At 72.9% G+C, this 55,918-nt stretch carries 55 protein-coding genes (1 of these 55 cut by a window edge); 13 read left to right on the top strand and 42 right to left on the bottom strand.

The features are described from left to right. On the top strand, positions 1-156 hold the final stretch of the coding sequence (locus tag ACFC1T_RS21470) for a hypothetical protein (RefSeq protein WP_375890856.1). The gene continues 219 nt to the left of window position 1, outside the view; 156 of the gene's 375 nt are visible here — the last part of the coding sequence; the start codon falls outside the window, past its left edge; the stop codon is at positions 154-156. 29 nt (positions 157-185) lie between these two features. After that, complete coding sequence (locus tag ACFC1T_RS21465) at positions 186-575, top strand: ArsR/SmtB family transcription factor (protein ID WP_375890855.1); 390 nt, start codon at positions 186-188, stop codon at positions 573-575. A 23-nt stretch (positions 576-598) separates the two neighbouring features. On the opposite strand, the gene ACFC1T_RS21460 is transcribed toward ACFC1T_RS21465, so the two are convergent. Next, positions 599-1,801 (bottom strand): aminotransferase class V-fold PLP-dependent enzyme, encoded by a 1,203-nt coding sequence (locus ACFC1T_RS21460; protein WP_375890853.1) that lies wholly within the window; start codon positions 1,799-1,801, stop codon positions 599-601. Between the two features lie 130 nt (positions 1,802-1,931). On the opposite strand from ACFC1T_RS21460, the gene ACFC1T_RS21455 reads away from it, so the two are divergent. Both ACFC1T_RS21455 and soxR read left to right on the top strand, forming a co-directional pair. Then, positions 1,932-2,309, top strand: a complete 378-nt coding sequence (locus ACFC1T_RS21455) for a DUF2568 domain-containing protein (RefSeq protein WP_375890851.1) — start codon at positions 1,932-1,934, stop codon at positions 2,307-2,309. Between the two features lie 183 nt (positions 2,310-2,492). Continuing rightward, positions 2,493-2,966: a redox-sensitive transcriptional activator SoxR gene (gene soxR / locus ACFC1T_RS21450; RefSeq protein WP_375890850.1), complete on the top strand. Its 474-nt coding sequence runs from the start codon at positions 2,493-2,495 to the stop codon at positions 2,964-2,966. Positions 2,967-3,059: 93 nt separating this feature from the next. Here soxR and ACFC1T_RS21445 read toward each other — a convergent pair whose 3' ends face one another. Genes ACFC1T_RS21445 through ACFC1T_RS21425 form a run of 5 tightly spaced genes read right to left on the bottom strand, consistent with a single transcriptional unit; the run spans position 3,060 to position 8,784 of the window. Next, positions 3,060-4,040: an ABC transporter ATP-binding protein gene (locus ACFC1T_RS21445; protein ID WP_375890848.1), complete on the bottom strand. Its 981-nt coding sequence runs from the start codon at positions 4,038-4,040 to the stop codon at positions 3,060-3,062. Next, the gene (locus ACFC1T_RS21440; protein ID WP_375890846.1) at positions 4,040-5,047 is read right to left on the bottom strand and encodes an ABC transporter ATP-binding protein; all 1,008 of its coding nucleotides are present in this window, start codon (positions 5,045-5,047) and stop codon (positions 4,040-4,042) included. The genes ACFC1T_RS21445 and ACFC1T_RS21440 overlap by 1 nt, the downstream gene beginning before the upstream one ends. After that, positions 5,047-6,033 carry an ABC transporter permease gene (locus ACFC1T_RS21435; protein WP_375890844.1) on the bottom strand — a complete coding sequence of 329 codons (987 nt, stop codon included), beginning with the start codon at positions 6,031-6,033 and terminating at the stop codon, positions 5,047-5,049. Before ACFC1T_RS21435 ends, ACFC1T_RS21440 begins: the two co-directional genes overlap by 1 nt. A 31-nt stretch (positions 6,034-6,064) precedes the next feature. Next, positions 6,065-7,027: an ABC transporter permease gene (locus tag ACFC1T_RS21430; RefSeq protein WP_375890842.1), complete on the bottom strand. Its 963-nt coding sequence runs from the start codon at positions 7,025-7,027 to the stop codon at positions 6,065-6,067. 8 nt (positions 7,028-7,035) lie between these two features. Further along, the gene (locus ACFC1T_RS21425; protein WP_375890840.1) at positions 7,036-8,784 is read right to left on the bottom strand and encodes an ABC transporter substrate-binding protein; all 1,749 of its coding nucleotides are present in this window, start codon (positions 8,782-8,784) and stop codon (positions 7,036-7,038) included. Positions 8,785-8,958: 174 nt separating this feature from the next. Between ACFC1T_RS21425 and ACFC1T_RS21420 the strand changes: the two genes are divergently transcribed. Continuing rightward, complete coding sequence (locus tag ACFC1T_RS21420) at positions 8,959-10,407, top strand: aminopeptidase P family protein (protein ID WP_375890839.1); 1,449 nt, start codon at positions 8,959-8,961, stop codon at positions 10,405-10,407. Here the strand turns inward: ACFC1T_RS21420 and ACFC1T_RS21415 are convergent. From ACFC1T_RS21415 to ACFC1T_RS21405, 3 genes are read right to left on the bottom strand one after another with little or no spacing between them, the layout of a single operon-like run. Further along, a complete protein-coding gene (locus ACFC1T_RS21415; protein ID WP_375890837.1) occupies positions 10,400-11,434 on the bottom strand; it encodes a nitronate monooxygenase in 1,035 nt (344 codons plus the stop codon). The genes ACFC1T_RS21420 and ACFC1T_RS21415 overlap by 8 nt on opposite strands. A gap of 60 nt (positions 11,435-11,494) precedes the next feature. After that, positions 11,495-12,121, bottom strand: a complete 627-nt coding sequence (locus ACFC1T_RS21410) for a response regulator (RefSeq protein ID WP_375890835.1) — start codon at positions 12,119-12,121, stop codon at positions 11,495-11,497. Then, positions 12,118-13,329, bottom strand: coding sequence for a sensor histidine kinase (locus ACFC1T_RS21405; protein ID WP_375890833.1), 1,212 nt, complete (start codon positions 13,327-13,329; stop codon positions 12,118-12,120). The genes ACFC1T_RS21410 and ACFC1T_RS21405 overlap by 4 nt, the downstream gene beginning before the upstream one ends. Positions 13,330-13,551: 222 nt before the next feature. On the opposite strand from ACFC1T_RS21405, the gene ACFC1T_RS21400 reads away from it, so the two are divergent. Both ACFC1T_RS21400 and ACFC1T_RS21395 read left to right on the top strand, forming a co-directional pair. After that, positions 13,552-14,628 (top strand): ABC transporter permease, encoded by a 1,077-nt coding sequence (locus ACFC1T_RS21400; protein ID WP_375890831.1) that lies wholly within the window; start codon positions 13,552-13,554, stop codon positions 14,626-14,628. Between the two features lie 73 nt (positions 14,629-14,701). Then, a complete protein-coding gene (locus ACFC1T_RS21395; protein WP_375890829.1) occupies positions 14,702-15,385 on the top strand; it encodes an ABC transporter ATP-binding protein in 684 nt (227 codons plus the stop codon). On the opposite strand, the gene ACFC1T_RS21390 is transcribed toward ACFC1T_RS21395, so the two are convergent. The 3 genes from ACFC1T_RS21390 to ACFC1T_RS21380 all read right to left on the bottom strand — a co-directional run bounded on the left by ACFC1T_RS21390 (position 15,382) and on the right by ACFC1T_RS21380 (position 17,341). Then, entirely contained in the window at positions 15,382-15,924 is a 543-nt protein-coding gene (locus tag ACFC1T_RS21390; RefSeq protein ID WP_375890827.1) for a Uma2 family endonuclease, read from the bottom strand. The two genes, ACFC1T_RS21395 and ACFC1T_RS21390, sit on opposite strands and share 4 nt — an antisense overlap. An 8-nt stretch (positions 15,925-15,932) precedes the next feature. Then, positions 15,933-16,529, bottom strand: a complete 597-nt coding sequence (locus ACFC1T_RS21385) for a Uma2 family endonuclease (RefSeq protein WP_375890825.1) — start codon at positions 16,527-16,529, stop codon at positions 15,933-15,935. Between the two features lie 101 nt (positions 16,530-16,630). Next, a complete protein-coding gene (locus tag ACFC1T_RS21380; RefSeq protein WP_375890824.1) occupies positions 16,631-17,341 on the bottom strand; it encodes a GntR family transcriptional regulator in 711 nt (236 codons plus the stop codon). Positions 17,342-17,538: 197 nt separating this feature from the next. Between ACFC1T_RS21380 and ACFC1T_RS21375 the strand changes: the two genes are divergently transcribed. Then, complete coding sequence (locus ACFC1T_RS21375; RefSeq protein ID WP_375890822.1) at positions 17,539-17,868, top strand: hypothetical protein; 330 nt, start codon at positions 17,539-17,541, stop codon at positions 17,866-17,868. On the opposite strand, the gene ACFC1T_RS21370 is transcribed toward ACFC1T_RS21375, so the two are convergent. The 23 genes from ACFC1T_RS21370 to arc all read right to left on the bottom strand — a co-directional run bounded on the left by ACFC1T_RS21370 (position 17,856) and on the right by arc (position 41,110). Further along, positions 17,856-18,815 (bottom strand): ornithine cyclodeaminase family protein, encoded by a 960-nt coding sequence (locus ACFC1T_RS21370; RefSeq protein WP_375890820.1) that lies wholly within the window; start codon positions 18,813-18,815, stop codon positions 17,856-17,858. The two genes, ACFC1T_RS21375 and ACFC1T_RS21370, sit on opposite strands and share 13 nt — an antisense overlap. A gap of 26 nt (positions 18,816-18,841) precedes the next feature. Beyond that, positions 18,842-19,867, bottom strand: coding sequence for a proline racemase family protein (locus tag ACFC1T_RS21365; RefSeq protein ID WP_375890819.1), 1,026 nt, complete (start codon positions 19,865-19,867; stop codon positions 18,842-18,844). A 77-nt stretch (positions 19,868-19,944) separates the two neighbouring features. Next, complete coding sequence (locus ACFC1T_RS21360) at positions 19,945-21,306, bottom strand: aldehyde dehydrogenase family protein (RefSeq protein WP_375890817.1); 1,362 nt, start codon at positions 21,304-21,306, stop codon at positions 19,945-19,947. A gap of 37 nt (positions 21,307-21,343) precedes the next feature. Then, positions 21,344-22,348 carry a proline racemase family protein gene (locus ACFC1T_RS21355; RefSeq protein WP_375890815.1) on the bottom strand — a complete coding sequence of 335 codons (1,005 nt, stop codon included), beginning with the start codon at positions 22,346-22,348 and terminating at the stop codon, positions 21,344-21,346. Between the two features lie 112 nt (positions 22,349-22,460). Continuing rightward, on the bottom strand, positions 22,461-23,324 hold the full coding sequence (locus tag ACFC1T_RS21350; protein WP_375890942.1) for a dihydrodipicolinate synthase family protein: 864 nt from the start codon (positions 23,322-23,324) through the stop codon (positions 22,461-22,463). A gap of 156 nt (positions 23,325-23,480) precedes the next feature. Then, complete coding sequence (locus ACFC1T_RS21345) at positions 23,481-24,914, bottom strand: FAD-dependent oxidoreductase (protein ID WP_375890814.1); 1,434 nt, start codon at positions 24,912-24,914, stop codon at positions 23,481-23,483. Beyond that, positions 24,895-25,227 (bottom strand): (2Fe-2S)-binding protein, encoded by a 333-nt coding sequence (locus ACFC1T_RS21340; RefSeq protein ID WP_375890812.1) that lies wholly within the window; start codon positions 25,225-25,227, stop codon positions 24,895-24,897. The genes ACFC1T_RS21345 and ACFC1T_RS21340 overlap by 20 nt, the downstream gene beginning before the upstream one ends. Positions 25,228-25,309: 82 nt before the next feature. Next, on the bottom strand, positions 25,310-26,470 hold the full coding sequence (locus ACFC1T_RS21335; protein WP_375890811.1) for an NAD(P)/FAD-dependent oxidoreductase: 1,161 nt from the start codon (positions 26,468-26,470) through the stop codon (positions 25,310-25,312). Positions 26,471-26,614: 144 nt separating this feature from the next. Further along, entirely contained in the window at positions 26,615-27,508 is an 894-nt protein-coding gene (gene tatC, locus ACFC1T_RS21330; protein ID WP_375890940.1) for a twin-arginine translocase subunit TatC, read from the bottom strand. A gap of 157 nt (positions 27,509-27,665) precedes the next feature. Further along, positions 27,666-27,965 (bottom strand): Sec-independent protein translocase subunit TatA, encoded by a 300-nt coding sequence (tatA, locus tag ACFC1T_RS21325; protein WP_375890809.1) that lies wholly within the window; start codon positions 27,963-27,965, stop codon positions 27,666-27,668. 190 nt (positions 27,966-28,155) lie between these two features. Then, positions 28,156-28,332: a hypothetical protein gene (locus ACFC1T_RS21320; protein ID WP_360230298.1), complete on the bottom strand. Its 177-nt coding sequence runs from the start codon at positions 28,330-28,332 to the stop codon at positions 28,156-28,158. A gap of 21 nt (positions 28,333-28,353) precedes the next feature. Next, entirely contained in the window at positions 28,354-28,560 is a 207-nt protein-coding gene (locus tag ACFC1T_RS21315; protein WP_333493513.1) for a hypothetical protein, read from the bottom strand. Positions 28,561-28,587: 27 nt separating this feature from the next. Then, on the bottom strand, positions 28,588-29,544 hold the full coding sequence (locus ACFC1T_RS21310) for a helix-turn-helix transcriptional regulator (protein WP_375890807.1): 957 nt from the start codon (positions 29,542-29,544) through the stop codon (positions 28,588-28,590). Next, on the bottom strand, positions 29,541-30,521 hold the full coding sequence (locus ACFC1T_RS21305; RefSeq protein ID WP_375890805.1) for a helix-turn-helix transcriptional regulator: 981 nt from the start codon (positions 30,519-30,521) through the stop codon (positions 29,541-29,543). The genes ACFC1T_RS21310 and ACFC1T_RS21305 overlap by 4 nt, the downstream gene beginning before the upstream one ends. Before the next feature lie 199 nt (positions 30,522-30,720). Beyond that, positions 30,721-31,104 carry an FKBP-type peptidyl-prolyl cis-trans isomerase gene (locus ACFC1T_RS21300; protein ID WP_375890804.1) on the bottom strand — a complete coding sequence of 128 codons (384 nt, stop codon included), beginning with the start codon at positions 31,102-31,104 and terminating at the stop codon, positions 30,721-30,723. 161 nt (positions 31,105-31,265) lie between these two features. Further along, positions 31,266-32,585, bottom strand: a complete 1,320-nt coding sequence (locus tag ACFC1T_RS21295; protein WP_375890802.1) for an FKBP-type peptidyl-prolyl cis-trans isomerase — start codon at positions 32,583-32,585, stop codon at positions 31,266-31,268. Positions 32,586-32,802: 217 nt separating this feature from the next. Continuing rightward, a complete protein-coding gene (locus tag ACFC1T_RS21290) occupies positions 32,803-33,792 on the bottom strand; it encodes an FKBP-type peptidyl-prolyl cis-trans isomerase (protein WP_375890800.1) in 990 nt (329 codons plus the stop codon). Positions 33,793-33,927: 135 nt separating this feature from the next. Beyond that, complete coding sequence (gene pafA, locus ACFC1T_RS21285) at positions 33,928-35,289, bottom strand: Pup--protein ligase (protein WP_375890798.1); 1,362 nt, start codon at positions 35,287-35,289, stop codon at positions 33,928-33,930. Between the two features lie 121 nt (positions 35,290-35,410). Next, positions 35,411-36,166: a proteasome subunit alpha gene (prcA, locus tag ACFC1T_RS21280; protein WP_375890796.1), complete on the bottom strand. Its 756-nt coding sequence runs from the start codon at positions 36,164-36,166 to the stop codon at positions 35,411-35,413. Positions 36,167-36,197: 31 nt separating this feature from the next. Then, positions 36,198-37,040 (bottom strand): proteasome subunit beta, encoded by an 843-nt coding sequence (gene prcB, locus ACFC1T_RS21275; RefSeq protein ID WP_375890794.1) that lies wholly within the window; start codon positions 37,038-37,040, stop codon positions 36,198-36,200. Between the two features lie 163 nt (positions 37,041-37,203). Further along, positions 37,204-37,422, bottom strand: a complete 219-nt coding sequence (locus ACFC1T_RS21270) for a ubiquitin-like protein Pup (protein WP_030286125.1) — start codon at positions 37,420-37,422, stop codon at positions 37,204-37,206. 183 nt (positions 37,423-37,605) lie between these two features. Continuing rightward, positions 37,606-39,117, bottom strand: coding sequence for a depupylase/deamidase Dop (gene dop / locus ACFC1T_RS21265; protein WP_375890792.1), 1,512 nt, complete (start codon positions 39,115-39,117; stop codon positions 37,606-37,608). A 226-nt stretch (positions 39,118-39,343) separates the two neighbouring features. Next, on the bottom strand, positions 39,344-41,110 hold the full coding sequence (gene arc / locus ACFC1T_RS21260; protein WP_375890790.1) for a proteasome ATPase: 1,767 nt from the start codon (positions 41,108-41,110) through the stop codon (positions 39,344-39,346). A gap of 285 nt (positions 41,111-41,395) precedes the next feature. Here arc and ACFC1T_RS21255 point away from each other — a divergent pair, with 285 nt between their 5' ends. Further along, on the top strand, positions 41,396-41,701 hold the full coding sequence (locus tag ACFC1T_RS21255; RefSeq protein WP_375890788.1) for a ferredoxin: 306 nt from the start codon (positions 41,396-41,398) through the stop codon (positions 41,699-41,701). Between the two features lie 22 nt (positions 41,702-41,723). On the opposite strand, the gene ACFC1T_RS21250 is transcribed toward ACFC1T_RS21255, so the two are convergent. The 3 genes from ACFC1T_RS21250 to ACFC1T_RS21240 form a co-directional block, all read right to left on the bottom strand. Beyond that, the gene (locus ACFC1T_RS21250; RefSeq protein ID WP_375890787.1) at positions 41,724-42,338 is read right to left on the bottom strand and encodes a hypothetical protein; all 615 of its coding nucleotides are present in this window, start codon (positions 42,336-42,338) and stop codon (positions 41,724-41,726) included. 157 nt (positions 42,339-42,495) lie between these two features. Then, positions 42,496-43,455, bottom strand: coding sequence for a tRNA (adenine-N1)-methyltransferase (locus ACFC1T_RS21245; RefSeq protein ID WP_375890785.1), 960 nt, complete (start codon positions 43,453-43,455; stop codon positions 42,496-42,498). A 48-nt stretch (positions 43,456-43,503) separates the two neighbouring features. Beyond that, positions 43,504-44,715: a site-2 protease family protein gene (locus tag ACFC1T_RS21240; RefSeq protein ID WP_375890783.1), complete on the bottom strand. Its 1,212-nt coding sequence runs from the start codon at positions 44,713-44,715 to the stop codon at positions 43,504-43,506. A gap of 206 nt (positions 44,716-44,921) precedes the next feature. Between ACFC1T_RS21240 and ACFC1T_RS21235 the strand changes: the two genes are divergently transcribed. Both ACFC1T_RS21235 and ACFC1T_RS21230 read left to right on the top strand, forming a co-directional pair. Further along, the gene (locus ACFC1T_RS21235) at positions 44,922-45,857 is read left to right on the top strand and encodes a RecB family exonuclease (protein WP_375890782.1); all 936 of its coding nucleotides are present in this window, start codon (positions 44,922-44,924) and stop codon (positions 45,855-45,857) included. Beyond that, positions 45,857-46,528: a response regulator transcription factor gene (locus ACFC1T_RS21230; protein WP_063346919.1), complete on the top strand. Its 672-nt coding sequence runs from the start codon at positions 45,857-45,859 to the stop codon at positions 46,526-46,528. The genes ACFC1T_RS21235 and ACFC1T_RS21230 overlap by 1 nt, the downstream gene beginning before the upstream one ends. 78 nt (positions 46,529-46,606) lie before the next feature. Here ACFC1T_RS21230 and ACFC1T_RS21225 read toward each other — a convergent pair whose 3' ends face one another. The 3 genes from ACFC1T_RS21225 to metH form a co-directional block, all read right to left on the bottom strand. Next, positions 46,607-48,214, bottom strand: a complete 1,608-nt coding sequence (locus ACFC1T_RS21225) for an ABC transporter substrate-binding protein (RefSeq protein WP_375890780.1) — start codon at positions 48,212-48,214, stop codon at positions 46,607-46,609. A 210-nt stretch (positions 48,215-48,424) separates the two neighbouring features. Continuing rightward, positions 48,425-49,129, bottom strand: coding sequence for an HAD family hydrolase (locus ACFC1T_RS21220; RefSeq protein WP_375890778.1), 705 nt, complete (start codon positions 49,127-49,129; stop codon positions 48,425-48,427). A 139-nt stretch (positions 49,130-49,268) separates the two neighbouring features. Further along, a complete protein-coding gene (metH, locus tag ACFC1T_RS21215) occupies positions 49,269-52,778 on the bottom strand; it encodes a methionine synthase (RefSeq protein ID WP_375890776.1) in 3,510 nt (1,169 codons plus the stop codon). Positions 52,779-52,921: 143 nt separating this feature from the next. On the opposite strand from metH, the gene ACFC1T_RS21210 reads away from it, so the two are divergent. After that, positions 52,922-54,004: a hypothetical protein gene (locus ACFC1T_RS21210; protein WP_375890774.1), complete on the top strand. Its 1,083-nt coding sequence runs from the start codon at positions 52,922-52,924 to the stop codon at positions 54,002-54,004. Positions 54,005-54,026: 22 nt separating this feature from the next. Here the strand turns inward: ACFC1T_RS21210 and ACFC1T_RS21205 are convergent, their stop codons facing one another. Further along, positions 54,027-54,548 (bottom strand): SRPBCC family protein, encoded by a 522-nt coding sequence (locus tag ACFC1T_RS21205; protein ID WP_375890772.1) that lies wholly within the window; start codon positions 54,546-54,548, stop codon positions 54,027-54,029. A 351-nt stretch (positions 54,549-54,899) separates the two neighbouring features. Here ACFC1T_RS21205 and ACFC1T_RS21200 point away from each other — a divergent pair, with 351 nt between their 5' ends. Then, a complete protein-coding gene (locus ACFC1T_RS21200; RefSeq protein ID WP_375890770.1) occupies positions 54,900-55,853 on the top strand; it encodes a PAC2 family protein in 954 nt (317 codons plus the stop codon). Positions 55,854-55,918: the final 65 nt, after the last annotated feature.

Genomic DNA, 55,918 nt, shown 5'->3' with positions numbered 1-55,918 from the left:
CTGATCACGCTGACGCACCAGTACCACATGGTCCGGCCGATCACGACGCCCAGCGGGCGCGGGCTGTTCCTCTTCCTGGTGCTCCACCGCAACCGTTCCAACCTGGCGATGGCCCGCCACCGGCTCAAGCAGATCGAGCTCTCGCTGGAGATCTGAGCCCGCCGACACCAGGGAAGGGGGGCCTCGTGACGATCGGAGTACCTCCCGGCCGACGGCCGGGGGAGCTGTACCAGGCCAAGGCCGAGTTCTTCCGGATGCTCGGCCATCCCGTCCGGATCCGGGTGCTGGAGCTGCTGCAGGCCGGACCGACACCCGTCCGCGGACTGCTCGCCGAACTGGAGGTGGAGCCCTCCAGCCTGTCCCAGCAGCTCGCGGTGCTGCGCCGGTCCGGCATCGTCACCGCCACCCGGGACGGCAGCACCGTGGTCTACGCGCTGGCCGGCGGCGACGTCGCCGACCTGCTGCGAGCAGCCCGGCGGATCCTCACCGGGCTGCTCGCCGACCGCGACCTGCTGCTCGCGGAGCTGCGGGCGGCGGGCGACCAGGGCCCGGCCGGCCCCGCGCCCACTCCTTGAACAGGGGCCGGTCGGCCGCGTGCCTACTCCTTGAACAGTTCCACCAGCGCGTCCGCGAGCCGCTCGTAGTCCGCCGCCCGGTTGTACAGCTGGGCGCTGACCCGCAGCACCGCGCCGTCGGGCCCGGGCCGGACGGCGACCCGGATCCGGTGCCGCCGCCACAGCTCGCCCAGCAGCGCCTGGTACTGCGCCTCGGTGTCGCCGTACCCCGCCGGCAGCCGTACGGCGCGCATCCACACCCCGGGCGTCGCGGGCAGCGCCCGCAGGCCCGCCCGCTCGACCAGCACCCGCTGGCCGTACGCGGCGAGCGCGGCGTTGTGGGCGGCGACCGCCCCGACGCCCAGTTCGCGCAGCAGCTCGAAGCCGGCCGGAGCGGCCAGCCACGGGGTGTAGTCGCAGGTGCCGCGCCACTCGACGTTGGCCGGGAAGCCCCGGTGGTGCTCCCAGGACAGCGCGAGCGGGCGCACCCGGGCGGTCCACTCGGGGCGGACGGACAGCACCCCGGTGGCGCGCGGGGCGAAGGCCCACTTGTGCAGGTTGCCGAACCAGAAGTCGGCGTTCGGGTCGACCGGCCCGGGCAGCATCCCGGGGGCGTGGGCGCCGTCCACCACGGTGGTCACCCCGCGTCCGCGCAGTTCGGCGACCAGGGCCGGGGAGGCCACCGCGCGGGCGGTCAGCGAGGTGATCCGGTCCAGGACAGCGACGGTGGTGCGGTCGTCCACGGCGGCGAGCACCGCGGCCCGGACGGCGGCCTCGTCCGGGGCGTCCAGCGGCACCTCGGCGACCACCAGCTCGGCCCCGGTCTCGGCGGCCCTGCGGGCGACGGCCTGGGTGACGGCGCCGTAGCCGTGGTCGGTGACCAGGATCCGGTCACCGGGGGCGAACGGGATGCTGTCCAGGGCGATCGCGGCCGCCTCGGTGACGTTGGCGACCAGGGCCAGCCGCTCCGGGTCGGTGGCCAGGTCGGCGGCGATCCGCGCCCGGGCACCGGCGATCCGGGCCGGCAGGTCGGCGAAGAAGCCGTCCGGGTCCAGCTCGTGCTCGGCCCGCAGCTCCTGCTGCACCCGCTGCACCGGGACCGGCACGGCCCCGAAGGAGCCGTGGTTGAGGTGCGCGGCCTGCGGCGAGACGCTGAACAGGCCCTCGGCGGCGGGCAGCGGGACCGGAGGCTCGGCGGTGCTCAGGTCGTCGACCACGGCGGTACTCCCTCTGGTGATGTGTGACATTGCATGCGTCAGGCTACGGCCCGGCCCCTGTTCCGTACACGTCTTCGGGGCGATCCATTGAGTTCCCGCCGGACCGACTGGGAAACTCCGCCTGACCGCGGAGACCGCGACGGAACGGGGAGAGCACAGGATGAGGATCGAAAGACCGGGACCGGTCGGGCAGCGGCAGTGGACCCCGCTGACCATGGCCAACGCGGGGCTCGCCTTCGGGCTGGAGCTCGCCCTGCTGGCCTCGCTCTGCTACTGGGGGTTCAGGACCGGCTCCGGCCTGGGCACCCGGCTGCTGCTGGGCCTCGGCGCACCGGCCCTGGCGGCCGCGTTCTGGGGGCTGTTCCTGGCCGCGGGCGGGCCGAGGTTCCGCCAGCCGCTCGGCGTGGAGATCGTGCTCAAGCTGCTGGCCCTGCTCACCGGGGCGCTCGCGCTGCACGCCGGCGGGCGGACCACCCTGGCGGTGGTCTACGCGGTACTGGTGGTCGTCAGCGTGACCGTGGAGTACACCGTGCGCTGACCCCGCAGAAGGGTTCGCGCCGTCCTCCGAAGGCACCGGCCGACGGCGACTGCGCAGGGTAACTCCGCTGTCCGGCAACGATCGTGGCGGTCCCGGGAACGGAGTGTTCGGTCACGTCCGATAAGCTGGGACTTCAAGAGAGCTTGAAGTCGAGCGGCAGCGACGAGTCAAGGAGCGGTGACCATGACCGGGACGGCACCCGTCGACCTGCTCAGCGTGGGCGAGGTGGCCCGCCGGGCCGGGATCGCCACCTCCGCCGTGCGCTTCTACGAGGAGCAGGGGCTGATTTCCTCCGAGCGCTCGGCCGGCAACCAGCGCCGCTACCGGCGGCACGTCCTGCGCCGGATCTCGCTGATCCTGGTCGCCAAGCGGCTCGGCATCCCGCTCGCCGAGGTCGCCGAGGTGTTCACCGGGCTGCCCGAGGACCGGATGCCGGGCAAGCACGACTGGGAGCGGATCTCCCTCCGCTGGGCCGAGCAACTGCGCGCCCGCCGCACCGAGTTGGAGCGGCTGGAGGACGAACTGACCGGCTGCATCGGCTGCGGCTGCGTGTCGCTGCGCCGCTGCCGGGTGCTCAACCCCGGCGACGAGCTCGCCACCGAGGGGCCCGGACCCCGGCTGCTGCTGCCCTCCGAGGAGCAGCAGGGGGAACAGTAGGGGGACCAGCAGGGGGAGCAGCGGCGGGTTGGTACCCGGTCGGACGCGGCCCTCGTGAGGTTCCCCGCCACGCCCGACCGGGGGCTTTTCCGGTTACGGCTGCTCCGGGAAGTGGCAGGCCGCCTGGCGCCCGCCGGCGCCGACCACCTCCAGCAGCGGCCGTTCCGTCCGGCAGCGCGCCTGCGCCTTGGGGCAGCGCGGGTGGAAGCCGCACCCGGTGGGCGGGTCGGCCGGGCTCGGCGGGTCGCCGAGCAGCACGATCCGTTCCCGGGCCCGCTCCGCCGCCGGGTCCGGCAGCGGGACGGCGGACAGCAGCGCCCGGGTGTACGGGTGCGCCGGACGGCCGTACACCTCGGCCTTGTCGCCGATCTCCACGATCCGGCCCAGGTACATCACCGCGACCCGGTCGCAGACCCGCTTGACCACCGAGAGGTCGTGCGCGATGAACACGTACGCCAGGCCCAGCTCCCGCTGCAACTGCTCCATCAGGTTGACCACTTGGGCCTGGACGGAGACGTCCAGCGCGGAGACCGGCTCGTCCGCGACCACCAGCTTCGGCGAGGTGGCCAGCGAGCGGGCGATGCCGATCCGCTGCGCCTGGCCGCCGGAGAACTCGTGCGGGTAGCGGTCGAGGTGCTCGGGGATCAGCCCGACCAGCTCCATCAGCTCGGCCGCCCGGCCGCGCGCCGCCGCGGCACCCGCACCCTGGACCAGCAGCGGCTCGGAGATGATCCGGGCCACCGTCTGCCGGGGGTTGAGCGAGGAGTACGGGTCCTGGAAGACCATCTGCAGGTGCCGCCGGTGCGGCCGCAGCCGGGCCTGGGACAGCCCGCCGATCTCGGTGCCGTCGAAGGTGACGGTGCCCGAGGTGGGGTCGAGCAGCCGGACGATCATCCGGCCGGTGGTGGACTTGCCGCAGCCGGACTCGCCGACCAGGCCCAGGGTCTCGCCCGCGGCGAGGTCGAAGCTCACCCCGTCCACGGCCCGGACCGGCGCACCGGCCCGGCCGGTGCGGCTGCGCCGTCCGGCGAAGGTCTTCACCAAGTCCCGTACGGACAACAGCGGTTCGGCCATCAGAGGGCCCCTTCCGGCACCAGTGGCAGATGGCAGGCGGCCCGGTGGCCGGCCCCGGGCGGGCCGGACGGGTCGAGCGGCGGGCGCTCGGCCAGGCAGCGGGCGTGCTCCTCCGCGGTCGCCGCGGTGGTGCGGGCGCAGCGCGGGGCGAAGGAGCAGCCGGGGGCGGGGGTGAGCAGCGAGGGCGGGCTGCCGGGGATGGCCCGCAGCGGGGCGTCGTCGGAGTCGTCCAGGCGCGGCAGCGAGTCCAGCAGCCCGCGGGTGTACGGGTGCGCGGGTGCGGCGAACAGCCGTTCCGCCGGGGCCTGTTCGGCCGCTCGCCCGCCGTACATGACCAGCACTTCGTGGGCGACCCGGGCGACCACGCCCAGGTCGTGGGTGATCATCACGACGCCGAGCCCGCGGTCCTGCTGGATCCGGGCGATCAGGTCGAGGATCTGCGCCTGGACGGTGACGTCCAGCGCGGTGGTGGGCTCGTCGGCGATCAGCAGGTCCGGTTCGCAGGCGAGCGCCATGGCGATCATGACGCGCTGGCGCATGCCGCCGGAGAACTGGTGCGGGTACTCGTCGACCCGGCGGGCCGGTTCCGGGATGCCGACCTCGGCGAGCATCTCGACGGCCCGGGCCCGGCCGGCCTTGCGGCCCGCCCGGAAGTGCACCCGGTAGTGCTCGGCGATCTGTTCGCCGACGGTGTAGAAGGGGTGCAGGCTGGACAGCGGGTCCTGGAAGACCATGGCGATCCGCCGGCCCCGGACGGTGCCCAGCTCCCGCTCCCCCAGACCGGTCAACTCCCGTCCGTCGAGCCGGATCGAGCCGGAGACGGCGGCGCCGCGGTGCAGGCCCATCAGGGCCAGCGAGGTGACGGACTTGCCGCTGCCGGACTCGCCGACCAGGCCGAGGGTGCGCCCGGCCTCGACGGTGAAGGAGATGCCGTCCACGGCCCGGACGGTGCCGCGCGGGGTGTCGAAGGCGACCTTGAGGTCCTCGACCTCCAACAGGCTGGCCATCAGTACCTCACTCTCGGGTCGACGTACGCGTAGAGCAGGTCGACCAGCAGGTTCGCGACGACGATGAAGAAGGCCGCGAGCAGGGTGACGCCGAGGATCACGGGCTGGTCGGAGCGGGCCAGGCCGTCGTAGAACAGCCGGCCGACGCCGGGCAGACCGAAGATCGACTCGGTGATGACGGCCCCGGCCAGCAGCCCGCCGAGGTCCATCCCGAAGATGGTCAGGATCGGTGTCGTCGCGGAGCGCAGCCCGTGCTTGACGGTCACCGTGCGCGGCGGCAGCCCCTTCGCCCGGGCGGTGCGGATGTACGGCTCGGCCATCGCCTCGATCATCGAGGTGCGGCTCTGCCGGGCGTACATGGCCGCGTACAGCAGGGCCAGGGCGGTCCAGGGCAGCAGCAGGTTGGTGGCCCAGTCGAGCGGGCCGTCGGTGAACGCGTGGTACGAGGGGTAGGGCAGCAGCCCGGCCGTGCGGACCACGCCCCAGATCAGCATGATCGAGGTGAAGTAGACCGGCAGCGAGGCCGCCCCGACCGAGAGCACCATCAGGGCCCGGTCGGTGAAGCCGCCCTTGCGCAGCGCCGAGGTGACGCCCGCGCCGAGGCCGAGCAACAGCCAGAGCACGGCCGCGCCGAGGGCGAGCGAGACGGAGACCGGCAGGCGGTCGGCGAGCAGGTCCCGGACCGGCAGCCCGTACTCGTAGGAGTAGCCGAGGCAGGGGAAGCCGCAGTGCACGGCGCTCGGGCCGGCGCCGTAGTCGCGGCCGGCGAAGATGCCGGTCAGGTAGGTGGCGAACTGCTCCCAGACCGGCTTGTCCAGGCCCATCGCCGCCTTGACGTCGGCGAGCCGTTCGGGGCTGCAGGTCTTGCCGCAGGCGGCCGCGGCCGGGTCGTTGGGCAGCAGGTAGAAGATGGTGAAGGTGATGGCGCAGATGGCGAGCAGGATGCCGGCCACGCCGAGCAGGCGGCGGCCGAGGTAGAGGATCACGACCGGCCTCCGCGGGGGTCGGGGCGGCGGTTCACGAGCGGGCTCCCCGGGGGTCGAGGATGTCGCGCAGCGCGTCCCCGAGCAGGGTGAAGGCGAGCACGGCGAGGAACAGGAAGGCGGTCGGGATGAGGAAGTAGGTGGGGTCGGTCTCGTAGTGGGCGATGCTCTCGGCGATCATCTGCCCCCAGGAGGGGGTGGGCGGGCGGACGCCCACGCCGAGGTAGCTGAGCGCGGCCTCGGTGGCGATCATGCCGGGGATCAGCAGCGTGGTGTACGCGATGACCGGGCCGGAGACGTTCGGCAGGATCTCCCGGGTGAGGATCCGCCAGGAGCGGGCGCCGCCGACCCGGGCCGCCTCGACGTACTCGCGGTGCTTGAGCGAGAGGGTCTGGCCGCGCACCACCCGGGCGATGCCGGGCCAGGTGAACAGGCCGATCACCAGGGTGATCAGCAGGATCCGGTTGACGTCCTTGGCCACCGACATCATCGCGATCATGAAGATCAGCGAGGGGAAGGACATCGTGAGGTCCATCAGCCGGGACAGCACGGCGTCGGTCCGGCCGCCGAAGTAGCCCGCCGAGACGCCGGCCAGGGTGCCGGTGACCACGACCACCGCGGTCGCGGTGAACGCGATCAGCAGCGACACCTGGCCGCCGTGCAGCACCCGGGCGAACAGGTCGCGCCCGGTGATCGGCTCCACGCCCAGCCAGTGCCGGGTGCTGATGCCGCCGAAGTCACCCCTGGGCATGCCGCCCAGGTAGGCGTCCACGGCACGCTTGTCGAACTCCTCGGGGGACCAGCCGCCGAGCGCGCTCAGCGGGCCGGCCAGGGCGGCCGCCAGGACCAGCACGCCGACCGTGACCAGGCCGAACCGGGCCGAACCGCGGGCCCACAGCTGGTCCAGGACCAGCCGCCACGGCCCGCGCCCGGCCGCCACGGCGGGGCCCGCCGGCGCGCCCGCCGGCGCCGAGGGGGCTTCGGTGGTGGTGCTCATCGGGCCGCTCACTTGCCCTTGGCCGGGTCCTTGAGACCGACCACGGCCAGGTCGATCATCCCGGCGTAGCCCGAACTGCCGAACGCCCCGGCCACGTTGGTGCCGACCATGAGCGGGCGGCGCTGCCACATCAGCGGGACGGCCGGGGCCTTGCGCAGCAGGTCCTCGTCCAGCTGCTGCCAGGCCTTGTTGGCCTCGTTGACGTCCGGCATGGCCGCGATCGCGTCCATCCGGTCCATCGTGGCCTGGTCCCGGAACTGGCTGTAGTTGCCCTGGTTGCCCTTCTCCTTGATGGTGCGTCCGTCGAACAGGAACGGCAGGAAGGTCGCGGCGGAGGGGTAGTCCGGGCACCAGCCGTTGATGGTCAGCTCGGGAGCGTTCTTCGTGTCGCCGAGGGTGTCGGTGAAGGCGGACGGGTCCACGGTGTTGACGGTGACCTGGACGCCGGCCCTGGCCAGCGACTGCTGGATCGCCTCGGCCCGGGTCTTGTCGTTCTGCGAGACGGTCAGCCCGACCTTGAGGTCGCTCTTCCCGGCCGCCTTGAGCAGGGCCTTGGCCTTCTCCGGGTCACCGGCCGCCGGGATCTTCAACGGGTCGGCCGTGGCCCCGCCGGTGAGCGAGGGCGGCAGGAAGGAGGTCGCCACGTCGGCCATCGCCGGGCCGCCGAACGCGGTCACCTGGGCCTCCCGGTCGACGGCCCACATCATCGCCTCGCGCACCTTCGGGTCGTCGAAGGGCGCCTTCGCGGTGTTCAGGTACAGCATGTCCGTGCAGCCGGTCCGCTCGGCCGCCATCCGGGACTTGACGTCCGCCTTGGGCAGCACCTTGGCGACCGACTCGTGCTGCATCCAGGGCATGTTGAGGGCGTTGGCGTCGGCACCCTCGCTGGCGATGATCCGGTCGTCCGCCTGGCCGCCCTTGATGCCCTCGGTGACCACGATCCGGTCCGGGTAGGCCTTGCGGACGGTGTCGGTGGCCTGGTCCCAGTGGGTGTTGCGGACCAGCACCAGCTGCTTGCCCCGGTCGTAGGTCTCGATCTTGTACGGGCCGGAGGAGAACGGCCGGGAGTCGTACTGGGTGCCCTTCTCCTGGGACTGCGGCACCGGGGCGAAGGTCGGCAGGGTGACGGTGTCCGAGAACTCGGCGACCGGGCGCTTGAGGTGGAAGACGATCGTCCGCTCGTCCGGGGTCTCGATGCTCGCCAGGTGCTCGCCGGTGAGCGGGCCCTTGTAGTTCTCGCCGCCGGCCAGGTACTGGATCGCGTAGTCCGGTCCGCCGGTGAGGTCCGGGGAGAAGGAGCGCTCGACGTTGTACTTGATGTCGGCGGACCTGATCGGGCTGCCGTCCTCGTACGTGAGGCCTTCCTTGAGGGTGAAGGTCCAGGTCTTGCCGCCGTCCGCGGACCTGCCCAGGTCGGTGGCGAGGTCCGGGACGATCTCGCTGCCGGCGGCCCCCGGCTCGGCCTTGAAGGTGGTCAGGGTGCGGTAGAGCAGCCGGGTGCCGAAGTCCATGTGCGGGACGGTCCAGTTGCGGGCCGGGTCGAGGTGGGCGAAGTCCTGGTTGGTCAGGACGGTGAGGGTGCCGCCCTTGGCCGGGGTGCCGCCGATGACCGAACCGCTCTCCGCGCCCGGGCCCTTGGTGCTGCTGGGGGCCGCGTCGTCGCCGGTGTCGCTCTTGTCGTTCTTGCAGGCCCCGAGGCCGAGGGTGAGGGTCGCCGCGAGGGCGGCGGCGAGGAGGGCATGGCTGCGCCTGGTCATGTGGCAACTCCGCTGTGGGGGGCCTGCATCGGTCAGCGGGGCCGGCTCTGGCCGCGCCGCTGTGTGACCCGTAACATAGTAATGTGAAATTGCACTGCACAAGAGGTGGCGCCCGCCGTTACCCAGCTGTGTCCCACCAGCCCCAGCTCCCCACCCCCGCCTAGGAGTTCACCGGTGACTCAACCCCAGCCCCGGCTCGCCACCGGCAGCCACGACCTCCCGGTCTCCCCCGCCCTCGACGCCTTCATGGGCACCGCCTGGGCCGCCACCCCGCTCCCCGCCGACCAACGCGTCCCCGGCTACCCCGAGTTCGCCCGCCGCCGGGCCCGGCTCTCCGCCGCCTTCCCCGGCGAACGGCTGATCGTCCCCGCCGGACGCCTCAAGGTCCGCTGCAACGACCTCGACCACCGCTTCCGCCCGCACAGCGCCTACGCCTGGCTCACCGGCCTCACCGGCGAGGACCAGGCCGACCACGTCCTCGTCCTCGAACCGGCCGGCCCCGAGGGCCACGAACCCGTCCTCCACGTACGGCCCCGATCCCCGCGCAGCGGCGGCGAGTTCTACCGCGACCGGCGCTACGGCGAGTTCTGGGTCGGCCGCCGCCCCGACCTCGGCGAGACCGCCCGGCTCACCGGACTGCGCACCGAACACCTCGACGACCTCGGTAAGTTGCTCGCCGGACCGCAGCCCCCCACCCGGGTGCTGGCCGGCACCGACGCCCTCGTCGACCGGGCCACCGGGCGCGGCTCCCTCCCCCAGGACGACGAACTCGCCGCCGTGCTCTCCGAGTTGCGCCTGGTCAAGGACACCTGGGAGGTCCAGCAGCTGCAACTCGCCGTCGACCACACCGTCAGCGGCTTCGAGGACGTCGTCCGCGCCCTCCCCGCCGCGCTGCGCCACCACCGCGGCGAACGCTGGATCGAGGGCGTCTTCGACCTGCGCGCCCGTGCCGAGGGCAACGGCCCCAGCTACACCACCATCGCCGCCTCCGGCGCCCACGCCTGCGTCCTGCACTGGATCCGCAACGACGGCGCCCTCGACCCGGACGCCCTGCTGCTGCTCGACGCCGGCGTCGAGACCGACACCCTCTACGCCGCCGACATCACCCGCACCCTCCCGCTCAGCGGCACCTTCACCCCGGTCCAGCGCCAGGCCTACGAACTCGTCCTCGCCGCCCAGAGCGCCGGCATCGCCGCCCTGCGCCCGGGCGCCCGCTTCCGCGACTTCCACCGCGCCGCCATGCGGGTCATCGCCGAAGGCCTCGCCGACTGGGGCGTCCTGCGCGTCCCCGCCGAGCAGGCCCTCGCCGACGACAACGGCCTGTACCGCCGCTACACCCTCTGCGGCAGCGGCCACATGCTCGGCCTCGACTACCACGACTGCGCCAAGGCCCGCGCCGACCACTACGTCGACGGCACCCTGGAAGCCGGCATGGTCCTCACCGTCGAACCCGGCCTCTACCTCCAGCCCGACGACGAGACCCTCCCCCTCGAACTCCGCGGCCTCGGCATCCGCATCGAGGACGACCTCGTCATCACCGAGGACGGCGCCCACCTGATGTCCAGCGCCCTCCCCAGGACCGTCCCGGCCATCGAATCCTGGATGTCCACCCTGCTCAGCTGAGCCGGGCCCCCCGCGCGCTCCGCCAGAGGTCCGCCACGAGCTGCTCCGCCGGGCCGGTGGCGGCCAGGCGGTGGGCGGTACCGGCCCAGAGGTGCATGGCGGCGGTGTCGGCGCGGCGGGTGGCGGCGGTGCGCAGGGGGGCGGTGAGGTGGTGCACCTCGGGGTAGGCGGGCGGGGCGTACGGGCCGTGGCGGTCGATGAAGGCGTTGCGCAGGCCGCGGGCGGGGCGGCCGGTGAAGGCGCGGGTGACCACGGTCTCCGGGAGCTCGGTGAGCGCGGCCCGGTGGGCCGCCGAGGCGCCGGACTCGTCGGAGCGCAGCAGCGCCGTCCCCAGCTGCACCGCCGCCGCACCGGCCCGCAGCGCCGCCGCGACCGCCGGGCCGTCGCCCAGCCCGCCCGCGGCGATCAGCGGCAGCGGCGTCACCGCCCGTACGGCGGGCAGCAGTTCCAGCAGCGGCAGTTCCCCGGGCCGGTCCGTCACCCGGTGGGTGGCGCGGTGTCCGCCGGCCTCCGGGCCCTGGACGCACAGGGCGTCCATGCCGACCGCCTGCGCGGCCCGCGCCTCCTCCGGGCCGGTGACGGTGCCGACCTGCAGCGTGCCCGCCGCGCGCAGCGCCGCCGCCTCCTCGGCCGTGGGCAGCCCGAAGGTGTACGAGACGACCGGTACCGGGTCGGCCACCAGCGCGGCCAGCTTGGCCTCCCAGTCGTCCCGGTCCGGCCCGATCTCCTCCGGCAGCGCGACGCCCCAGTGCTCGGCCTCGGGCCGCAGCCGCTCCCGGTAGGCGGCGACGGCCGCCGCGTCCCCGGGCGGGGCCGGCACGAACAGGTTCACCCCGTACGGCCGGTCGCTCGCCTTCCGCACCTCGGCGATCTGCTCGGCCATCGCGGCGGCCGACTTGTAGCCCGCGGCGAGGAACCCCAGCCCGCCGGCCCGGTTCACCGCGGCCACCAGCTCGGGGGTGGAGGTCCCGCCCGCCATCGGGGCGCCGATCACCGGCACGGCGAGGTCATCGAGACGGACGGTCATCGGAGCGGCTCCTCACGCGGCTGCGGGCACGGATCGCCCCCCACCCTACGCCCGGCCGGCTCAGCGGATCAGCCCCCGCCCGCGCGCCTCCCGCACCGCCGCGGTGCGCGAGTCCACGCCCAACTTCGTGTAGATGTGCACCAGATGGGACTTCACGGTGGCCTGGCTCAGGTGCAGCCGCTGGCTGACCTGCTGGTTCGTCAGCCCGTCCGCGACCAGCCCGAGCACCTCGGTCTCCCGCGCGCTGAGCGCCGCGGCCGGCGTCCGCATCCGTTCCAGCAGCCGGTCCGCCACGCTGGGCGCCAGCGCGCTGCGGCCCGCCGCCGCGGCCCGGACCGCCTGGGCGAGTTCCTCCGGCGGCGCGTCCTTCAACAGGTAGCCGGTGGCGCCGGCCTCCAGGGCCGGCAGGGTGTCGGCGTCGCTGTCGTAGGTGGTGACCACCAGGACCTTCGGCGCGCCCGCCCGGGCGGTGATCGCGGCGGTGGCCTGGGCCCCGTTCATCGCCGAGCCGGGCCCGAACTGGAGGTCCATCAGCACCACGTCCACGCCCGGTCCGGCCGCCAGCTCGACGGCCCGCTCGGCGGTGGCGGCCTCGGCGACGATGGCGAAGTCCGGTTCGCTCTCCAGCACCGCCCGCAGCCCGGCCCGCACCACCGGGTGGTCGTCGGCGATCAGCAGCCGGATCACGGGCCGGCCTCCGGTGCCGGGGCGACGGGCAGTTGCACGGCCAGCGCCGTCCCCTCCCCGGGCGCCGACTCCACGGTGAAGCTGCCGCCGAGCGCCCGGGCCCGGGCCCGCATGGAGGGCAGGCCGAAGCCGCCTTCCCCGTCGGTGCGGCCGGCCACCGCCGCCGGGTCGAACCCGGCCCCGTCGTCGAACACGTCCAACGCCACCTCGCCCTCCATGTAGCTGAGTGTCACCTCGGCCCGCGAGGCCTTCGCGTGCCGCACGGTGTTGCCGAGCGCCGACTGCGCGATCCGCAGCAGCGCCACCTCCTGCGCGGCGGGCAGCCGCACCTGCTCCCCGGAGACGTGCAGGTGGACGGGCAGACCGCTGTGCGCCGTGGTGGTCGCGCACAGCCGCTCCAGCGCGACGGACAGCGGATCGCCGTCCAGCGCGGGCGGGGTGAGCGCGCGGACGAAGCGCCGGGCCTCGTCCAGGTTGTCCTGGGCGGCCTGCCGCGCCTGCTCGACGTACCCGGCGGCGGCCTCGGTGCGCTCGGGCAGCGCCCGCTGGGCCGCCCGCAGCAGCAGCTGGATGGAGCTGAGGCTCTGCGCGAGGGTGTCGTGGATCTCCCGGGCCAGCCGCTCGCGCTCGGCGAGCACGCCGGCCGCGTGGTGGGCGGCGGCGAGGTCGGCGCGGGCGGCGGTCAGTTCGTCGATCAGCCGGCGGCGTTCCTCGCTCTCCCGGTACAGCGCCTGGTAGCCGAGCACGGTGGCGGTGGCGACGGCCGCGCCGAGCAGCGGCCCGATGGAGGCGGCCAGGTTGAAGGCGTGCTGGTGGAAGGACCATCCGGCGATCGCCGCCGCGGCCGTCAGGCCGACCGCGACCAGCCCGCTGCGCCGGCCGAGCAGGTGCAGTTCCAGGAAGTACAGCGGGAACGCCAGCCACACCCCGTCCTGGGTGGCGACCAGCACGCCCGCCCAGGTGACGCCGAGCAGGGCCAGCCAGAGCGCCGCGCCCCGACGGGACCGGTGCACGGCGGCCAGCCTCGGCCCGACGGCGTACACGGCGGCCATCGCGGAGGCCGCGGCGCCCACGGCGGCCGGGTCCCCGCCCCGGGCGGCGAAGGCGGCCCGGGCGACGGCGATCGCCAGCAGGCCCGCCACCAGCAGGTGCAGGCAGAGCCGGAGGACGAGGGCGACGGGAGTGGTTCTGGATCGTTCGGTCGCCATCCCTCCAGCCTAAGTTCCGGCCGGGCGCCCGGCATCAATCAAAAGGTTGAACTCCGCTTCTGCCCTTTGATGCCCAGGATGCAATCCCCGGCGCGATGCCCGCGGGCCCCCTGCTCGGCGACCGTGGGGGCATCGCTCGTTCCGTCCACCGCACCGTCCACCCTTCGATCCAACGCGCCATCCGCCACTCCGTCCACCGCTCCGCCCGCAGAAAGGCCCACCGTGTTCGTCGCCTGGAGGGATCTGGGGTTCGCCAAGGGGCGGTTCGCCCTGATGGGAACCGTCATCGTGCTGATCACCGTCCTGGTCGGCATGCTGTCCGGGCTGACCGCCGGACTCGGCCGGCAGAACATCTCCGCGATCAGCGGGCTGCCCGCCGACCACCTGGTCTTCGGCAAGCCCGCCGACGGCCAGGAACTCAACTTCACCGACTCCCAGGTCACCCCCGACCAGTGGCAGGCCTGGGCGCGCGAGCCCGGCGTCACCTCCGCCCAGCCGCTCGGCATCACCACCACCAAGGCCGCCGCCGGACAGCGCACCGCCGCGCTCTCCGCCTTCGGCGTCCCCGACGGCTCCGACCTGGCCCCGCAGGGCGGCCTGATCGCCCCGGGCAGGGCGGTGCTCTCCCGGACCGCCGCCGAGAAGCTGGGCGGCCTCACCCCCGGCGCCGGCTTCACCCTCGCCGGGCACCCGCTGCAGGTGGCCGCCGTCGACGGCGACGCCGCCTACAGCCACACCCCGGTGATCTGGACCAGCCTCGCCGACTGGCAGCAGTTCGCCCCCGGCGGCGCCGGCCACGCCACCGTCATCGCCCTCCACACCGCCGCAGGCGCCGACCTGACCGCCGCCGACGCCCACCACGGCACCGTGACCCGCACCCGGGACGACGCCCTCGCCGCGATCGGCTCGTACACCTCCGAGAACGGCTCCCTCCAGCTGATGCGCGGCTTCCTGTTCGCCATCTCCGCCCTGGTCATCGGCGCCTTCTTCACCGTCTGGACGATCCAGCGCAGCGGCGACATCGCCGTGCTCAAGGCGCTCGGCGCCTCCACCCGCTACCTGCTGCGCGACGCCCTCGGCCAGGCGGTGCTGCTGCTGGTGCTCGGTACGGCCGTCGGCACCGCGATCGCCCTCGGCGCCAGCTCGCTGATCGGCTCCGCCGTGCCGTTCGTCCTGGACGCCCCGACCCTGCTGCTGCCCGCCGTCGTCATGATCGCCCTCGGCGCGATCGGCGCGGCCCTGTCCATCCGGCGGATCACCTCCGTCGACCCGCTGACCGCCCTGGGGAGCGCCCGTTGAACGAGCGAAGCGAAGTGACCATCGAAAGGTGCGCGTGGGCGAATGCCCCCGCCGAGCGAAGCGAGGCGGGCGCATGAGCTTGGAACTCGACCGCATCACCCTGACCTACCCGGACGGCGACGGCCGGCTCACCGCCCTGGACGACGTCTCACTGACCGTCCCCAAGGGCACCCTCACGGCCGTCGTCGGCCCGTCCGGCTCCGGCAAGTCCAGCCTGCTGGCCGTCGCCGCCACCCTGATCGGCCCGGACACCGGCCGGGTCGTCGTGGACGGCACCGACACCGCGGGCCTCGGCCGCGCCGAACTCACCGCCCTGCGCCGCACCCGGATCGGCATCGTCTTCCAACAGCCCAACCTGCTGCCCTCGTTGACGGCCGCCGAACAGCTCCAGGTGATGGCCCACCTCGACGGCCGCTCCCCCCGCAGTGCCCTCCCCCGCGCCCTGGAACTCCTGGACGCCGTCGGCCTGCGCGACCAGGCCGCCCGCCGCCCGCACCAGCTCTCCGGCGGACAGCGCCAGCGGGTCAACATCGCCCGCGCCCTGATGAACGACCCCACGGTGCTGCTGGTGGACGAGCCCACCAGCGCCCTCGACCACGAACGCGGCGCGGCCGTCCTGGAGTTGATCACCGAACTCACCCACCGCCGGGCGACCGCCACCGTCCTGGTCACCCACGACCGCACCCACCTGACCGCCGTCGACCAGATCGCCGAGGTCCACGACGGCCGCGTGACCATCCCCGCTCCGACCCGTTAGAAGAGGAGGTCGTCCACGCTCAGGGCCACCACCGCGCCGATCGACTCCGGCAAGGTGAACTCCCCCGAGGCGTGGACGGCCTGCTCCCGGTACACGCCGTCCACAGGGTCCGTCATCACCAGGACCCGACGCCCGATCCGGTCCACGACCACGTAGACCGGCACCCCCGCGAGCGCGTAGGCGGCGGGCTTCCTGGTGAGATCGCTGCACAATGCGGCCGAGGTCACCTCCAGCACGAACCGGAAGATCTTCGGGTCGTAGCAGTTGTACGTGACCATGTGATCGTCGCTGTCCGCATCGACGATCGACAGGTCCGGCATCGCGAAGTCATCGGGCCCGGTCGGCAGCCAGATCGCGATCCGTTGGAAAACCTCGGTATCTCCATCGTCCGACCCCGCCGCAGAGCAGGCCCTCCGCACACGGTTCAGAACCCTGGCATGCCGCATGTCCGGCACCGGTTCAACGGACACCTCGCCACCGAGCACCTCCACCCGGCGCCGGGGAAAGCGCTCGAAAAGGGCGTCAGCCAAGTGGAGCACGAAGACGACTACTTCTTGGTCATGAGTACGTCGTCCACCGAGAGCGTCACCGTTGCCCCGATCGACTCGGGCAGAGTGAACGACTGCCCCGGATGGTGTACCGCGTGCACCCGGTACTCGCCGTCCTTGGGGTCGGTGAGCACCATGACCCGCTGGTTCGTCCGGTCCACGATGACGTAGACGGGCACCCCTGCCTCGGCGTACAGCAGAGGCTTGACCTTCAGATCAGTCGTGAAGTTCGACGATGTCACTTCCAGTACAAGACGGAAGACCATCGGGTCATAGCAATTGAGCTCGATCAGGTGTTCTCGGTAGTCGGCATCGACGACACACAGATCCGGAACCGCATAATCGGACGGTCCGCTCGGCAACCACAGACCCATCCCCGGGACCACTCGGGACACATCACCATGGAGCCCCGCCGCCGACAAAGGGATGATCAGGTCGGTGAGCATGTCATTGTGCGGCCCGTCCGGAGGCGGCGTCACCGTGATCTGTCCTCCAAGAACCTCGACCCGGTGCCCCACGAGTCGATCGGAGATCAGCTCTGCGGCTTCGAGCAACGTCACCTGCTCGAAGGGTCCTTCCACTGCGGCGGCGGACATGGAAATCCTCCTGGCTGCCGATGTCGGGACCATCATGGTAGAGCGCGGGCACCCTCCGACGCCCGATCCTCCGCATTCACCCGAACGGGTGGTTTAGCCCCCTACCGAGCCCGGAGCCGCAGGCCCGGGCGCTCCGCCTCGGCCTCCTCGTCCTGGCCCGCCCAGAGCGAGCGGACGTGGCTGAGGTGGCGGGTCATGCAGGCCTCGGCCGCCTCCGCGTCGCCGCTCAGCATCAGGTCGAGCAGCTCGACGTGCTCCTCCGCCGAGGAGACCAGCTGCCCCAGCTCGTCCAGCCGGGTCAGCCCGTACAGCCGGGAGCGCTTGCGCAGGTCGCCGACGACCTCCACCAGCCGGGCGTTGCCGGCCAGCCCGAGCAGGTCGAGGTGGAACTGCCGGTCCGCCTCCAGGTAGCCGATCAGGTCGTGCTTGCGCGCCGCCGCGACGATCGCCTCGGCCTCGGGGCGCAGCCGCTCCAGCTGCTCCTTGGTGGCGGTGCGGGTGACCAGGCCGACGGTGGGGACCTCGATCAGGGCGCGGATGCCGGTGTAGTCGTCGAGGTCGCGCTCGGTCAGTTCGGTGACCCGGAAGCCCTTGTTGCGGACGGCCTCGACCAGGCCCTCCCGGGCGAGGTCGAGCATGGCCTCGCGGACGGGGGTCGCGGAGACGCCGAAGTCGGCGGCGAGGGCGGGGGCGGAGTAGACGACGCCGGGGCGCAGTTCGCCGGAGATCAGGGCCGCCCGGAGCGCGTGGGCGACCTGGTCGCGGAGCCGCTCCTGCACGGAGATCAGGGTGCGGGACTTGAGCTCGGCCATGGTGTTCCTCCGGTGGGTGCAGAACACCAGCGTACAATGTCACGTTACGTTGAGCGTGCAACAAGCCGGGAATCCGAACAGCCTGTCACGGTCGCCGCCGCCGACGTTCATGGTGGCAGCGACCACCGGTCGGCACAACGGTCGACGCCACACCGGCGACCGCCGGAACACCCTCGGACGAACGGACACACTGGGACATGGGCATCGAGATCGCCCTGCACGACGGCCGGCCCGGCGCCGGCCGTACCGCCCCCGCCCTGCTGCACCTGTCCACCGGCCACGGCCCGGCCCTCGCCGCCGCCCTGGCCGCGCACACCCGGCCCGCCGACCACCGGCTCGCCCGGATCGACCCGTACGGCGACACCCACTTCAACGAGCAGGACGCGGCCGCCGCCTTCGAGGAGGCCACCGCCCTGCTCGCCCGCTGCACCACCGAACCGCAGCGGGCGGCCGTCCGCGACCTGCGCAACCTGCTCGCCAACTGCGCCGCGATCCCGGGGAGTTGGCTGAGCCTCTACGGGGACTGAGGCGACGACGGCGCCCCGGCCCGGTACACCTCCGCCGCCACCGCCAGGTCCTCCCAGGCCATCCCGACGCTCTTGAAGAACCGCGGCCGCCCCTGCGGCAGCAGCGCGTCGCCGCGCAGCAGCTCGGCGAGGTTCCACACCTGCCGCCGCCCGAGCGCGCCCGCCAGCAGCAGGTCCCCGGCCTCCCGGGCCGCGACGGCCCGCGCCTCCACGTACAGTTCGGCCCGCCCGACCAGCACCTCGTCCACCTCCCGGGCGTCCGGTTCGTGCGAGCCGACCGCCGCGACGGCCGCGTGGTCGGGCACCAGCGCACCGTCGAACAGCGGGGTGCGCGCGGTCGTGCAGCAGACCACCAGGTCCGCCCGACCGACCGCCTCCGGCCCGCCCACCGAGGCGGTCAGCCCGAGCGCCCGCCCGTACTCGGCCAGCGCGGCCGCCCGTCCGGCGTGCCGCGCCACCACGGTGAGCCGCCGCAGCGGCCGCACGGCGAGCAGCGCGTCCAGGTGCCCGTAGGCCTGCGGCCCGGAGCCGAACACCACCACGTGTTCGGCCTCCGGGACCGCGAGCCGCGCCAGCGCCGCCGCCGTCACGGCGGGCGTGCGCAGGGCGGTGAGGGCCGCGCCGTCCAGCAGCGCCAGCGGCTGGAGCGTCGGCCCGTCCAGCAGCAGGTAGCTGCCGGTGATCCGGGGCAGTCCGCGCGCGGGGTTGGCCGGCGCCACCCCGGCGATCTTCACCCCGGCGTACGGCCCGGCGGCGGCGGGCATCAGCAGCAGCTCGCCGGCGGGCACCGGTACGGCCGACCGGGCGGGCGCCGCCTCCGGGTCGAGCCCGTCCAGCAGCACCCGCTCGATCGCCCGCACCGCCCCGGCGGGCCCGATCCCGCCGGTGCCCGGCACGGCGTACTGGAGCGGCTCAGCCGCCGCGCCGGGCAGCTCATCAGGGGTCACGGCATCGGGGGTCACAGCATCGGGGGTCACAGCGTGAACCCCGGCGCGTCCCCGGGCTCCAGCACGAACAGGTGCTCCCCGGTGCGGTACGCCGTCCCGCCGACCTCGGTGACGACGCCCTCCCCCAGCGGGTCGCCGCCGCCCACCACCCGCCCGGTGAACACGGTGCCGATGACGGACTCGTGCCGCAGCTCCTCGCCCGGCGCGATCCGCCCTTCGGCGGCGAGCACCGCGAGCCGCGCGGAGGTGCCGGAGCCGCACGGCGAGCGGTCGATCTGCCCGTCCGCGAACACCACGACGTTGCGCTGGCTCAACACCCCCTCCTCCGCAGGAAGTTCGTCGTACAGTACGACCCCGTACACCCCGGAGAGCCGCGGGTCGGTCGGGTGCGCGACGGCCTCCGACCCGGCCAGCAGCGCCCTGATCTCCCGCCCCGCGGCGACGAGTTCGGGCAGCAGCCCGGGCTCGACGGCGAGCCCGAGGGCGGCGGCCGGCACCGAGGCGTAGCACGCCCCGGAGTGCGCCACCGCGACCTCGACCGTCCCCCGCGAGGTCTCGACCGGCAGCTTCAAGGCGCTGACCCGGCTCGGCACGTTGCGGAAGGTGACCCCGGTGGTGCGCCCGCCGCTGCGCCGCACCAGGGCGGTGACCCGCCCGGAGGGGACGTCGATCCGCACCCGGGCCACGCCGTCCGCGGGGGCCGGGACCAGCCCGGAGTCCACGGCCCAGGCGCCGAGCGCGATGGTGCCGTGCCCGCAGGCGGTCGAGTAGCCGTCCTTGTGCCAGAACAGCACGCCCAGGTGGGCCTCGTCGTCGTCCGGCGGTACCAGGAACCCGCCGTACATCCCGGCGTGCCCGCGCGGCTCGTGCACCAGCAGCCGCCGGATCTCCTCCAGCGCGCTCGGCCGGGGCGCGGTCGCGCTGCCGCCCGCACCGATCGCGATGGCCCGCCGCTCGGCGACGCTGTCGCCGGGGATCGGGGGCACGCCGTCCAGCACGATCCGGAACGGCTCGCCGGCCGTGTGGTAGTCGACCGTACGGACGCACAGCACCGGCCCCGGCCCCGCACCCGGCGCCGTCCCCACCCCCGTCCCCGTCCCCGAGCCCGTCCCCGCTGCCCTGCCCGGCATCACAGCCCCCCGCCCGGCAGCACGCTGACCGTCCGGCCGACGGTGTAGAACTCCAGTGCCGCCCGGCCCTGTTCGCGCTCCCCGTGGGCCGCGCCCTTGGTCCCCCCGAACGGCAGGTGGAAGTCGACGCCGCTGGACGGGGCGTTGACCCGGATCATGCCCGCGTCCAGCCGGTCGGCGACGGCCAGCGCCGCGTCCAGGCTCCGGGTGTGCACCGAGGTGGCCAGGCTGTGCGGGGTGTCGTTGGCGAGCGCGACGGCCGCGTCCAGGTCGGCCGCCGCGTGCAGCACAGCGACCGGTCCGAAGAACTCCTCGCGCGCCAGCGGGTGTTGCGGGGGGACGTCGGCGAGCAGGGTCGGCTCGACGTACCAGCCGGCCCGGTCGGGCGCGCCCCCGCCGACCAGCACGCTCGCCCCGTCCGCGACGGCCGACTCGACCGCCGCCACCAGCCGCTCCCGCGCGTCGGCGCCGATCACCGGCCCGCAGACCGCGTCGTCCACCGCCGCCAGCGCCTTGACCAGGGCCTCGCGCAGCGGCTCGTACGCCGTCCCGACCGCGATCACCCGGCTGGTCGCCGTGCACTTCTGTCCGGCGTACCCGGCGATCGCGGCCGCGATGTGCCCGGCGGCCAGTTCCACGTCCGCGTCCGGCAGCACCAACGCCGCGTTCAGGCCGCCGAGTTCGGCCTGAACCGGCACCCCGCGCCCGGTGGCGGCCAGGACCACGGCCCGGCCGACGCCGGTGGAGCCGGTGAAGGAGACCACGTCCGCCGCCGCGACCAGCGCCGCCCCCTCCTCCGCGCCGCCGGGCAGCACCGCGAGCACGTCCGGGGGCAGCACGGCCGCGGCCAGCTCGGCCAGCCGCAGCGCGCACGCCGTCGCCTCCGGCGCGGGCTTGAGCACCGCCGTGTTGCCGACCGCCAGCGCCGGCGCGGCCTTCCAACTCGGGATCGCCAGCGGGAAGTTCCACGGCGCGATCAGCCCGGCCACCCCGTGCGGGCGGCGCCGGGTGAACAGCAGGCCCGGCCCGGCGGCGGTCTCGTGCACCGCGCCGGACGGCTCGTACGGCGCCTGGGCGTAGTAGCGCCAGATCGCCGCCGTCCGGGCGACCTCCCCCCGCGCCTCGGCGAGCGGCTTGCCGACCTCGCGCACGATCAGCGCGGCGAGTTCCTCGGCGTGCGCCTCGACCGCCTCGGCGATCCGGCCCAGCGCGGCCGAGCGGGCGCCGGCACCGGCCGCCAGCCAGCCGTCCTGGGCCGCCCGGGCCCGCCCGACGGCGGCCCGCACGGCCTCGGCGCCGGGTGCCTCGACGGCGACCACCAGGTCGGTCGGGTCGGCGGGGTTGTACGAGGTGATGGTCACAACTAGCAGCCCTTCGGAGCGCGTTCGGGAGGGAGCGTCAGAGCAGGAAGCCCGCCGGAAACGGGTCGTCCGGGTCGAGGAAGTACTGGGCGGTGCCGGTGATCCAGGCCCGCCCGGTCACGGTGGGCACCACGGCCGGCCGCCCGGCCACCTCGGTCTCCTCGACCAGCCGCCCGGTGAAGGTGGTCCCGATGAAGGAGTCGTTGCGGAAGTCCCGCCCCAGCGGGAGTTCGCCGCGCGCGTGCAGCTGGGCCATCCGGGCCGAGGTGCCGGTGCCGCAGGGCGAGCGGTCGAACCAGCCGGGGTGGATGGCCATCGCGTGCCGGGAGTGCTCGGCGGTGGAGCCGGGGGCGAGCAGCTGGACGTGGTGGCAGCTGTGGATGGAGGGGTCCTCCGGGTGCACCGGCCGGTCGGGGCTCGCGTTGATCGCGTCCATCAGGGCCAGGCCGGCGTCCAGGATGTCCTGCTTGCGCTCGCGCTCGAACGGCAGCCCGAACTCGGCGAGCGGCAGGATGGCGTAGAAGTTGCCCCCGTACGCGAGGTCGTAGCCGATGGTGCCGTGGCCGGGCACCTCGATCTTGCGGTCCAGCGCGACGGAGTACGAGGCGACGTTGCGGATGGTGACGGCCTTGGCCGCGCCGCCCTCTACCCGCACCTCGGCGACCACCAGTCCGGCGGGGGTGTCCAGCCGTACCGTGGTGACCGGCTCGACCACCGGCACCATCCCGGTCTCGACCAGCACGGTGGCGACGCCGATGGTGCCGTGCCCGCACATCGGCAGCAGCCCGGAGACCTCGATGTAGAGCACCCCGAAGTCGGCGTCCGGCCGGGTCGGCGGCTGGAGGATCGCGCCGCTCATCGCGGCGTGCCCGCGCGGCTCGTACATCAGCAGGGTGCGGAAGTGGTCCAGGTGCTGCTGGAAGTGCACCCGGCGTTCGGCCATGGTGGCGCCGGGGATGACGCCGAAGCCCCCGGTGATCACCCGGGTCGGCATGCCCTCGGTGTGCGAGTCGACGGCGTGGAACACGTGACGGCTGCGCATTCCGCACAACTCCTCTGACGAAGCGGTTGGTTGAGGCCGGCTGCCCGCACAGCCGGCCGTACGACGGGTGGTGCCGGTGCTACCAGTGGTGCCGGCGCGTGTCGGGCAGGCCCTACGCCAGACCCTCCGCGAGGGCCTTCTCGGTGGCCGCGCGCACGGCCGCCTCGATCTCCGGCTCCAGCGACTGCCGCGGCGCCCGGACCGGCCCGCCGGGGCGTCCGGCGATGTCCATGGACAGCTTGATGGCCTGGACGAACTCGGTCTTGGAGTCCCAACGCAGCAGCGAGTGCAGCGACTTGTAGAGCGGCAGCGCGGTCTCCAGGTCATGCCCGACGGCCGCGCGGTACAGCGCCACGGACGCCTCGGGCAGCGCGTTCGGGTACCCGGCGATCCAGCCGACGGCCCCGGCCAGCGCCAGCTCCAGCAGCACGTCGTCGGCGCCGATCAGCAGGTCCAGCCCGGGCGCCAGCTCGGCGATCTCGTAGGCCCTGCGGACGTCCCCGCTGAACTCCTTGACCGCCACGATCGAGCCCTCGCCGTGCAGTTGGGCGAGCAGCGCGGGCACCAGGTCGACCTTGGTGTCGATCGGGTTGTTGTACGCGACGACCGGCAGCCCGGCCCGGGCGACCTCCGCGTAGTGCGCCCGCACCGAGGCGTGGTCGGCCCGGTAGGCGTTGGGCGGCAGCAGCAGGACGGAGCCGGCGCCGGCCTCGGCGGCCTGCTCGGCCCAGCGGCGGGACTCGGCGCTGCCGTAGGCGGCGACCCCGGGCATGACCCGGGCGCCGTCGCCGGCCGCCTCGACCGCGACCTCGACGATCCGGGTGCGCTCCTCGGCGGTGAGCGTCTGGTACTCGCCCAGCGAGCCGTTCGGGACGACGCCGTCGCAACCGGACTCGATCAGCCAACGGACGTGCTCGGCGTAGGCGTCGTAGTCGACGGAGAGGTCCGGGCGCAGCGGGATCGTGGTGGCGACCATGATGCCGCGCCAGGGGCGGGTGGTGTCGTGCGGGGTGATGGACACGTTGGGCTCCTTGGTGAGGTGTGACATTTTATAAACAGTGACAGGCCGGAGACAAGGGTCCCCGCCCGAGACGTTCCGACGGATCGGGCCCGGCCCTTCCGCCGAACCGGCCTACTCCCCCGGGCCGGCCGCCAGCTGCGAGAGCGGCACCGGGCAGGCCATCGGCCGCCGGTCCGCCCCCGGCTCCGCAGCGCCGGACAGGCAGGCCACGGCCGGACCGCACATCCGCCCCTGGCACCAGCCCATCCCCGCCCGGGTGAGCAGCTTGACGGTCCGGGGATCGCCCGCGCCCAGCTCCTCCACCGCTTCCGCGATCCGCGCGACCGGCACCTCCTCGCACCGGCACACGTCGGTGTCCGGCCGCAGCCACCCGGTCCAGCCGGGCCCGGGCCGGTGGGCCGCCGCCATCAGCGCGGCGAACTCCCGCAGCCGGGCCCGGCGGCCCAGCAGCGCCCGCCCGGGCAGCACCCCGGCGACCGCGTGCGCGGCCAGCTCCCCCTCGGCGAGCGCGAGGTCCGCACCGCCGACGCCGTTGGTCTCCCCCGCGGACCACAGGCCCGGGACGGAGGTGCGCAGCCGGGCGTCGACCCGCAGCGCGACCGCGCCGTCCGGCCCGGTGAGGGTGTCCGCGCCGAGTTCGGTGGCCAGGTCGATCTGCGGCAGCAGCCCGTGGCCGACGGCGAGCGCGTCGCAGGCGATCCGCCGCTCGGTGCCGGGCAGCGGCCGCCAGTCGGCGTCCAGCCGGGCCACGGTGACGCCGGTGACCCGGTCCGTCCCGTGCGCCTCGACCACCGCGCTGCGCGGCCGCAGCCGTACGCCGTGCCGCAGCAGCGCGCCGCCGTGCCCGGCGCCCTCGACGAGCTTGGCGGGGACGGCCGCCAGCACACCGGGGCGCCGGGCGTACCCGAGGTAGCCGCTCGCCTCGACCACCGCCGGGACCTCCGCCCCGGCGGCGACCAGCGAGGAGGCCGCGGCGAGCAGCAGCGGTCCGCTGCCGGCCACCACGATCCGCCGGCCGGGCAGCACCAGCCCGGCCTTGAGCATGGCCTGGGCGCCGCCCGCGGTGACCACCCCGGGCAGCGTCCAGCCGGGGAAGGGCAGTTGGCGCTCGTACGCGCCGGTGGCGAGCAGCACCGCCCCGGCCCGGAGGGTGGCCCGGTCGGCGGCCTGCGGGCCGCGGGTGACGTGCAGGGCGAAGCCGTCGGCGGTCCGCTCCAGCGCCCACACCTGGTGCCCGCCGCGGAAGTCGGCCCGCGGGTGGGCTTCGAGCCGCGCGGCCAGCCCGGCGTACACCGGCCAGCGGTGGTGCAGGCGGTCCGGGCGGCTCGCGCCCAGTCCGGGCGCCGGGTGCCGGTAGTACTGCCCGCCGGGCCGGTCCGCGCCGTCCAGCAGGACGCAGCGCAGCCCGAGGTCGGCGGCGGTCACGGCGGCGGCCAGCCCGGCCGGCCCGGCCCCCACCACGGCGAGGTCGTAGCCCGACCCGGAGCGCCCGGCCGACCCCGAGCCCTCGGACGACTCGGAGCGCTCAGACGGCGAGATCGGCACGACCGTGGCCCTCCTGACTGGTGACGACGGTGCCGGGCTCGGCGGGCAGCAGGCACAGCCGCTGGTTGGCCCGGCCGTCCACGGTGGCCAGGCAGTCGAAGCAGGCGCCGATCCCGCAGAACGCCCCGCGCGGTCGCCCGCCGGTCCGGGTGGTGCGCCAGGCGAGCACGCCGTCGGCCCAGAGCGCGGCAGCGATCGACTGCCCGGGCAGGGCGCGGACGGCCCGCCCGTCGAACTCGATCAGGTGCCCGGGCCCGGGGTCGGCCCCGACCAGCCCGGCAGGGGTTCGGCGACGCGTCACCGGCTTCTCCATTCCGTCGTCCAGCTCATCCGATCCGATCCGTCCACGGCCCGGCCCACACCGACACCCACGCCCGTCACCACACTCACGCCCCTCACCCCGCCGGGAACCGGTCGGCCCGGAACGGCGCGAGGTCCAGCTCCGGCCGCTTGCCGGTCAGTTGCTCGGCGATCAGCAGCCCGGTGGCGGGCGCCAGCCCGATCCCGGCCCCCTCGTGCCCGCAGGCGTGGTAGAGCCCCGGCACCCGGGGGTCCTCGCCGATCGCGGGCAGGTGGTCCGGCAGGTAGGGGCGGAAGCCCCGGTAGACGCGCATCACGGTGACGTCCGCGAGCACCGGGAACAGCTCCGCCGCCTGGACGGCGAGCCGGCGCAGCACCTCCTGGGAGAGGGTCCGGTCGAAGCCGACCCGCTCCCGGCTGGCGCCGATCAGCACCGGCCCGCCCGGGGTCCCCTCGACCACGGCGGAGGTCTGCAGATCGGCCGAGCCGCTGGCCACGTCCGCCACGTAGTCGGCGGCGTAGACCTTGTGCCGGACGATCCTGGGCAACGGCTCGGTGACCAGGACGAACCCGCGCCGGGGCAGCACCGGCAGGTGCACCCCCGCCAGCGCGGCCAGTTCGCCGCCCCAGGTGCCGGCGGCGTTGACCACCGCGGGGGCGGCCAGTCGGCGCCGGGCGGTCCGTACGCCGCGCACCGCGCCGTCCGGGCCGCGCTCCACGGCCGTCACGTCCTCCCCGGTGATCAGTTCGGCGCCCGCCCGGCGGGCCTCGCGCAGCAGCTGGGCGGCGGCGAGCGCGGGCTGCACCTGGGCGTCCTGGGGGTAGTGGTAGCCGCCCGCGAGCCCGGGGGCGAGGTGCGGCTCCAGCTCGCGCAGCCGCTCGGCCGGAACCTCCTCGGCGCTCACCCCGGCCGCGGCCTGACCGGCGGCGAAGGCCCGCAGCGCCTGCTGTCCGGCCTCGGTCGAGGAGACCACGACGCCGCCCTTGGGCTCGTACTCCACGGCCGGGCCGAGCTGTTCGGCGAGTTCGCGCCAGAGCCGGGTGCTGAGCAGGGCGAGGTCGAGTTCGGGCCCGGGTTCCTTGTCGGAGACCAGCAGGTTGCCCTCGCCCGCCCCGGTGGTGCCACCGGCGACCGGCCCGCGGTCGACGACGGCGACGGCGAGTCCGGCCCGGGCGGCGTAGTAGGCACAGGCGGCGCCGACGACTCCGGCGCCGACCACGACGACGTCCAGTGGAGGTGTCCAGGTCTTCAGCACGCCAGTAATATGTCACATGCCATCTGCTCTGCCAAGAGTCCCCTGCCCTTCCCCGAAGAGTCCCCCGAAAGTCCCCGGAACGGCGGACGGCCCCGGCCCCCGCACGAAGCGGGAACCGGGGCCGCGGCCCGATCACTCACCGGCTCAGGTGATGTCGTCCATCTGCTCCCGCCGTGCGCCCGGCACCGGAGCGGCGCCCGCCGCCGGCGTCGCCGAGGCCTCGACCGTCTCCGTACCCGCCACCGGCTGCACCGAGAGGTCCACCTCGGAGGCCTCCTCGTCGTCCAGCTCGGCGTCCGGGTCGTTCCGGCGCTTGCGCCGGTCGTTCATGATCGAGATGCCCACCGCGATGAAGTACAGCGCCCAGATCGGCGCGGCCAGCGCCAGCATGCTCAGCGGGTCGGCGCTCGGCGTCGCGAAGGCCGCGAACACCGTGATGCCCATGACCATGCCGCGCCACCAGCCGAGCAGCCGCTTGCCGGTGACCATCCCGACCTGGTTCATCATCACCAGCAGCAGCGGGAACTCGAAGGCGAGGCCGAAGACCAGCACCATCCGGGTCGCGATGTCGAGGTAGTCCTCGGGCGGCAGGATCGGCGTGGTGTTGTTCGGGGTGAACGAGATCAGCACGTCGACCGTGGTCGGCAGCACCAGGATCGCCACGGCCACACCGGCCAGGAACAGCGGCGCCCCGCAGAGCATGAAGACGACCGCGTACTTCTTCTCGTGCCTGTGCAGACCGGGCGCCACGAAGGCCCACACCTGGTACAGCCAGATCGGCACGGTCCCGACCACGCCGGCCGTCAACGAGACCTTCAACATCCAGGTGAAACCGGCGGTCAGACCGATGTTGGAGACCTGGGCGCACTTGCCGTGGTACTGCCCGGCGGTCTCCACGGTGCAGCGCGGCAGCGGCTGCAGCAGGAAGTCCTCGATCTGCTTGTGGTAGATCGCCGCGATGACGGTGATCACCAGGATCGCCAGGACCGACTTGACCACGCGGTTGCGCAGTTCCCGCAGGTGATCGGCGAGGGCCATCCGCCCCTCAGGATCCTTGGGCGCCTTCTGCGGCGCCTTGGAGAGCTTGCTCAACCCCGGTCCTCAACTCGTGCGTCGAGGCCCGCCGGTCGACGGGCCTCCGTGGTCGCTCGCGGCACCCGTGCCGCGTACCTCGGGTACGTCACGCGCGCCGCGCTCAGTGCGGGCGCTCGCCGCCGGGCACACCCGGGGCGCCGGGCGCCGGCTCGACGATCCGGGCCTCCGGCTGCGCCGAGACCTGCGCCGAGCCCTGCGCCGAGACCTGCGGCGGCGCGGACGGCCGGACGGCCGACGCACTGCCCTCCGGCTCCTCCTCCGAGCGCATCGCCCTGGCCTCGCTCTTGAGGATCCGCAGCGACTGCCCCAGCGAGCGCGCCAGGTCGGGCAGCCGCTTGGCCCCGAACAGCACGACGGCCACCACCACGACCACCACGATCGCGGTCATCGAGAAGCGCATGCGCCGACCACCTTCAGCATCCGCGGCCCGACAGGCCGCCCGCCGCGGATGGTAACCGCTGCGGATGACGCCCCGACGACGGCCGCCCGAACAGGACAGCGGCCCCGACCGGCAGGACTGGAGCCACTGAGAGCGTAACCCGCCCTCACCTCAGGACAGCAGCCCCCGTACCGCCGATGACCCGGCCGTGCTATCGGGCGGGAACGGCCTCGGCCAGCTCCCCCGCCGCCTCGGCCAGCGCCCGGGACGCCGCGTCCACGCCCTTGGCCAGCGCCCGCACGTCCAGCCAGAGCCGGATCGCGAGGACCCCGAGGACCAGCAGGCCCGCGGTGGCGAGCAGGACGGCGGCGACGAGCATCCAGGACATGCGCCCCACCCTATACGGGGGTCACCCCTCCGCCGGGACGAGCCGCATGGTGCGCACCCCGGCCGCGGTGAGCGCCTCGACGATCTTCTCGCCGGCCGGTTTGCGGACCGCCGCCCCGCAGAGCGGGCAGCCGAAGCTGTAGTGCGCCTGCGCGGGAGTCCGGCCGAGGGTCAGCCGGAACTCCTCGGCCGGGAGCTCGACCTTCTCCCGGCACTGCGAGCAGTACACCTTGAATCTCGTCCCGGGCTCCACCGCTCAGTCCCGCCCCTCCCCGTAGGCGGCCAGCGCCTCCCGCGCGGCCGAGCGCGCCTGCTCGGCCGGCTCGGGCGGCGAGACGATCCGGCCGTCCCGGCCCAGCCGCAGCGCCAGCGGGCGCAGCTGGGAGGGGTCGGCGCTGCGCAGGGTGATCCGCAGCCCCCCGTCGGGCAGTTCCTCGGCCCGGTCGTGGGTGTAGTACTCGGCGACCCAGCGGCCGCCGGAGGAGACCTCGACCACCACCTCCGGGTCGTCGGCGGCCGGGTTGACCAGCCCGCCGCTGAGGTCGCGCGGCTCGCGCCGGGGCGGGTCGGCCGGGACGTCCAGGACGCGGATCTCGGCGACCCGGTCCAGCCGGAACATCCGGTGGTCCTCCGAGGTGCGGCACCAGGCTTCCAGGTAGGTGTGGCCCTCGGTGAGCAGCCGGATCGGGTCGACCTCGCGCTCGGTCATCCCGCCGCGCCCGTGCGAGTAGTAGCGCAGCCAGAGCCGGCGGCCCTCGCTGAGCGCGCGGTCGATGTCGGCGAAGACGTGGCTCTCGGCCTCGAAGGTCACGCCGACCCGGGCGCTGCCCTCGGCGCTCTCCCCCGCGGCGTTCTCGATCTTGGCGACGGCCCGGGTGAGGGCCTCCCGGTCCCCGGCCCGCAGACCGGGCAGCCCGGCCACCGCCCGGGCGGCCACCAGCAGCGCGGTCGCCTCGTCGGCGGCCAGCCGCAGCGGCTGGGCCACGTCGTCGACGTTGTGCCACCAGATCCGCTCGCCGTCGGTGTCGATGTCGAGCAGGTCACCGCCGCGGAAGCTGGTGCCGCACATCGGCAGCACGTTGAGGTCCGCGATCAGCTCGCGCTCGCTGATCCCGAACGCGCGCGCCACCTCGGCGACCTCGGCCCCGGGCCGCTCGCGCAGGTAGGTGACCAGCGACAGCATCCGTCGCGTCTGGTCGATCGCATTGCTCATGCCCGAACGTCCTCCGTGTCCAGCCCCGCGACCGCCCGCAGCCGGTCGATGACATCCGCCCGCAGCTCCTCCGGGCCGAGCACCAGCACGTCGGGCCCGAACTCCGCGAGGTCGGCGCCCAGCCCGTTGCCGTACGGGATCTCCAGCTCGTCCCAGACCTCGTCGACCCGGGTGCTGCCGAGCGCCTTGGTGCGCAGCGGGAAGCCCGCGCCCCGGCGGACCCGGACGGTCGCGGTGGCGGTGGCCCCCTCACCGGCGAACTTGGCCACGGTGGCCCGGACGTCCACGTGCTCGGGCACGGTGCCCAGGAACGCCCCGCTCCTGGCCTTCACCCTGCCGGTGATCCGGCTGAGCCGGAACACCCGGGCGTCGCCGCGGTCCCGGTCGTACCCGGCCAAGTACCAGTGCCCGCGCCAGCACTCCAGCGCCCACGGCTCGACGCTGCGCTGCTCGACGGCCGCGGCACCGGCCTTGCGGTACTCGAAGGTGACCGGGCGGCGGTCCCGGGCGGCGGTGAGCAGCGGCTCGAACGCGGCCTCCCGGGCGGGGATGCGCGGCTCCAGGGCGGTCCGGCCCTCGGCCTCGGTGAACGGCACCCCGGCCGCGCGCAGCTTCTGCAGCGCGCCGCTGGCCGCGCCGGACATCTTGGCCTGCTGCCAGACCCGGGCGGCCAGGGTCAGCGCGGCCGCCTCCTCGGCGTCCAGCGCGATCTCCGGCAGCCGGTTGCGGTCGGCGCGGGCGAGGTAGCCCAGCTCACCGTCCAGCGTGCTCTCGTCGACGTCGATCACCAGGCCGAGCTCGCGCAGGTCGTCCTTGTCCCGCTCGAACATCCGGTTGAAGGCGTCCTCGCTGCTGTTCTGCCAGGCTTCGCGGTAGGCCTCGATGGATTCCCGCAGCTCCTTCTTGGAGAGCGGACGTCTGGTGTTCATCAGGCACAGGGCGAGATTCATCAGCCGCTCTGCCTTGGCGATCGCCATCGCTGACCCTTCCGGTGTGCCGCGCCGCGCGCGGGGTGCGCCAACCGGGCGATCCTCACCCGGCGGGACCGACCGTACCGGTAGCGGTACGCACTGCAAAAGCCGCGTCCCGCGGCCGGTCCCCGGGAGCCGCCGTCCGGGCCCGGGAACGGCCTCGGGCCGGGCCCCCGAAGGGGTCCGGCCCGAGGTCACAGCAGGCTCAGACGGCCAGCAGGTCGACCACGAAGATCAGGGTCGAACCCGCCGGGATGAGCGGCGACGGCGACTGGTTGCCGTACGCCAGGTGCGACGGGATGGTCAGCTCGCGACGGCCGCCGACCTTCATGCCCTTGACGCCCTGGTCCCAGCCCTTGATGACCCGGCCGCCGCCCAGCGGGAAGCGGAACTCGTTGGGGCTCCGGTTCCAGCTCGCGTCGAACTCCTCGCCGGTCTCGAAGGTCACGCCGACGTAGCGGACGCTGACGTTCTGACCCGGCTTGGCCTCCTCGCCGTCACCGACGACGATGTCGCGGATCTGCAGCTCGGTCGGGGCGTCGCCGATCGGGAAGTCGATCTCGGGCTTCTCGTTCAGGTTCACAGCCATGGTCCCTCTTCTCACGTTCCCAAATTCCCTACACGACCAAGCGGCGGACACCCGTGCCGCGGTCCGTCCGGACCACGGTACGGGCGCCCGCCGCCCGCCGGGACGCGGCCACGCGGCCGCACCCGAAGGTCACACGCGCACCATTGTCCCCGAAAAGTCGATCAGCCCTGACCGGCGTCCAGGATGTCCACCACGAAGACCAGGGTCGCGCCGGGCGGGATGTCGCCCTGGCCCTTGTCGCCGTAGCCCAGCGAGGCCGGGATCACCAGCTCGACCCGGCTGCCGACGGTCTGGCCCGTCAGCCCCTGGTCCCAGCCCTGGATGACCTGGCCGCCGCCGACCGCGAAGGAGAACGCCTGGCCCTTGCTGAGCGAGGAGTCGAAGACCTTGCCGTCCTTGGCCAGCGCGCCGGTGTACTGGACGACGACCTTCTCGCCCTTCTCCACCGCCGGCCCGGTGCCCTTGATCAGGACGTGGGTCTTGAGCTCGGTCGGGTCCTTGGCCCCGGCCACCGGGGTGATGTCGGCCGGCTTCTTGCCGTTGTCCTTGACCTGCGGGAAGTCGGCCGGCGGCGGGGTGACGGTGCCGCTGACCACCGCGTCGGGCGCGTTGGCGTTGCGGACGTCGATCACGAAGATCAGGTTGTCCTTCGGGCCGATCGACATGTCCGGCTTGCCCTGGGAGCCGAAGCCAGCCGCCGGCGGGGCCACCACCAGCAGTCGGCTGCCGGCCTTCTTCCCCATCACGGCCTGGTCCAGCGCGGGGATCAGCGCGTCGGTGCCGGCCTGGAAGATCTGCGGCTTGCCCTTGTCGTCGTACGAGCTCGGGATGTCCTTGCCGGTGTTCCAGTCCTTGGCGGTGTAGTCCACCGAGGTCCAGGAGTTCTTGTCCACCTTGGGGCCGTTGCCCTCGGACAGCACCTTCACCACGAAGGAGCCGTCGGAGGCCTCACCCGGCACCTGGATCTCGGCCTTCTTGCCGAAGTCACCGGTGACGGTCGGCAGCACCTTGGCGCTGTCCTTGATCGGCGGCACCGGCTCGGCGGTCGGCGTGGGCGGCGCGGACTTGGTCGCGTCCGGCTGGGCGGCCGAGGCGGTGTCCTTCGACGAGTCCTTGTTCACCATGTACAGCGTGATGCCGCTGCCGACCAGCAGCACGGCGAGCACCGTGCCGAGGATCACGCCCAGCTTGCCGACGCCGGGCGGGTTCTCGTCGTACCCGGCCTCCGAGCTGTCGGCCTTGCGCACGTTGCTGGCGAAGATCTGCGGGGCCTCGTCGTCGTCCGACTTGGGCCCGGCCGCGCGCGGCTTGTCGCCGGGCTGCGCCCAGCCCGCCTGCTGCGCGAGGATCGCCGGGGGCACGACGATCGACTCGCGGTCCGCCGTGGCCTGCCCTCCCGGGCGGGAGGCGGCCGGGTCACCCGCAGAGCCGTCGTTCGCCGCGGTGCCGGCCGCGCCCGGGCTCGGCGTCTTCTCAGTCATGACTCCCCATCCATCTCGCCACGAGGTCTTCCAGGTCTGCGCCCGGCGTGGTGAGCGCCGGCCTGCCGCCGTACCCGTCCGCCCCGGACCCCGGCGCCGGGCGGCGCCTGCCACAGTGCGAGGGCAGTATGACAGCTCAGGATGAGGACGGACGCTTTGTTGTACGAGCGTCCGCCCAAGCGTACGGAATCCTCCCGGCGACTTCCTAGAGCGCCCGCTAGACCGCTTCCAGAATGTCGATCACGAAGACCAGCGTGGAGTTCGGCGGCACCGACCCCTGGGCCTGGTCCTTGTAGCCCAGGGCCGGCGGCACCACCAGCAGCACCCGGCTGCCCACGTTCTGCCCCACCAGCCCCTTGTCCCAGCCCTCGATCACGCTGCCGGTGCCGATCTGCACGGCCTGCGCCCCGCCGTGGGTCCAGGAGGCGTCGAACTGCTGCCCGTTGCTCCACAGCACCCCGGTGTACTGCACGATCAGGGTCTGCCCGGTCTTGACCTGCTTGCCCTCGCCCTTGATCAGCACGGCCTGCTGGAGGTCGGCGGGGGCGGCCTGCCCGGCCGGGACGGTGATCCCCGCCGGTGCCTTCCCGTTGTCCTTGACCTGCGGCAGCGTCGCGGCGGGCTGGGTCATGTTGCCGGTCAGCGTGGAGTCCTGCGGCAGCGCCTCCACGATGTCCAGCACGAAGACCACGGTGTCGCCCTTGTTGACGCCCAGCTGGGTGGAGCCCTGCTCGCCGAAGGCGGCCGCCGGCGGGGCCACCACCAGCAGCCGGGTGCCCACCTTCTTGTCGATCACGGTCTGGTCCAGCGCCGGCACCAGCTGCCCGCTGCCGGCCTGGTAGAGCTGGGGCTTGCCGTTGTCGTCGTACGAGCTGGGCAGGTCCTTGCCGGTGGTCCAGTCCTTCGCCGTGTAGTTGACCGTCACCCAGTCGCCCTTGCCGACCGTCGACCGCTCACCGTCCGTCACCGTGTTCACCACGAACTGGCCGCTGGGCTGCTGGCCCTCGGGGATGGTGATGGTGGCCTTGCTGCCGAAACCACCACCCGAAAGAGTGGGCATCGGGGAGGCCTCGCCCACCGGCGCCGGCACCGTCGGGGCCGCGCTCGGGGTGGACGGCGTCGCCGGTCCGGCCGCCTTGGGCGAGCTGCTGCAAGCGACCGCGAGCAGCAGCGGCAGGGTGAGAAGCAAACCGGCGGTGCGGCGCACGGTGGTCCTAACTGTCGGTCGAAGTCGGCTCTCCCGACTCGACGGACAGCGTATGCCCGGCATGCGTCCGGCCCCGGTAGACACCACCGGGGCCGGTCAACGCCGAGGGCACGGCGGTCGGTCACACGCCGACGGTCACATGCCGGCGATCAGCTTCTCCACCCGCTCGTCCACCGAACGGAACGGGTCCTTGCACAGCACGGTGCGCTGCGCCTGGTCGTTCAGCTTGAGGTGCACCCAGTCCACCGTGAAGTCCCGGCGCTGCTCCTGCGCCCGGCGGATGAAGTCCCCGCGCAGCCGGGCCCGGGTGGTCTGCGGCGGGACGGACTTGGCCTCGAAGGTCTTGAGGTCGGTGGTCACCCGCTTCGCCTGGCCCTTGCCCTGGAGCAGGTAGAACAGGCCGCGCCGGCGGTGGATGTCGTGGTACGCGAGGTCGATCTGGGCGACCCGCGGGTTGGACATGCTCATCTCGTGCTTCTCGCGGTAGCGCTCGATGAGCTTGTACTTCATGATCCAGTCGATCTCGGTGGCCACCGTGTCGAGGCGCTCGGTGCGCACCGCCTCCAGGGTGCGGCCCCACAGTTCGAGCACCTGCGCGATGGTGCCGGTGTTGATGCCCTTGCGGTCGGCGAACTCCAGGGCCTTGCTGTAGTACTCCTCCTGGATGTCCAGCGCGCTGGCCTCCCGGCCGTTGGCCAGGCGCACCTGGTGGGTGCCGGTGAGGTCGTGGCTGACCTCGCGGATCGCCCGGATCGGGTTCTCCAGGGTGAGGTCGCGCATCACCACGCCGGCCTCGATCAGCCGCAGCACCAGGTCGGTGGAGCCCACCTTGAGCAGGGTGGTGGTCTCCGACATGTTGGAGTCGCCGACGATCACGTGCAGCCGGCGGTAGCGCTCGGCGTCCGCGTGCGGCTCGTCCCTGGTGTTGATGATCGGGCGGGAGCGGGTGGTGGCGGAGCTGACGCCTTCCCAGATGTGCTCGGCCCGCTGGCTGACGCAGAACACCGCGCCGCGCGGGGTCTGCAGCACCTTGCCCGCGCCGCAGATCAGCTGGCGGGTGACCAGGAAGGGGATGAGCACGTCGGCCAGCCGGGAGAACTCGCCGTGCCGGGCCACCAGGTAGTTCTCGTGGCAGCCGTAGGAGTTGCCGGCCGAGTCGGTGTTGTTCTTGAAGAGGTAGACGTCCCCCGCGATGCCCTCCTCGTGCAGCCGCCGTTCGGCGTCCACCAGGAGTCCTTCGAGGATCCGCTCGCCCGCCTTGTCGTGCGTGACCAGCTCGGTCACGTCGTCGCACTCGGGGGTGGCGTACTCGGGGTGGGAGCCGACGTCGAGGTAGAGCCGGGCGCCGTTGCGCAGGAACACGTTGCTGCTGCGGCCCCAGGAGACGACCCGGCGGAACAGGTACCGCGCGACCTCGTCCGGCGACAGCCGACGCTGCCCGCGGAACGTACAGGTCACGCCGTACTCGTTCTCCAGCCCGAAAATCCGGCGGTCCATGAGCACTCCATTCTCTGTCGGAGCTGTCCGAAACCGCCTCCACGACGACTGGGCCGCCGCAGGGGCACCGGAGTCCCGTACGCCGGCGGTCCGGCCGCCGTACGGGACTCCGCAGGCACTGCTACTCCGGCGCGCTCGCCGCCGGGTTCTCGTCGTCGTCCGACTCCGCGGACTGGTCCCCGTCGAGCAGCCGGCCGAGCTGGTTGCCCAGGATCCGCTTGAACTTGCGCTGCTGGAACCGCTGGCGGTCGAGGACCGCGACCTCCAGTTGTTCCGGGGTGAGGGCGCGCGGGCTGCCCCCGTTGGGGTCGCGGGCGAGCGAGTCGACCGCGACCTTCACCGCCTCGGTGAGGCTCAGTCCGGCGCGGTGGCGCTGGCCCAGGTAGTTGCCGATCGAGTCGGCGTTGCCGCCGACCACGACGTAGTTCTTCTCGTCGACGACCGAGCCGTCCGGCGTGAGCCGGTAGATCTGGTCGTTGTCGGCGGTGCGGCCGACCTCGGCGACGATCAGCTCGACCTCGTACGGCTTCTCGCCGACCGAGGAGAAGATGGTGCCCAGGGTCTGGGCGTACACGTTGGCCAGGCCGCGGGCGGTGACGTCGGCCCGGTCGTAGGAGTAGCCGCGCAGGTCGGCGTAGCGGACGCCGCCGATGCGCAGGTTCTCGAACTCGTTGTAGCGGCCGACCGCCGCGAAGGCGATCTTGTCGTAGATCTCGGAGACCTTGTGGAGCGCCCGGGAGGTGTTCTCGGCGACGAAGACGATGCCGTCGGCGTAGGTGAGCACGACCACGCTGCGGCCGCGAGCGATGCCCTTGCGGGCGTACTCCGCGCGGTCCGCCATGGCCTGCTGGGGCGAGACGTAGAACGGTGTCGACACCGGCGGTCGTCCCTTTCCTGTGAGGTGATGGCTAGATCAGCGGGGCCTGCGGGCCGTTGGGCCGGGTCAGGCGCTCGTCGGTGATGGCGACCGCGATCGCCGCGACCTCCGCGTTGTCGAGCCGGCGGAAGCCGTCCGCGGTGATCAGCGAGACGATCGGGAAGATCTTGCGGGCGAGGTCCGGGCCGCCGGTGGCGGAGTCGTCGTCGGCCGCGTCGTAGAGCGCCTGGACGACCAGGGTGGCGGCCTGCTCGGCCGTCAGGTCGTCGCGGTAGAGCTTCTTGAGCGAGCCGCGGGCGAAGACCGAGCCCGAGCCGGTGGCGGTGAAGCCGTGCTCCTCGGAGCGCCCGCCGGTGACGTCGTAGTTGAAGATCCGGCCGCGGCCGAGGTCGAGGTCGTAACCAGCGAAGATCGGCACCACCGCGAGGCCCTGCATCGCCATGCCGAGGTTGCCCCGGATCATGGTGGTGAGCCGGTTGGCCTTGCCCTCCAGGGAGAGCACCGCGCCCTCGATCTTCTCGTAGTGCTCCAGTTCCAGCTGGAACAGCCGGACCATCTCGACCGCGAGGCCGGCGGTGCCGGCGATGCCGACGGCGCTGTACTCGTCCGCCGGGAAGACCTTCTCGATGTCACGCTGGGCGATGACGTTGCCCATGGTCGCGCGGCGGTCACCGGCGATCACCACGCCGCCGTCGAAGACCGCGGCCACGATCGTGGTCCCGTGCGGGGCCTCGACCACGGAGCCCTCGGGGAGCCCGCGGTGGCCGGGCAGCAGCTCCGGCCGGTGCTCGGCGAGGAAGTCCAGGAACGAGGAGGACCCCGGGGTCAGGAAGGCAGCCGGTAGACGCCCGGTGCCACGAGTGTTGGCTTCCACACGATTCCTTCCAGGTAGCTTGAAGCGCGCATTGCCCGCACCCTACCCGCCGACGATCATCGTCCAACGCGTGGAGGGGCCGGTGCCGGGACGGCCGGGCGGACGGCGCCGCCCGACCGTCCCGGACGGTCACGACCGTGAATTCCCGATGACCGGGTACGGGCTATTGCCCGCCCTTCTGCACGAATCCCCGGACGAAATCCTCGGCGTTCGACTCGAGCACTTCGTCGATTTCGTCGAGCACCGCGTCGACGTCGTCGCTCAACTTTTCCTGGCGTTCCTTGAGGTCGTCGGAATTCTGGGTTTCCGCGACCTGCTCCTCGACCTCCTCGGAGGAGCGGTTTGCCCGCTGCTGGCCGCCGCCGGTGTCCTTGCTCGCCATTTCCCTCACCCCGCTCGAATCGTCTGGCACGGTTTGGTCGGTCGGTCGTTGCCGGTTGGCACCGACCCTATACACAAGGTGCGACTGCCGCTCCCGGTTTGCCGGTGGTGCTCCCTGTCCAACACCCGCTGCCACCCCGGATGATTCCCATTCGGCGGACGTTCACCCGTGGTGATCGAAAAGTTACCCGCCGGAGAGGACGCGCAGCAGGTCCTCCGCCGTGCGGCAGCGGTCCAGCAGCTCCTTGACGTGGTTGCGGGTGCCGCGCAGCGGCTCCAGGGTGGGCACCCGCTGGAGCGAGTCCCGGCCCGGCAGGTCGAAGATGACCGAGTCCCAGGAGGCCGCCGCGACGTGCTCCGCGTACTGCTCCAGGCAGCGGCCGCGGAAGTACGCCCGGGTGTCCTCCGGGGGCTTGGAGACGGCCCGTTCGACCTCTTCCTCGGTCAGCAGCCGCTCGAACCTGCCGCGGGCCACCAGGCGGTTGTAGAGGCCCTTCTCGGGCCGCACGTCGCTGTACTGGAGGTCCACCAGGTGCAGCCGCGGGTTGTCCCACTCCAGGGCGTCCCGGCTGCGGTAGCCCTCCAGGATCTCCCGCTTGGCGATCCAGTCCAGTTGCCGGGAGAGCGACATCGGGTCGCGCTCCAGCCGCCCGAGGACGTCCTCCCAGCGGGCCAGCACGTCCAGGGTCTGCTCGTCGGCGTCGGTGCCGAAGCGGTCCTCGACGTACTTGCGGGCCAGTTCGAAGTACTCCAGCTGGAGTTGGACGGCGGTGAGCTTGCGCCCGTTGCGCAGGGTGATCAGGTGCTTGAGCGTCGGGTCGTGGGAGACCCGGTGCAGGGTGCGCACCGGTTGGTCGATCGCGAGGTCGGAGGCGATGAAGGAGTCCTCGATCATCGACAGGACCAGCGAGGTGGTGCCCAGCTTGAGGTAGGTGGAGATCTCGGAGAGGTTGGCGTCCCCGATGATCACGTGCAGCCGGCGGTACTTCTCGGCGTCGGCGTGCGGTTCGTCCCGGGTGTTGATGATCGGGCGCTTGAGGGTGGTCTCCAGGCCGACCTCGACCTCGAAGTAGTCCGCCCGCTGGCTGATCTGGAAGCCGTTCGCCGAGCCGTCCTGGCCGATGCCGACCCGGCCGGCGCCGGTGACCACCTGGCGGGAGACGAAGAACGGGGTGAGGTGGCGGACGATGTCGGCGAACGGCGTCGCCCGCTTCATCAGGTAGTTCTCGTGGGTGCCGTAGGAGGCGCCCTTGTTGTCGGTGTTGTTCTTGTACAGGTGGATGTTCTGCCCGTTGGGCAGTTCCAGCGCCCGCAGCGCGGCGGCCGCCATGATCCGCTCGCCGGCCTTGTCCCAGAGCACGGCGTCGCGCGGGTTGGTCACCTCGGGCGAGCTGTACTCGGGGTGCGCGTGGTCCACGTAGAACCGGGCCCCGTTGGTCAGGATGACGTTGGCGAGGCCGATGTCCTCGTCGGTCAGCTGGCTGGCGTCCGCCACCTCGCGCGCGAGGTCGAAGCCCCGCGCGTCGCGCAGCGGGTTCTCCTCCTCGAAGTCCCAGCGGGCCCGCCGTGCCCGGTGCATCGCCGCCGCGTACGCGTTGACGATCTGGGACGAGGTGAGCATGGCGTTGGCGTTGGGGTGCCCGGGCACGGAGATCCCGTACTCGGTCTCGATGCCCATCACGCGCCGTACGGTCATGCGGCCCTCCTTGCCCGGTGCCCCGCCCCCGGCGGGCGGAACACGCTGACGTACCGCTGAACAACACCGGCGCCGGACATCTGCCCGCGGACGGTGGGTCGAGCCTATTTCCGTGCCGTACGGCGGGCCCCGAGACGCGCCGTCCGGCTGCGGGGCCGCGAGGCGCCACAGCCGGACGGGGTGCGTACAGCTCCGGGGACCGTCGCCGGCCCGGACAACCGCGTGCTTACAGGTACTGCCCCGTGTTGGCGACAGTGTCGATCGAGCGGCCGGACTCGGCGCCCTGCTTGCCGGTGACCAGCGTGCGGATGAAGACGATCCGCTCGCCCTTCTTGCCGGAGATGCGGGCCCAGTCGTCCGGGTTGGTGGTGTTCGGCAGGTCCTCGTTCTCCTTGAACTCGTCCACGCAGGCGGCGAGCAGGTGGGAGACGCGCAGACCGCGCTGACCGTGGTCGAGGAAGTCCTTGATGGCCATCTTCTTCGCCCGGTCGACGATGTTCTGGATCATGGCGCCGGAGTTGAAGTCCTTGAAGTACAGGACCTCCTTGTCACCGTTGGCGTAGGTGACCTCCAGGAAGCGGTTCTCCTCGGTCTCCGAGTACATCCGCTCCACGACCGACTGGATCATCGCCGCCACCGTGGCCCCGACGGAGCTGTCGTGCTCCTTGAGGTCGTCCGGGTGGAACGGCAGCGAGTCCTTGAGGTACTTGGAGAAGATGTCCTTCGCAGCCTCGGCGTCCGGGCGCTCGATCTTGATCTTGACGTCCAGGCGGCCGGGCCGCAGGATCGCCGGGTCGATCATGTCCTCGCGGTTCGAGGCGCCGATGACGATGACGTTCTCCAGGCCCTCCACGCCGTCGATCTCGGCGAGCAGCTGCGGGACGATGGTGTTCTCCACGTCCGAGCTGACACCGGAACCGCGGGTGCGGAACAGGGACTCCATCTCGTCGAAGAAGACGATGACGGGCGTGCCCTCGCTCGCCTTCTCCCGGGCCCGCTGGAAGACCAGCCGGATCTGCCGCTCGGTCTCGCCCACGTACTTGTTGAGCAGCTCCGGGCCCTTGATGTTGAGGAAGTAGCTCTTCCCCTGGGGGCGGCCGGTGACCTCGGCGACCTTCTTGGCCAGCGAGTTGGCGACCGCCTTGGCGATCAGCGTCTTGCCGCAGCCGGGCGGGCCGTAGAGCAGCACGCCCTTGGGCGGGCGCAGCTCGTACTCCTTGAAGAGGTCGGCGTGCAGGTACGGCAGCTCGACCGCGTCGCGGATCAGCTCGATCTGGTTGCTCAGGCCGCCGATCTGGCGGTAGTCGATGTCCGGGACCTCTTCGAGGACCAGCTCCTCGACCTCGGACTTCGGCACCACCTCGTACACGTAGCCGGAGCGGGGCTCCAGCAGCAGTGCGTCCCCCGCCCGGACGGTGATGTCCCGCAGCGGTTCGGCGAGGCGCACCACCCGCTCCTCGTCGGTGTGGCCGATGACCAGGGCGCGCTCGCCGTCCTCGAGGATCTCCTTGAGGGTGACGATCTCGCCGATGCGCTCGAAGGCCATCGCGTCCACGATGTTGAGGGCCTCGTTGAGCATCACTTCCTGGCCGCGCCGCAGTTCGTCGAGGGCGACGTTCGGGCTGACGTTGACGCGGAGCTTGCGACCGCCGGTGAAGATGTCGGCGGTACCGTCCTCGTTCGCCTCGAGGAAGGTGCCGAAACCGGCCGGGGGCTGTGCCAGCCGGTCCACTTCCTCCTTGAGGGCCACGATCTGGTCGCGGGCCTCGCGCAGGGTGGAGGCGAGTCGTTCGTTCTGGGCGGTCACGCCGGCCAGGTTGGTCTGGAGCTCGACGATCCGCTCTTCGAGGATTCTCGAATTGCGCGGCGAGTCGGCGAGCTTGCGGCGCAGTACGGCGATTTCCTGCTCAAGGTACGAGACCTGAGCGGCCTCGTCGGAACCACGAGCGGGCCTGCCGGTGCTGCGGTTGTAGTCGTCATCGTGGGCTGCCACGGTCCTCACCTCCTCCGGGGAGCTGGACGCTTCCAGACCCTACCTGGGACCAGGGGTCCGTAAACCCCTAGATCAAGAAAGATGGAACGGGCGTGTCCGATCTTCGCCCCAGCGTGCTTCCCCTCTGCTAAGGGGATACCCACCGCGCACCACCCAAAGCGGGCCAGATGTATCGTCGGGCGAAGTGATATCCGATCGCGACCGCGGTAGTGGGTCCGATCGTTGTACGAATGGCGGGATTGCCCCCGGAATAGGGGCGACCCGGGACAGAAACGGCAGGGGACCATGTCGGTGACCGAGCAGAACGCGGCAGCGGCCGACGAGCTGGAGGTGTGGATCGACCAGGATCTGTGCACCGGCGACGGCATCTGCGTCCAGTACGCACCGGAGGTCTTCGAGCTGGACATCGACGGACTCGCGTACGTGAAGGGCGAGGACGACGAACTGCGCCAGCAGCCCGGGGAGACCGCCCCGGTGCCGCTGACGCTCCTTCAGGACGTGGTGGACTCGGCGAAGGAGTGCCCCGGCGACTGCATCCACGTGCGCCGGGTCGCCGACCGGGTCGAGGTCTACGGGCCCGACGCCGAATAGGGTTTCGGGCCGCGCGGAGGGTTCAGGTCGCGCTGACCGGGGCGGCGGTCTGGGAGCGTTCCCAGCCGCCGCCCCGGTGCGTCCAGGTGAGGTCGAGTGAGAGGTCGGGGCGGAACCGCGGCACCTCGTCGCTCGAATACCCCTGCGCGCGGCCGGTGATGGCGCCGTCGGAGCGCACCGTGAGCCGGCTCAGGGTGAGGTTCTCCCGGTCGGTCAGCAGGGTGGCGACCACCACCGGGCGCTGGTCCGGGCCGAAGCCGAGCAGGTAGACGGAGTCCGGCGGGGTGCCGGTGTCGGTGCCGCACTGCGCGGCGACGACCGTACCGGGACGGCCGTCGCCCAGTTCGGCGGGCACGCTGAGCACCGTCCTGACCGGGAACGGGCCGCAGTCCATGGGCAGTTGGGCCTTGGCCGGATCGGGGGCCGCGCCGGCCGCGAGCGCCTTGGGGGCGCCGCCGCGGGCGGGCAGCGGGGTGCCGGTCGCCGGGGAGGCGGCGAGTGCGGCGGCCACCACCGCGCCGCAGCCGGCCAGGGCGAGGGCCCAGTGCCAGGGTGCGGTCCGCGCGTGACCGGGCCGGGTGCGGCCCTGCGGTGTCTGCTGTCCGGCCGTCGCCGTCGTCCCGACCGCGGTCTCCACCCGGCGTCCCCTCCAGAGCTCCAGGAGCGTGTGAGCGAGCATCGTCCCACACGGAGCCTGCGGGCCGGCGGCCGGGGAGCCGAAGGGCGCGCCGGCCGAAAGACGAAGGGGTGGCGCGAGCGCGATGCTCGCACCACCCCTGCTGTTCCGGCCGGGCTCAGCCCAGGTCGGGCTGCTCGGAGTCGGTGTCGCGGGCCGCCTTGCGGGCCGCGGCGCGCTCCTGGAGGGACGGCTCGGGCGCCCCGTTGTCGTAGTCCTCGCCGTAGGCGCCCTTGGCCGGGCGGCGGCGGCGCAGCGGCGGCTCGACGCCGTCCGCCAGGCGGCGGGCGGTGAGCAGGAAGCCGGTGTGGCCGATCATCCGGTGGTCCGGGCGGACGGCCAGGCCCTCCAGGTGCCAGGTGCGGACCATGGTCTCCCAGGCCTGCGGCTCGGTGAAGGTGCCGTGGTCGCGCAGCGCCTCGACGGTCTTGGACATCTGCGTCGTGGTGGCCACGTAGCAGCAGATGAGACCGCCGGGGACGAGCGCCCGGGAGGCGACGTCCAGGCACTCCCAGGGGGCCAGCATGTCGAGGATGACGCGGTCGACGTCGGTCTCGACCAGGTTGTCCTGGAGGTCGCCGACGGTCAGCTTCCACGCCGGGTGCGGGCCGCCGAAGTAGCGCTCCACGTTGCCCTGGGCGATGTCCGCGAAGTCCTGGCGGCGCTCGTAGGAGGCCAGCAGGCCCTGCTCGCCGACGGCGCGCAGCAGGTACGTGCTGAGCGCGCCCGAGCCGACACCCGCCTCGATCACCCGGGCACCGGCGAAGATGTCGGCCATCGCCAGGATCTGCCCCGCGTCCTTGGGGTAGATCACGGCGGCGCCGCGGGGCATGGACAGGACGTAGTCGGGGAGCAGGGGGCGCAGCGCGAGGTACGGGACGTTCCCCGTGGTGCGCACGACCGTGCCTTCAGGAGCGCCGATCAGCTCGTCGTGCGGGAACGCACCCTTGTGGGTGTGGAACTGGTTCCCGGCCTGGAGCGTGAACGTGTAGTGGCGACCCTTGGGGTCGGTCAGCTGGACCTGGTCCCCGACCTGGAAGGGCCCGCGTCGGCGGGCGGCACCGGTCGGTTCGGACATGCGGCCAATCCTAAGGGAAGCGGGGCGTCCCGCCTCACCAGGCCCTGCTCAGCGGCCGGAGACCGCCGCCGTGAGGCGCTGTTCGATGTCGCTGAGCGCGGCCACGCCGTAGACCCGGCCGTCCGTCTCGACCACCAGGTACTCCCCCGCCGGGGTGGCCTGGACGGCCCGCAGCAGGTCCTCGCCGCCGAGGTCGGCGTCCAGTCGCAGCCCGGGTTCGAGGTCGCGGGCGAGCGGGCCGACGGCCACCCAGGGGCGGCGGTGCTCCGGTACGGCCCGTACCGCGGACTCCCGGACGATGGCGATCGGCTCGCCCCGGCCGTCCACCACCACGACCGCGCCGGCCTGGGCCTCGCGGGCCCGGCGCATCGCCTCGCCGAGCGGGGTGTCGGCGGTGACCTCGACGGTGCGGCGGGCGAGGTCGCGCAGCCGCAGGGCGGGCAGCGCCTCCTTGAGCCGGGCGTTGCGCAGGCTCCCGGTGGCGCCGTTCCAGATGATCGCGGCCAGCACGGCGGCCAGCACCGCGTCCACCAGGGTGTCGGTGGTGGTGCGCTCGGCGCCGCGGGAGGCGCTGACCAGCGGCAGGCCGAACAGCACCGCGACGGCCAGGCCCCGGCCGATCCAGGCGGCCGCCACGGTGCCGGTCATCGCCCTGCCGGTGATCGCCCAGACCACCGCGCGCAGCATCCGGCCGCCGTCCAGCGGCAGGCCGGGCAGCAGGTTGAAGGCGGCGACCACCAGGTTGGAGACCATCAGGCCGGTCAGCAGCACCCCGGGCACGCTGGACAGTTCGACGGCGCGCAGCGCGAGGTAGAAGACCCCGCCGAGCACCAGCGACAGCAGCGGGCCGACGAAGGCCAGCCAGAACTCGCGCCAGGGGCTCCCGGCCTCGTTCTCGATCTCGGAGACGCCGCCGAAGAACTGCAGCTGGATCCGCCGCACCCCGAGCCGGTAGCGCAGCGCGACCAGGGTGTGGGCGAGTTCGTGCACCAGGACGGAGGCGTAGAAGGCGACCGCGAAGAAGAACGCGAGCAGGTAGCGCTCACCGCTGCCGAGTTCGGGCAGCACGTCGCCGAGCTGCCCGCCGAACACCCAGGTGATCAGCGCGGCGATGACGAACCAGGACGGGGTGACGTAGATGGGCACGCCGAAGGGCCGCCCCATCAGGAGGCCGCCGCCGTGCTCCGGCGGGCGCCCCTCGGGGCGTCCGCCGTCCTGCGGTGGCTGGTCGGAGGTCTGCTGCCCCCTGGTGTCGCTCACCGTGATCCCTTCGGTCGTCCGCCGTCGTGCCCCGGTGCGCCCACGCTACGTGATCGCGGCCACCCGGCGGCGCGCGCCCCTCTGCCAGGCTTCATACCCACTGGACCGGCCGCGGACCGGACCGGCCCCCGGCCGACTGCCGGGAAGGGGCAGCGCGGCAGCCCGGTGGCAGCGGGATGACGGCAAAGGGCAATAGGGTCGTAGCCATGCAGCAGACCGACACCAGCAGCGCCGCCGGGGCTCCGGCGCGCCCGGCGGCGCCCCCGACCGGGCTGTCCCCGTCCCGTGCGGGGGACTTCCTCACCTGTCCCCTGCTGTACCGGCTGCGGGTGATCGACCGGCTGCCCGAGCCGCCGAGCCCGGCGGCGACCCGGGGCACGCTGGTGCACGCGGTGCTGGAGCGGCTGTTCGACAGCCCGGCGGCCGAGCGGACGCCGGAGCGGGCGCTGGGCCTGCTGCGCCCGCAGTGGGAGCGGCTGCTGGGCGAGCGCCCGGAGCTGGGCTCGCTGTTCCCGGACGACCCGGACGGCGCGGCGCTGACCGGCTGGCTGGCGGACGCCGAGAAGCTGGTCGGCCAGTGGTTCCGGCTGGAGGACCCGACCCGGCTGCACCCGGTGGAGCGCGAGCTGTACGTGGAGACGGCCCTGGAGTCGGGGCTGCTGCTGCGCGGCTACATCGACCGGGTGGACGTCGCCCCCACCGGTGAGGTCCGGCTGGTGGACTACAAGACCGGCCGGGCGCCCTCGCGGGACTTCGAGGGCAAGGCGATGTTCCAGATGAAGTTCTACGCACTGGTGGTGTGGCGCTGGAAGGGCGTGATCCCCAAGCGCCTCCAGCTGGTCTACCTGGGCGGCGGCGGGGACGTGGTCAGCTACGACCCGGACGAGGCCGACCTGCTCGCGGTGGAGCGCAAGCTGCAGGCCCTGTGGGAGCGGATCGCGCAGGCGGTGGCCACCGGGGACTTCCCGGCCACCCGCAACCGGCTCTGCGACTGGTGCGACCACCGGGCCAGTTGCCCGGAGTTCGGCGGCACCCCGCCGCCGTACCCGCTGCCGGTGCCGCCGGCCCGCACCGCGGACGGGCCGGCCCGTACGTCGGACGAGAGCGATCCCACGGGGGATCCGATGAGCAAGGAGTCCTAGTGACGATCCGAGTGCTGCTGGTCGACGACCAGCCGCTGCTGCGCACCGGTTTCCGGATGATCCTGGAGGCCGAGTCGGACCTCGTGGTGGTCGGCGAGGCCGGTGACGGTCAGCAGGCGCTGGACCAGGTCCGGGCGCTGCAGCCCGACGTGGTGCTGATGGACATCCGGATGCCGCGGATGGACGGCGTCGAGGCGACCCGCCGGATCGCCGGCCCGGGGCGGGACGGCCCGGCCAAGGTGCTGGTGCTGACCACCTTCGACCTGGACGAGTACGTGGTGGAGGCGCTGCGCGCGGGCGCCAGCGGCTTCCTGCTCAAGGACGTCCCGGCGGAGGAGCTGGTGCAGGCGATCCGGGTCGTCGCGGACGGCGCGGCGATGCTGGCGCCGAGCATCACCCGGCGGCTGCTGGACATGTACGCCACCAAGCTGCCCTCGGGCGAGGAGGCGCCGCCGCAGGCGCTGAGCGCGCTGACCGAGCGGGAGTTGGAGGTGTTGAAGCTGGTGGCGCGCGGGCTGTCGAACGCGGAGATCGCGGCCGAGCTGTTCGTCAGCGAGACGACCGTGAAGACCCACGTCGGCCATGTGCTGACCAAGCTCCAGCTGCGCGACCGGGTGCAGGCGGCGGTGTACGCCTACGAGAGCGGTCTGGTGCGGCCGGGCGCGCTGTAGCCCGGGGAGCACGACGGCGGCCCGCCCGCTCCGCCCCGGGACACCGGGGGGAGCGGGCGGGCCGCCGTGCGTCGCGCGCTACTTGCCGCTGCGGCTGATCTCCCAGAAGCGGAAGAAGCCGGTGGTGTCGACGGTGGACTCGACGCCGGTGATGTTGGCACGGGCCGCGTAGAAGGCCTTGTTCTGGTACAGCGGGATCAGCGGCACGCTCTCCGCGACGATCTGCTGGATCTGCGCGTAGGAGGCCGAGGCGGCGCTGCGGTCGGCCTGCTTGAGGCCGTCCGGGATCAGCTTCTGGCTGATCTTCGGGTCGTCCCAGCCGGTGTGGTAGGTGCCGCCGTCGACCAGCAGCGGGGCGATGTAGTTGTCCGGGTCCGGGTAGTCGGCGAACCAACCGACGATGTACGCCTGGTACTTGCCCTCGTTCCAGCCCTTCTTGAAGGCTTCCCAGTCGGGCTCCTGCTGGACCGTCACCTGGAACAGGCCGCCGGTCTCCAGCTGCTTCTTCAAGGTGTCGGCCTCGCCGTTGCCGGCCCGCGAGCGGGACCAGGTGAGGGTGAGCTTGACCGGGGTCTGGACCTTGTTGTCGACCAGGGCCTTCTTGGCCTTGGCGACGTCCTGGTCGCCCCAGCGGTCGAAGAAGGCGGTGGTGTGGCCGGTGACGCCGGCCGGGACCATCGCGTACAGCGGCTGGACGGTGCGGGCGAAGACGTCGCGGGCGAGCGCCTTGCGGTCGAGCAGTGCGGCGGCGGCCTGGCGGACGCCGACGTTGCTCATCACCGGGTCCTTGGTGTTGAAGACCAGCGAGCGGGTGTCGTTGCTGTCGCCCTCGACGACCTGGAGGTCGGTCTTGCCGCCCTGCTGGTCGGAGCGGATCTGGGCGGCGGTGTTGGGCTCCAGGCTGTTGTCGGTGACGTCGACGTCGCCCTTGTCCAGCGCGGCCTTGAGGTCGGCGGGCTTGTCGAAGTACCGGACGGTGAACTTGTTGTTCCGCAGCTTGGCGTCGCCGCTGTACTTGTCGTTGGGGACCAGGACGACCTTGCCCAGCTGCTTGCCGTCGGCCATGCCCTCGACCGAGTCCACGCGGTAGGGGCCGGAGCCGACCTGCTTGTCGTTGGGCAGCGCCTTGTCGGCCGGGTAGACCTGGTGGTCGACGATGGCGCCGGCCGGGGAGGCCAGCTTGGCCGGCAGGGTGGCGTCGGGGGCGGCCAGGTGGAAGACCACCTCATTGGCGCCCTTGGCCTCCACGCTCTTGATCGAGGAGAGCAGGCCGGCCGGGCCGCTCGGGTCGTTGATCTTCTTGGTCCGCTGGATCGAGAACACCACGTCCTCGGCGGTCAGCGGGTGGCCGTTGGAGAACTTCAACCCGGGCCGCAGGGTGCAGTGGTACTCGGTGGCCTCGCCGCCGGAGAAGTCGCAGGACTGCGCGGCGTCCGGGGAGGGCGTGCTGGCCGCGGCCGGGAAGGTGAGCAGCGACTGGAAGGCGTTGCGCAGCACCAGCCAGGAGCCGGAGTCGTAGACCACCGCGGGGTCCAGGGTGCCGGTCAGCTGGACGGTCCCCATGGTGATCGCCTTGCCGCCGCTGTCCCCCTTGACGGCGTCGGTGACCGATCCGCAACCGGCCACCGTCACGGCGACCAGACCGGCGCAGCCGAGTGCTGCCAGGCGTTCAGCTGAAGTCTTCACGGGAGCGTCCTTCGGGGGTGTCGCGAACCCGAGTAGCGTGCCATATCGAACACGCACGACCGATACCCGTGCAGATGACGTTTGGGACACGGTCGTTGAGGGCATCACGGCGCGCCCGACGAGTTGTCAGCCATTGCCCGTTTTCTCCCCCGGAGATCCTCGGCCGGGGCGCTTACCGGCGAGTAGACCCCGGCCGCAATGAGATGACAATCACACCCGCGAAGCGACCAGCGACCGCAGCAGTTCGAGATCGACCTGCTCCAGCGACGGCACCACCAGCCGCCCGGGAGCCGCCTCGATCGGCGCCACCGAGGGCACCGCGATCACCGGACAGCCCGCCGCCTCGCCCGCCCGCACCCCGGTCGGGGTGTCCTCGACGACCACGCAGCGGGCCGGCTCCGCGCCCAGCCGGCGGGCCGCCTCCAGGTACGGGTCGGGGAACGGCTTGGTGCGCGGCAGCTCGTCCCCGCCGATGGTGAAGGCGAACCGCTCGGCGCCCAGCGAGCGCAGCACGATGTCGATCACGTGTCGGTGCGAGGCGGACACCAGTGCGGCCGGAACGCCGTGCGCGGCAAGGGTGTTGAGCAGCCGCTCGGCCCCCGGCATCAGCGGCACCCCGCCGGCCAGCAGGTCGACGAAGCGCTGGTTGACCAGCGCCCCCAGGTCGGCCGGGGCGATGTCCACCCCGGTGCGGGCGACCAGGTACTCCATCACCCGGGTCATCGGCCCGCCCACGACGTGCGCCCGGTCCTGCTCGTCCAGCCGGTGGCCCAGCTCGGCGAAGAGCGTCACCTCGGCCTGCCACCAGAAGTCCTCGGTGTCCACCAGCGTGCCGTCCATGTCCAGCAGCACCGCCTGGAGGCCGGGCTCGCGCCCGAGGTCGAGCGCCGGGGCGGCGGTGGAGCTGGTCGTCATGGCAAGTCCTTCCGGCTGCGCCCAGGACGGTCCCGGGGATGACACGGGCCGGCCCGCTGGTCAGCGGACCGGCCCGTTCAGGATCATCCAGGATACGCCCGCTTCGCCCGGAAAGAGCGAACGGAGAGGGACGTACGGATTACCGCGCGTTGAAGTACTTCGCCTCGGGGTGGTGGATCACGATCGCGTCGGTGGACTGCTCGGGGTGGAGCTGGAACTCCTCGGAGAGCACCACGCCGATCCGCTCCGGCTTGAGCAGCTCGGCGATCTTGGCGCGGTCCTCCAGCTCGGGGCAGGCCCCGTAGCCGAGCGAGAAGCGGGCACCCCGGTACTTGAGCGCGAACATGTCCTTGACGTCCTGCGGGTCCTCGCCGGAGAAGCCCAGCTCGAAGCGGACCCGGGCGTGCCAGAACTCCGCCAGCGCCTCGGCCAGCTGCACCGAGAGGCCGTGCAGCTCCAGGTAGTCGCGGTAGGAGTTCCCGGCGAACAGCTCGTTGGCCGCCTCCGAGATCCGGTTGCCCATGGTGACCACCTGGAGGCCGACCACGTCCCGCTCGCCGGACTCCTCCGGGCGGAAGAAGTCCGCCAGGCAGAGCCGGCGGCCGCGCCGCTGGCGGGGGAAGGTGAAGCGGGTCCGCTCGGTGCCGTCCTCGTGGAAGACGATCAGGTCGTCGCCCTTGGAGTTGGCCGGGTAGTAGCCGTAGACCACGGCCGCCTCCAGCCAGCCCTCGGTCTGCAGCCGGTCCAGCCAGCCCCGCAGCCGGGGCCGGCCCTCGGTCTCCACCAGCTCCTCGTAGGACGGGCCGTCGCCGTTGCGCGCGGCCTTGAGGCCCCACTGGCCCTTGAACAGCGCGTCCTCGTCCAGCCAGGAGGCGTAGTCGGCGAAGGGGATGCCCTTGACGATCCGGTCGCCCCAGAACGGCGGGGCGGGCAGCGCGTTGTCCAGCGCGACGTCGGAGCGGATCTGGCCGAGGTTGACCTCGGGCTCCGGCTCCGCCACCTCGACCCTGGCGTGCCGGCGCTGCTTGAGCTCCGGCAGGGTCGCGCCGGGCACGCCGCGCTTGACCGCGATCAGCGCGTCCATCAGCCGCAGGCCCTCGAAGGCGTCCCGGGCGTAGCGGACCTCGCCCTCGTAGATCTCGTGCAGGTCCTGCTCCACGTAGGCCCGGGTCAGGGCGGCGCCGCCGAGGATCACCGGGAAGCTCGCGGCCAGCTTGCGCTGGTTCAGCTCCTCCAGGTTCTCCTTCATGATCACGGTGGACTTCACCAGCAGGCCGGACATCCCGATCACGTCCGCGCGGTGCTCCTGCGCGGCGTCCAGGATCGCCGAAACCGGCTGCTTGATGCCCAGGTTGACCACGTTGTAACCGTTGTTGGACAGGATGATGTCGACCAGGTTCTTGCCGATGTCGTGGACGTCGCCCTTGACGGTGGCCAGCACGATGGTGCCCTTGCCCTCGTCGTCGGACTTCTCCATGTGCGGCTCCAGGTGGGCCACCGCGGTCTTCATCACCTCGGCGGACTGGAGCACGAACGGCAGCTGCATCTGGCCGGAGCCGAACAGCTCGCCGACCACCTTCATGCCGGCCAGCAGCGTGCTGTTGACGATGTCCAGCGCCGGACGCTCCGTCAGCGCCTCGTCCAGATCGGCCTCCAGGCCGTTGCGCTCGCCGTCGATGATCCGGCGCTGCAGCCGCTCCTCCAGCGGGAGGGCGGCCAGTTCCTCGGCCTTGGAGGCCCTGACCGACGCCGAGGAGACGCCCTCGAAGAGCTGGAGCAGCTTCTGCAGCGGGTCGTAGCCCTCGCTGCGGCGGTCGTAGACCAGGTCGAGCGCGACCTCGCGCTGGTCCTCGGGGATCCGGGCCATCGGCAGGATCTTGGAGGCGTGCACGATCGCCGAGTCCAGTCCGGCCTCGACGCACTCGTTCAGGAAGACCGAGTTGATCACCACGCGGGCGGCCGGGCTGAGGCCGAAGGAGATGTTGGACAGGCCCAGGGTGGTCTGCACGTCCGGGTGGCGGCGCTTGAGCTCGCGGATCGCCTCGATGGTCTCGATGCCGTCCCGGCGGGACTCCTCCTGACCGGTGCCCAGGGTGAAGGCCAGGCAGTCGACCAGGATCGAGCCCTCGTCGATGCCGTACTCGGTGGTGAGCTGCGCGATCAGCCGCTCGGCGATGGCGACCTTGGTCTCGGCGGTGCGGGCCTGGCCCTGCTCGTCGATGGTCAGCGCGATCAGGCCGGCGCCGTGCTCGCGGGCCAGCGAAGCGATCCGGCCGAACCGGGTGTCCGGGCCGTCGCCGTCCTCGTAGTTGACCGAGTTGAGCAGCGCGCGGCCGCCGAGCGCCTCCAGACCGGCCCGCAGCACGTCCGGCTCGGTGGAGTCCAGCACGATCGGCAGGGTCGAGGCGGTGGCCAGCCGGCCGGCGATCTCCTTCATGTCGGCGACACCGTCGCGGCCGACGTAGTCGACGCACAGGTCCAGCAGGTGGGAGCCGTCCCGGATCTGGTCCCGGGCGATCTCCACGCAGGCCTGCCAGTCGCCCGCCAGCATCGACTCGCGGAACTTCTTCGAGCCGTTGGCGTTGGTGCGCTCACCGATCGCCAGGTACGAGGTGTCCTGGCGGAACGGCACCGCCTGGTACAGCGAGGAGGCCGAGGGCTCGGGCTGCGGCTCGCGGCGCACGACCGGACGGCCCTGGACCTTCTCCACCACCTGGCGCAGGTGCTCGGGGGTGGTGCCGCAGCAGCCGCCGACCAGCGAGAGGCCGTACTCCCGGGTGAACACGTCGTGGGCGTCGGCCAGTTCGGCCGGGGAGAGCGGGTAGTGGGCGCCGTCCTTGCCGAGCACCGGCAGGCCCGCGTTCGGCATGCAGGACAGGCCGATCCTCGCGTTCTTGGCCAGGTAGCGCAGGTGCTCGCTCATCTCGGCCGGGCCGGTGGCGCAGTTGAGGCCGATGTAGTCGACGCCGAGCGGCTCCAGCGCGGTGAGCGCGGCACCGATCTCGGAGCCGAGCAGCATGGTGCCGGTGGTCTCCACCGTCACCTGCACCAGCACCGGGAGGTCCAGTCCGGCCTCGGCCAGGGCGCGCTTGGAGCCGAGGATCGCGGCCTTGGTCTGCAGCAGGTCCTGGCTGGTCTCCACCAGCAGCGCGTCGGCGCCGCCGGCGATCAGGCCGGCCGCGTTCTTCTGGAAGCCGTCCCGCAGCGTCTCGTACGGGGCGTGGCCGAGGGTCGGCAGCTTGGTGCCGGGGCCGATCGAGCCGAGCACCCAGCGGGTGCGGCCGTCGGCGGCGTGGGCGTCGGCCACCTCGCGGGCGATCCGGGCGCCGGCCTCGGACAGCTCGAAGATGCGCTCGGCGATCTCGTACTCGCCCAGGGCGGAGAAGTTGGCACCGAAGGTGTTGGTCTCCACGCAGTCCACGCCCACCGCGAAGTAGGCCTCGTGGACGGAGCGGACGATGTCCGGCCGGGTCACGTTGAGGACCTCGTTGCAGCCCTCCAGGTTCTGGAAGTCCTCCAGCGTCGGGTCCTGGGCCTGGAGCATGGTGCCCATCGCACCGTCGGCCACCACCACCCGGGTGGCGAGCGCTTCACGCAGCGCGTTCGCGCGGCTCTGCTGAGTGATGGACGGGTTGGCTGCAGTGGCCATGGGGCGTCTCCCTGGTGCGACGGCTGTCGGCTTTGCGAGCCCGCTTGCTCGGGCCCGCACGTGGCCAGGGTATCCGGCCCACGGCCCGGCCTGCGGGTGCATTCCGTATCCTGAGCGCTCGACCGCGAGGGGAGAGCGATCGTATGACCCGGTTCGGGACCGTTGCGCGGCGGATCGGGCGTGCCCTGGGGGCCCCGCTGCGCCGCTGGAGAGGCCTGCCGTGGTGGGGCCGCGCCCTGGTGGCGCTGGGGCTGGCGGCGGCCGTGCCGGTCGCCGCGCTGGGCTCGCTGTTCATCGCGATCCGGCTGCACTACTCGGGTGAACCGGCCGCCGAGGCCCGCACCCGCGGCCGGGACGCCGTCTGGCTCGGCCACGCCTGGGTGGACGGCCGCAAGACCGACGCCGACGTCGCCGCGCTGGCCCGGCAGCTGGCCGGCACCGGCGTGCGCGACCTGTACGTCCACACCGGGCCGCTGGAGCACGACGGCTCGCTGCCGCCCGCCGTCCACCCGAAGGCCCGCTGGTTCACCGAGGCCGCCCACCGGGCACTGCCGGGGGTGCGGCTGCAGGGCTGGCTGGGGGACGAGGTCAAGCCCGAGCGGGACGCGCTGGACCTCGACGACGCGCCCACCCGGGAGCGGGTCGCCGCCTCCACGGTCCAGGTGCTGGACCAGGGCTTCGACGGGGTGCACTTCGACATGGAGCCGATCCGCCCCGGCTCGGCCGGCTGGCTCGCCCTGCTCGACCTGGTCCACCCGGTGACGGCCGCCCGCGGCGCGAAGCTGTCGGTGGCGGCCCCGCAGATCGACCCCGTCCCCGGCCTGCACACGGCCGGCATCCTGCTCACCGACCACGGCAAGTGGTGGGACCAGGCGTACTTCCGGGAGACCGCCCGCCGGGTCGACCAGATCGCGGTGATGACCTACGACACCTCGATGCCGACCGAGCCGCTGTACGGCGGCTACGTCGCCCGGCAGACCGAGCTGGCCCTGGCGGCCACCCCGCCGCAGGTCGACCTCCTGATCGGCCTGCCGTTCTTCTGGGACGACAAGTGGGGCCACTGGGGCGACGCGGAGACCGTCCCGGCGGCCGTCCGGGGCGTCCGCCTCGGCCTGGGCCGGGAGGACCCGCGGCGGGCCAACTTCGGGGTCGCGCTGTACGTGGACTTCGCCGCGACGCCGGAGAACTGGGCGGCGTACCGGCGCGGCTGGGTGGACCCCTCCTAGGCTCCGCCCTGCTCGGGCCGACTCAGGCCGCCATCCGGTGGGCCAGGGCGCCCAGGTAGCGGTGCACGGTGGCGTCCTCGCCGGAGAGGTAGTGCGAGACGGCCCGGTACAGCGGCTTGCGGACCTCGCCGTGCTCGGTGACGGTCAGCGAGCAGCCGGGCCCGGCCGGGGTGAGCCGGTACGTCCAGGTGCCGCCGTAGGGCAGGTCCGGGTCGGCGATGCCGGTCACCAGGCGGTGCGGGGCCTCGCTGGCCACCACCTCGTAGGTGGTGTGCCCGTGCCGGTCGTACTCGCGCCAGCGCGGACGCCCGCCGGCCCCGGCGGGCAGCCGTTCGACGTGGGTGAGGCCCGGACGCCAGGCCGGGTAGAGGTCGATGTCGGTCAGCACCTCCCAGACCGCGCCGGGCGACTGGGCGAGTTCCAGCCCGCCCTCGGTCACGTGCTCCACCGGCAGCCGGCGCCCGGCCCGGTCCACCGCCAGCAGCGCGGTCCCGGCGAGCGCCGCCGCGCCCGCACCCGCGCCGATCCACAGCCATCGGTTCATCGGTCGGCCCCTTCCGCCCGCCCCGCCCCCATCATCGCGCCGCGGCGCCCGGCCCGCTCCCCGTGGCGCAGCGTCGCCGGTCAGGCACCGTGCGTCCGCCCCGGGCCGCCTGACGCCGCGTCAGCCGCCGAGGGCCGGATATCCGCTGGATCGGGGCGGTCCGCTCCCCCAGACTGTCCCGGTGCCCGGCCGCCATGCGCATCAAAGCCCGTAGGCTGGGCAGGTAGGGACCGTGGAGCGAGCCGTTCCACGGGAGACGAGAGGTTCGACAGGCGGCAGCCGGCCCGTCGTTGCCCCGGCAGGCCAGCCGGGGCGGTGCCGGTCCGACCGCCGACCGGAGGGAGACGCTGGGTGATCGAGCTGGAAGATGTTCCCGAGTTGATCGACCCGGTGATGGTCTGCGCCTTCGAGGGGTGGAACGACGCGGGCGACGCCGCCTCCGCGGCCCTGGCCCACCTGGACGAGACCTGGGGCGGCAAGGTGATCGCCGCCCTGGACGCCGAGGACTACTACGACTTCCAGGTCAACCGTCCGACGGTCTGGCTGGACGGCGGTGTCCGCCGGATCACCTGGCCGACCACCCGGCTGTCGGTGGTCCGGGTGACCGAGCCGGTGACCAGGGACGTGGTGCTGGTCCGCGGGATCGAGCCCAGCATGCGCTGGCGCTCGTTCTGCAACGAGCTGCTGGGCTTCGCGCACGAGCTGGGCGTCGAACTGGTGGTGATCCTGGGCGCGCTGCTCGGCGACACCCCGCACAGCCGGCCGGTGCCGGTCAGCGGGGTCACCTCCGACCCGGACCTGGCCCGCCGGCTGGACCTGGAGGAGAGCCGCTACGAGGGCCCGACCGGGATCGTCGGGGTGCTCCAGGAGGCGTGCACCCACGCCGGGGTGCCGGCCGTGACGCTGTGGGCCGCGGTGCCGCACTACGTGGCGCAGCCGCCCAACCCCAAGGCCACGCTGGCGCTGCTCAACAAGCTGGAGGACCTGCTGGACCTGCGCATCCCGCCGGGCGAGCTGGGCGAGGACGCCCGGGCCTGGCAGCTGGGCGTGGACCAGCTGGCCGCCGAGGACAGCGAGGTCGCCGAGTACGTCCAGCAGCTGGAGGAGGCGCAGGACACGGCGGAGCTGCCGGAGGCCTCCGGGGACGCCATCGCGCGCGAGTTCGAGCGCTACCTGCGCCGCCGGGAGAACGTCGGCCCGACCGGCGAGAAGCCGGTGTCCGGGCACGCGACGGCCGAGCGGCCGGCCGAGCCGGAGGGGCCGGGCACGACCCGGGAGAGCCAGGAGGGGGCCGAGGACGAGTAGTCCTCGCCGGCCCCGCCGCGGCCCGCCGGGCCGGGTACGCCGAAGGGGCGCCGGGACTTCTCGTC

This window comes from Kitasatospora sp. NPDC056076, from assembly GCF_042266305.1.
Taxonomy (GTDB): Bacteria; Actinomycetota; Actinomycetes; order Streptomycetales; family Streptomycetaceae; genus Kitasatospora.
The sequence above is the reverse complement of the archived record's forward strand: the minus strand, read 5'-3'. Positions and strand labels throughout refer to the sequence as shown.

Coding starts and splice junctions, on each gene's coding strand:
- ACFC1T_RS21210 (WP_375890774.1), top strand. CDS start 52,922: ATGACCCGGTTCGGGACCGTTGCGCGGCGGATCGGGCGTGCCCTGGGG.
- ACFC1T_RS21355 (WP_375890815.1), bottom strand. CDS start 22,348: ATGCGCAGCCGTCACGTGTTCCACGCCGTCGACTCGCACACCGAGGGC.
- ACFC1T_RS21350 (WP_375890942.1), bottom strand. CDS start 23,324: ATGGTCGCCACCACGATCCCGCTGCGCCCGGACCTCTCCGTCGACTAC.
- ACFC1T_RS21300 (WP_375890804.1), bottom strand. CDS start 31,104: ATGGCTGTGAACCTGAACGAGAAGCCCGAGATCGACTTCCCGATCGGC.
- ACFC1T_RS21430 (WP_375890842.1), bottom strand. CDS start 7,027: ATGAGCACCACCACCGAAGCCCCCTCGGCGCCGGCGGGCGCGCCGGCG.
- ACFC1T_RS21205 (WP_375890772.1), bottom strand. CDS start 54,548: ATGAACCGATGGCTGTGGATCGGCGCGGGTGCGGGCGCGGCGGCGCTC.
- ACFC1T_RS21455 (WP_375890851.1), top strand. CDS start 1,932: ATGAGGATCGAAAGACCGGGACCGGTCGGGCAGCGGCAGTGGACCCCG.
- ACFC1T_RS21220 (WP_375890778.1), bottom strand. CDS start 49,129: ATGACGACCAGCTCCACCGCCGCCCCGGCGCTCGACCTCGGGCGCGAG.
- ACFC1T_RS21440 (WP_375890846.1), bottom strand. CDS start 5,047: ATGGCCAGCCTGTTGGAGGTCGAGGACCTCAAGGTCGCCTTCGACACC.
- ACFC1T_RS21375 (WP_375890822.1), top strand. CDS start 17,539: ATGGGCATCGAGATCGCCCTGCACGACGGCCGGCCCGGCGCCGGCCGT.
- soxR (WP_375890850.1), top strand. CDS start 2,493: ATGACCGGGACGGCACCCGTCGACCTGCTCAGCGTGGGCGAGGTGGCC.
- pafA (WP_375890798.1), bottom strand. CDS start 35,289: ATGGACCGCCGGATTTTCGGGCTGGAGAACGAGTACGGCGTGACCTGT.
- ACFC1T_RS21295 (WP_375890802.1), bottom strand. CDS start 32,585: ATGACTGAGAAGACGCCGAGCCCGGGCGCGGCCGGCACCGCGGCGAAC.
- ACFC1T_RS21425 (WP_375890840.1), bottom strand. CDS start 8,784: ATGACCAGGCGCAGCCATGCCCTCCTCGCCGCCGCCCTCGCGGCGACC.
- ACFC1T_RS21415 (WP_375890837.1), bottom strand. CDS start 11,434: ATGACCGTCCGTCTCGATGACCTCGCCGTGCCGGTGATCGGCGCCCCG.
- tatA (WP_375890809.1), bottom strand. CDS start 27,965: ATGCGCTTCTCGATGACCGCGATCGTGGTGGTCGTGGTGGTGGCCGTC.
- ACFC1T_RS21460 (WP_375890853.1), bottom strand. CDS start 1,801: ATGTCACACATCACCAGAGGGAGTACCGCCGTGGTCGACGACCTGAGC.
- ACFC1T_RS21310 (WP_375890807.1), bottom strand. CDS start 29,544: ATGAGCAATGCGATCGACCAGACGCGACGGATGCTGTCGCTGGTCACC.
- ACFC1T_RS21235 (WP_375890782.1), top strand. CDS start 44,922: ATGCAGCAGACCGACACCAGCAGCGCCGCCGGGGCTCCGGCGCGCCCG.
- ACFC1T_RS21255 (WP_375890788.1), top strand. CDS start 41,396: ATGTCGGTGACCGAGCAGAACGCGGCAGCGGCCGACGAGCTGGAGGTG.
- ACFC1T_RS21305 (WP_375890805.1), bottom strand. CDS start 30,521: ATGGCGATCGCCAAGGCAGAGCGGCTGATGAATCTCGCCCTGTGCCTG.
- ACFC1T_RS21340 (WP_375890812.1), bottom strand. CDS start 25,227: ATGGAGAAGCCGGTGACGCGTCGCCGAACCCCTGCCGGGCTGGTCGGG.
- ACFC1T_RS21380 (WP_375890824.1), bottom strand. CDS start 17,341: ATGGCCGAGCTCAAGTCCCGCACCCTGATCTCCGTGCAGGAGCGGCTC.
- dop (WP_375890792.1), bottom strand. CDS start 39,117: ATGACCGTACGGCGCGTGATGGGCATCGAGACCGAGTACGGGATCTCC.
- tatC (WP_375890940.1), bottom strand. CDS start 27,508: ATGGCCCTCGCCGATCACCTGCGGGAACTGCGCAACCGCGTGGTCAAG.
- ACFC1T_RS21405 (WP_375890833.1), bottom strand. CDS start 13,329: ATGGCGACCGAACGATCCAGAACCACTCCCGTCGCCCTCGTCCTCCGG.
- metH (WP_375890776.1), bottom strand. CDS start 52,778: ATGGCCACTGCAGCCAACCCGTCCATCACTCAGCAGAGCCGCGCGAAC.
- ACFC1T_RS21445 (WP_375890848.1), bottom strand. CDS start 4,040: ATGGCCGAACCGCTGTTGTCCGTACGGGACTTGGTGAAGACCTTCGCC.
- ACFC1T_RS21385 (WP_375890825.1), bottom strand. CDS start 16,529: ATGTCCGCCGCCGCAGTGGAAGGACCCTTCGAGCAGGTGACGTTGCTC.
- ACFC1T_RS21270 (WP_030286125.1), bottom strand. CDS start 37,422: ATGGCGAGCAAGGACACCGGCGGCGGCCAGCAGCGGGCAAACCGCTCC.
- ACFC1T_RS21395 (WP_375890829.1), top strand. CDS start 14,702: ATGAGCTTGGAACTCGACCGCATCACCCTGACCTACCCGGACGGCGAC.
- ACFC1T_RS21320 (WP_360230298.1), bottom strand. CDS start 28,332: ATGTCCTGGATGCTCGTCGCCGCCGTCCTGCTCGCCACCGCGGGCCTG.
- ACFC1T_RS21245 (WP_375890785.1), bottom strand. CDS start 43,455: ATGTCCGAACCGACCGGTGCCGCCCGCCGACGCGGGCCCTTCCAGGTC.